This is a genomic window from Janibacter sp. HTCC2649, from assembly GCF_000152705.1.
GTDB lineage: Bacteria > Actinomycetota > Actinomycetes > Actinomycetales > Dermatophilaceae > Knoellia.
Window position 1 is genome coordinate 458,274 of record NZ_CH672413.1, and the last position, 57,472, is coordinate 515,745.

General features: G+C 68.7%; 52 protein-coding genes, 1 tRNA gene and 1 pseudogene (2 of these 54 only partly in view). 40 read left to right on the forward strand and 14 right to left on the reverse strand.

What is annotated here, in order from left to right; all coding sequences use genetic code 11:
- The 13 genes from kdpA to JNB_RS02265 all read left to right on the forward strand — a co-directional run.
- A protein-coding gene (gene kdpA, locus JNB_RS02205; RefSeq protein ID WP_009774764.1) for a potassium-transporting ATPase subunit KdpA crosses the window boundary here: on the forward strand, positions 1-274 show its final stretch. The gene continues 1,376 nt to the left of window position 1, outside the view; 274 of the gene's 1,650 nt are visible here — the last part of the coding sequence; its start codon lies off the left edge, out of view; the stop codon is at positions 272-274.
- The gene (gene kdpB, locus JNB_RS02210) at positions 271-2,301 is read left to right on the forward strand and encodes a potassium-transporting ATPase subunit KdpB (protein ID WP_009774765.1); all 2,031 of its coding nucleotides are present in this window, start codon (positions 271-273) and stop codon (positions 2,299-2,301) included. The genes kdpA and kdpB overlap by 4 nt, the downstream gene beginning before the upstream one ends.
- 5 nt (positions 2,302-2,306) lie before the next feature.
- Positions 2,307-2,867, forward strand: coding sequence for a K(+)-transporting ATPase subunit C (gene kdpC / locus JNB_RS02215; RefSeq protein WP_040883503.1), 561 nt, complete (start codon positions 2,307-2,309; stop codon positions 2,865-2,867).
- Between the two features lie 16 nt (positions 2,868-2,883).
- A complete protein-coding gene (locus tag JNB_RS02220; protein WP_040883505.1) occupies positions 2,884-5,409 on the forward strand; it encodes a DUF4118 domain-containing protein in 2,526 nt (841 codons plus the stop codon).
- On the forward strand, positions 5,406-6,116 hold the full coding sequence (locus JNB_RS02225) for a response regulator transcription factor (RefSeq protein WP_040884107.1): 711 nt from the start codon (positions 5,406-5,408) through the stop codon (positions 6,114-6,116). Before JNB_RS02220 ends, JNB_RS02225 begins: the two co-directional genes overlap by 4 nt.
- 10 nt (positions 6,117-6,126) lie before the next feature.
- Complete coding sequence (locus JNB_RS02230; RefSeq protein WP_009774769.1) at positions 6,127-7,173, forward strand: chorismate-binding protein; 1,047 nt, start codon at positions 6,127-6,129, stop codon at positions 7,171-7,173.
- Positions 7,170-8,018: an aminotransferase class IV gene (locus JNB_RS02235; protein ID WP_009774770.1), complete on the forward strand. Its 849-nt coding sequence runs from the start codon at positions 7,170-7,172 to the stop codon at positions 8,016-8,018. Before JNB_RS02230 ends, JNB_RS02235 begins: the two co-directional genes overlap by 4 nt.
- A complete protein-coding gene (locus JNB_RS02240; protein ID WP_237700590.1) occupies positions 8,015-8,497 on the forward strand; it encodes a TIGR02611 family protein in 483 nt (160 codons plus the stop codon). The genes JNB_RS02235 and JNB_RS02240 overlap by 4 nt, the downstream gene beginning before the upstream one ends.
- 81 nt (positions 8,498-8,578) lie before the next feature.
- Positions 8,579-8,652 (forward strand) — tRNA-Val (locus tag JNB_RS02245).
- 169 nt (positions 8,653-8,821) lie between these two features.
- The gene (locus tag JNB_RS02250; protein ID WP_009774772.1) at positions 8,822-9,271 is read left to right on the forward strand and encodes a hypothetical protein; all 450 of its coding nucleotides are present in this window, start codon (positions 8,822-8,824) and stop codon (positions 9,269-9,271) included.
- A gap of 100 nt (positions 9,272-9,371) precedes the next feature.
- Complete coding sequence (locus tag JNB_RS02255) at positions 9,372-10,763, forward strand: FAD-binding oxidoreductase (protein ID WP_009774773.1); 1,392 nt, start codon at positions 9,372-9,374, stop codon at positions 10,761-10,763.
- Positions 10,760-12,043, forward strand: coding sequence for a cyclopropane-fatty-acyl-phospholipid synthase family protein (locus tag JNB_RS02260; protein ID WP_009774774.1), 1,284 nt, complete (start codon positions 10,760-10,762; stop codon positions 12,041-12,043). The genes JNB_RS02255 and JNB_RS02260 overlap by 4 nt, the downstream gene beginning before the upstream one ends.
- Complete coding sequence (locus JNB_RS02265; protein ID WP_040884110.1) at positions 12,040-13,173, forward strand: NAD(P)/FAD-dependent oxidoreductase; 1,134 nt, start codon at positions 12,040-12,042, stop codon at positions 13,171-13,173. Before JNB_RS02260 ends, JNB_RS02265 begins: the two co-directional genes overlap by 4 nt.
- 13 nt (positions 13,174-13,186) lie before the next feature.
- Here JNB_RS02265 and JNB_RS02270 read toward each other — a convergent pair whose 3' ends face one another.
- Genes JNB_RS02270 through JNB_RS02280 form a run of 3 tightly spaced genes read right to left on the reverse strand, consistent with a single transcriptional unit; the run spans position 13,187 to position 16,541 of the window.
- Complete coding sequence (locus JNB_RS02270; RefSeq protein ID WP_158306115.1) at positions 13,187-13,822, reverse strand: bifunctional 2-polyprenyl-6-hydroxyphenol methylase/3-demethylubiquinol 3-O-methyltransferase UbiG; 636 nt, start codon at positions 13,820-13,822, stop codon at positions 13,187-13,189.
- Positions 13,819-15,759: an acyl-CoA dehydrogenase gene (locus JNB_RS02275; protein WP_040883508.1), complete on the reverse strand. Its 1,941-nt coding sequence runs from the start codon at positions 15,757-15,759 to the stop codon at positions 13,819-13,821. The genes JNB_RS02270 and JNB_RS02275 overlap by 4 nt, the downstream gene beginning before the upstream one ends.
- A gap of 2 nt (positions 15,760-15,761) precedes the next feature.
- A complete protein-coding gene (locus tag JNB_RS02280; RefSeq protein WP_009774778.1) occupies positions 15,762-16,541 on the reverse strand; it encodes a TetR family transcriptional regulator in 780 nt (259 codons plus the stop codon).
- A gap of 112 nt (positions 16,542-16,653) precedes the next feature.
- Between JNB_RS02280 and JNB_RS02285 the strand changes: the two genes are divergently transcribed.
- Genes JNB_RS02285 through JNB_RS02295 form a run of 3 tightly spaced genes read left to right on the forward strand, consistent with a single transcriptional unit; the run spans position 16,654 to position 20,154 of the window.
- Complete coding sequence (locus tag JNB_RS02285) at positions 16,654-17,943, forward strand: acetyl-CoA C-acetyltransferase (RefSeq protein WP_009774779.1); 1,290 nt, start codon at positions 16,654-16,656, stop codon at positions 17,941-17,943.
- Positions 17,944-17,947: 4 nt separating this feature from the next.
- A complete protein-coding gene (locus tag JNB_RS02290; RefSeq protein ID WP_009774780.1) occupies positions 17,948-19,285 on the forward strand; it encodes a 3-oxoacyl-ACP reductase in 1,338 nt (445 codons plus the stop codon).
- Complete coding sequence (locus JNB_RS02295; protein ID WP_009774781.1) at positions 19,285-20,154, forward strand: MaoC/PaaZ C-terminal domain-containing protein; 870 nt, start codon at positions 19,285-19,287, stop codon at positions 20,152-20,154. The genes JNB_RS02290 and JNB_RS02295 overlap by 1 nt, the downstream gene beginning before the upstream one ends.
- Positions 20,155-20,256: 102 nt before the next feature.
- Here JNB_RS02295 and JNB_RS02300 read toward each other — a convergent pair whose 3' ends face one another.
- Both JNB_RS02300 and JNB_RS02305 read right to left on the reverse strand, forming a co-directional pair.
- The gene (locus tag JNB_RS02300; protein WP_040883510.1) at positions 20,257-22,143 is read right to left on the reverse strand and encodes a S9 family peptidase; all 1,887 of its coding nucleotides are present in this window, start codon (positions 22,141-22,143) and stop codon (positions 20,257-20,259) included.
- A gap of 17 nt (positions 22,144-22,160) precedes the next feature.
- Positions 22,161-22,913 carry a hypothetical protein gene (locus JNB_RS02305; RefSeq protein WP_040883512.1) on the reverse strand — a complete coding sequence of 251 codons (753 nt, stop codon included), beginning with the start codon at positions 22,911-22,913 and terminating at the stop codon, positions 22,161-22,163.
- Positions 22,914-23,039: 126 nt separating this feature from the next.
- Between JNB_RS02305 and thrS the strand changes: the two genes are divergently transcribed.
- Positions 23,040-25,025: a threonine--tRNA ligase gene (gene thrS, locus JNB_RS02310; protein WP_009774784.1), complete on the forward strand. Its 1,986-nt coding sequence runs from the start codon at positions 23,040-23,042 to the stop codon at positions 25,023-25,025.
- A 7-nt stretch (positions 25,026-25,032) separates the two neighbouring features.
- Positions 25,033-25,494, forward strand: a complete 462-nt coding sequence (locus JNB_RS02315) for a GNAT family N-acetyltransferase (protein WP_009774785.1) — start codon at positions 25,033-25,035, stop codon at positions 25,492-25,494.
- Between the two features lie 46 nt (positions 25,495-25,540).
- On the opposite strand, the gene JNB_RS02320 is transcribed toward JNB_RS02315, so the two are convergent.
- Positions 25,541-26,848 (reverse strand): MFS transporter, encoded by a 1,308-nt coding sequence (locus JNB_RS02320; RefSeq protein ID WP_009774786.1) that lies wholly within the window; start codon positions 26,846-26,848, stop codon positions 25,541-25,543.
- A 209-nt stretch (positions 26,849-27,057) separates the two neighbouring features.
- On the opposite strand from JNB_RS02320, the gene JNB_RS02325 reads away from it, so the two are divergent.
- From JNB_RS02325 to JNB_RS02355, 7 genes are read left to right on the forward strand one after another with little or no spacing between them, the layout of a single operon-like run.
- On the forward strand, positions 27,058-27,606 hold the full coding sequence (locus JNB_RS02325; RefSeq protein ID WP_009774787.1) for an HIT domain-containing protein: 549 nt from the start codon (positions 27,058-27,060) through the stop codon (positions 27,604-27,606).
- Between the two features lie 26 nt (positions 27,607-27,632).
- Positions 27,633-28,274 carry a phosphatidylinositol phosphate synthase gene (gene pgsA / locus JNB_RS02330; RefSeq protein ID WP_009774788.1) on the forward strand — a complete coding sequence of 214 codons (642 nt, stop codon included), beginning with the start codon at positions 27,633-27,635 and terminating at the stop codon, positions 28,272-28,274.
- Positions 28,271-29,224, forward strand: coding sequence for a phosphatidylinositol mannoside acyltransferase (locus tag JNB_RS02335; RefSeq protein WP_237700591.1), 954 nt, complete (start codon positions 28,271-28,273; stop codon positions 29,222-29,224). Before pgsA ends, JNB_RS02335 begins: the two co-directional genes overlap by 4 nt.
- Positions 29,221-30,420: a glycosyltransferase family 4 protein gene (locus tag JNB_RS02340; RefSeq protein WP_009774790.1), complete on the forward strand. Its 1,200-nt coding sequence runs from the start codon at positions 29,221-29,223 to the stop codon at positions 30,418-30,420. The genes JNB_RS02335 and JNB_RS02340 overlap by 4 nt, the downstream gene beginning before the upstream one ends.
- Entirely contained in the window at positions 30,420-31,016 is a 597-nt protein-coding gene (locus JNB_RS02345; RefSeq protein WP_009774791.1) for a hypothetical protein, read from the forward strand. Before JNB_RS02340 ends, JNB_RS02345 begins: the two co-directional genes overlap by 1 nt.
- A gap of 21 nt (positions 31,017-31,037) precedes the next feature.
- On the forward strand, positions 31,038-31,961 hold the full coding sequence (gene pdxS / locus JNB_RS02350) for a pyridoxal 5'-phosphate synthase lyase subunit PdxS (RefSeq protein ID WP_009774792.1): 924 nt from the start codon (positions 31,038-31,040) through the stop codon (positions 31,959-31,961).
- A 1-nt stretch (position 31,962) separates the two neighbouring features.
- On the forward strand, positions 31,963-32,460 hold the full coding sequence (locus JNB_RS02355) for a hypothetical protein (protein WP_009774793.1): 498 nt from the start codon (positions 31,963-31,965) through the stop codon (positions 32,458-32,460).
- 147 nt (positions 32,461-32,607) lie between these two features.
- On the opposite strand, the gene fdhD is transcribed toward JNB_RS02355, so the two are convergent.
- The 4 genes from fdhD to JNB_RS02375 are packed head-to-tail and all read right to left on the reverse strand — an operon-like array spanning position 32,608 to position 37,492.
- On the reverse strand, positions 32,608-33,417 hold the full coding sequence (gene fdhD / locus JNB_RS02360) for a formate dehydrogenase accessory sulfurtransferase FdhD (RefSeq protein ID WP_009774794.1): 810 nt from the start codon (positions 33,415-33,417) through the stop codon (positions 32,608-32,610).
- A complete protein-coding gene (locus JNB_RS02365; protein ID WP_040884113.1) occupies positions 33,417-35,699 on the reverse strand; it encodes an FdhF/YdeP family oxidoreductase in 2,283 nt (760 codons plus the stop codon). Before JNB_RS02365 ends, fdhD begins: the two co-directional genes overlap by 1 nt.
- A gap of 18 nt (positions 35,700-35,717) precedes the next feature.
- Positions 35,718-36,962, reverse strand: coding sequence for a kynureninase (locus tag JNB_RS02370; protein ID WP_009774796.1), 1,245 nt, complete (start codon positions 36,960-36,962; stop codon positions 35,718-35,720).
- Positions 36,959-37,492, reverse strand: coding sequence for a GNAT family N-acetyltransferase (locus JNB_RS02375; protein ID WP_237700592.1), 534 nt, complete (start codon positions 37,490-37,492; stop codon positions 36,959-36,961). The genes JNB_RS02370 and JNB_RS02375 overlap by 4 nt, the downstream gene beginning before the upstream one ends.
- Positions 37,493-37,535: 43 nt before the next feature.
- On the opposite strand from JNB_RS02375, the gene pdxT reads away from it, so the two are divergent.
- The 10 genes from pdxT to JNB_RS02425 all read left to right on the forward strand — a co-directional run bounded on the left by pdxT (position 37,536) and on the right by JNB_RS02425 (position 47,856).
- Complete coding sequence (gene pdxT, locus JNB_RS02380) at positions 37,536-38,147, forward strand: pyridoxal 5'-phosphate synthase glutaminase subunit PdxT (RefSeq protein ID WP_009774798.1); 612 nt, start codon at positions 37,536-37,538, stop codon at positions 38,145-38,147.
- A 141-nt stretch (positions 38,148-38,288) separates the two neighbouring features.
- Positions 38,289-39,047 (forward strand): YebC/PmpR family DNA-binding transcriptional regulator, encoded by a 759-nt coding sequence (locus JNB_RS02385; RefSeq protein WP_009774799.1) that lies wholly within the window; start codon positions 38,289-38,291, stop codon positions 39,045-39,047.
- Positions 39,048-39,168: 121 nt separating this feature from the next.
- Positions 39,169-39,681 carry a crossover junction endodeoxyribonuclease RuvC gene (ruvC, locus tag JNB_RS02390; protein WP_040883514.1) on the forward strand — a complete coding sequence of 171 codons (513 nt, stop codon included), beginning with the start codon at positions 39,169-39,171 and terminating at the stop codon, positions 39,679-39,681.
- The gene (ruvA, locus tag JNB_RS02395) at positions 39,678-40,283 is read left to right on the forward strand and encodes a Holliday junction branch migration protein RuvA (protein WP_009774801.1); all 606 of its coding nucleotides are present in this window, start codon (positions 39,678-39,680) and stop codon (positions 40,281-40,283) included. The genes ruvC and ruvA overlap by 4 nt, the downstream gene beginning before the upstream one ends.
- Positions 40,284-40,294: 11 nt before the next feature.
- Positions 40,295-41,485, forward strand: coding sequence for a Holliday junction branch migration DNA helicase RuvB (gene ruvB, locus JNB_RS02400; RefSeq protein WP_237700593.1), 1,191 nt, complete (start codon positions 40,295-40,297; stop codon positions 41,483-41,485).
- Between the two features lie 139 nt (positions 41,486-41,624).
- Positions 41,625-41,930, forward strand: coding sequence for a preprotein translocase subunit YajC (gene yajC, locus JNB_RS02405; RefSeq protein ID WP_009774803.1), 306 nt, complete (start codon positions 41,625-41,627; stop codon positions 41,928-41,930).
- Position 41,931: 1 nt separating this feature from the next.
- Positions 41,932-43,791, forward strand: a complete 1,860-nt coding sequence (gene secD / locus JNB_RS02410; RefSeq protein WP_009774804.1) for a protein translocase subunit SecD — start codon at positions 41,932-41,934, stop codon at positions 43,789-43,791.
- Positions 43,788-44,981 carry a protein translocase subunit SecF gene (gene secF / locus JNB_RS02415; protein WP_009774805.1) on the forward strand — a complete coding sequence of 398 codons (1,194 nt, stop codon included), beginning with the start codon at positions 43,788-43,790 and terminating at the stop codon, positions 44,979-44,981. Before secD ends, secF begins: the two co-directional genes overlap by 4 nt.
- 4 nt (positions 44,982-44,985) lie before the next feature.
- Complete coding sequence (locus JNB_RS02420; RefSeq protein WP_009774806.1) at positions 44,986-45,546, forward strand: adenine phosphoribosyltransferase; 561 nt, start codon at positions 44,986-44,988, stop codon at positions 45,544-45,546.
- A gap of 9 nt (positions 45,547-45,555) precedes the next feature.
- Entirely contained in the window at positions 45,556-47,856 is a 2,301-nt protein-coding gene (locus JNB_RS02425; protein WP_009774807.1) for a bifunctional (p)ppGpp synthetase/guanosine-3',5'-bis(diphosphate) 3'-pyrophosphohydrolase, read from the forward strand.
- 9 nt (positions 47,857-47,865) lie between these two features.
- Here the strand turns inward: JNB_RS02425 and JNB_RS21830 are convergent.
- Positions 47,866-48,777, reverse strand: a pseudogene (locus tag JNB_RS21830) (DMT family transporter); the annotation flags it as partial.
- Here JNB_RS21830 and JNB_RS02435 point away from each other — a divergent pair.
- A complete protein-coding gene (locus tag JNB_RS02435; protein WP_009774810.1) occupies positions 48,776-50,182 on the forward strand; it encodes a PLP-dependent aminotransferase family protein in 1,407 nt (468 codons plus the stop codon). The pseudogene JNB_RS21830 and the gene JNB_RS02435 overlap by 2 nt on opposite strands.
- 78 nt (positions 50,183-50,260) lie before the next feature.
- Here the strand turns inward: JNB_RS02435 and JNB_RS02440 are convergent, their stop codons facing one another.
- Together JNB_RS02440 and JNB_RS02445 are read right to left on the reverse strand one after the other, a co-directional pair.
- Entirely contained in the window at positions 50,261-52,003 is a 1,743-nt protein-coding gene (locus JNB_RS02440; RefSeq protein WP_009774811.1) for a DUF349 domain-containing protein, read from the reverse strand.
- 2 nt (positions 52,004-52,005) lie between these two features.
- Entirely contained in the window at positions 52,006-52,794 is a 789-nt protein-coding gene (locus tag JNB_RS02445; protein WP_009774812.1) for a peptidylprolyl isomerase, read from the reverse strand.
- Positions 52,795-52,851: 57 nt separating this feature from the next.
- Between JNB_RS02445 and JNB_RS02450 the strand changes: the two genes are divergently transcribed.
- Positions 52,852-53,553 (forward strand): MBL fold metallo-hydrolase, encoded by a 702-nt coding sequence (locus tag JNB_RS02450; RefSeq protein WP_009774813.1) that lies wholly within the window; start codon positions 52,852-52,854, stop codon positions 53,551-53,553.
- Entirely contained in the window at positions 53,550-54,902 is a 1,353-nt protein-coding gene (hisS, locus tag JNB_RS02455; RefSeq protein ID WP_009774814.1) for a histidine--tRNA ligase, read from the forward strand. The genes JNB_RS02450 and hisS overlap by 4 nt, the downstream gene beginning before the upstream one ends.
- Here hisS and JNB_RS02460 read toward each other — a convergent pair.
- Positions 54,865-55,476: a hypothetical protein gene (locus JNB_RS02460; protein WP_009774815.1), complete on the reverse strand. Its 612-nt coding sequence runs from the start codon at positions 55,474-55,476 to the stop codon at positions 54,865-54,867. The two genes, hisS and JNB_RS02460, sit on opposite strands and share 38 nt — an antisense overlap.
- Positions 55,477-55,535: 59 nt before the next feature.
- On the opposite strand from JNB_RS02460, the gene ald reads away from it, so the two are divergent.
- The gene (gene ald, locus JNB_RS02465) at positions 55,536-56,651 is read left to right on the forward strand and encodes an alanine dehydrogenase (RefSeq protein ID WP_009774816.1); all 1,116 of its coding nucleotides are present in this window, start codon (positions 55,536-55,538) and stop codon (positions 56,649-56,651) included.
- 17 nt (positions 56,652-56,668) lie between these two features.
- Positions 56,669-57,472 carry the 5' portion of a site-specific tyrosine recombinase XerD gene (gene xerD / locus JNB_RS02470; RefSeq protein ID WP_009774817.1) on the forward strand. 96 nt of this gene lie beyond the right edge of the window, so the window shows 804 of its 900 coding nt (coding positions 1-804); its start codon is at positions 56,669-56,671; the stop codon falls past the right edge of the window.

Sequence of the window (57,472 nt, forward strand, 5' to 3'; positions counted from 1 at the left end):
CGGCAGCGCCTTCGCGGGTCTGGGCGCCGACAACCCCTGGTACAACCTCACGCTCGCTGTCTGCATGCTGCTCGGACGCTTCCTGCCGATGCTGCTCGTGCTCCGTCTCGCCGGCCTGCTCGTGGAGCAGAAGAAGCGGCCGGACACGGCAGGCACCATGCCCACCCACACGCCGCTGTTCGTCGGCCTGCTGCTCGGCATCGCCATCATCCTCGCCGGGCTGACGTTCTTCCCGGCACTCGCACTCGGTCCCCTCGCGGAGGCACTCGCATGAACACCGCAACACTCGTCACCGTCGTTCCCCAGGCCTTCCTCAAGCTCGATCCCCGCCACGTGTGGCGGTCGCCGGTGATCTTCGTCGTCTGGGTCGGATCGGTACTCACGACGGCCCTGGCTCTCGTCGACCCCAGCATCTTCGCCTGGTCGATCGCCGTGTGGCTCTGGGCCACCGTCCTGTTCGCCAACGCGGCCGAGGCCGTCGCCGAAGGACGGGGCAAGGCACAGGCCGCCAGCCTGCGTGCCTCGAAGCGGGACGCCGTGGCCCGCCGCCTCACGTCCTCCGGCGAGGAGAGGGTCTCGGGCAGCGAGCTCCGCATCGGCGACGAGGTCGTCGTCGAGGCGGGCGAAGTCATCCCCGGCGACGGCGACGTCGTCCAGGGTGTCGCGACGGTCGACGAGTCGGCCATCACGGGGGAGTCCGCCCCGGTCATCCGCGAGTCCGGGGGTGACCGCAGCGCCGTCACCGGTGGCACGACGGTCCTCTCCGACCGCATCGTCGTCCGGATCACGACCAAGCCGGGGGAGAGCTTCATCGACCGGATGATCGCCCTCGTCGAGGGGGCCGAACGTCAGAAGACGCCCAACGAGGTCGCGCTGACGATCCTCCTCACGACGCTGACCGTCATCTTCCTGGCCAGTGTCATGGCCATTCAGCCCTTCGCCGCGTACTCCGGTGCGCTGCAACCGGTCGTCGTGCTCGTCGCCCTCCTCGTCTGCCTCATTCCGACGACCATCGGCGCTCTGCTCTCCGCCATCGGCATCGCGGGCATGGACCGCCTCGTGCAGCGCAACGTCCTCGCCATGTCGGGTCGCGCGGTCGAGGCGGCTGGTGACGTGTCGACGCTCCTGCTCGACAAGACGGGCACGATCACCTTTGGCAACCGACAGGCCCGCGACATCGTGGCGGTCCCCGGATCGCATTTCGCCGCAATGTCGCTCACCGAGGCGACGCTCTTGTCCTCGTTGGCGGACCAGACGCCGGAGGGCCGGTCCATCGTCGACCTCTGTCGCGTCGACGGGCAGGTCGACGACGACCGCACGGCAGAGTCGCTCACCCGTGAAGGCGCTGTCTTCCACGAGTTCACGGCGACCACCCGCATGAGTGGCGTCGACCTTCCGGACGGCACGCAGGTCCGCAAGGGCGCCTCGTCCGCGGTCGCGCTCTGGGTCACGGAACAGGGCGGTGCGGTGCCCCAGGCGGTCGGCGCTCTCGTCGACGGCATCTCCGAGCAGGGCGGCACACCGCTGGTCGTCGCCCTCGCACGACCCGGCGACCTCGCCCAGGCCATCGGCGTCATCCACCTCAAGGACGTGGTCAAGCCCGGCATGAAGGAGCGCTTCGACACTCTGCGTGCCATGGGAATCCGCACGGTGATGATCACCGGTGACAACCCGAGGACCGCCGCGGTCATCGCCCGCGAAGCAGGAGTTGACGACTTCCTCGCCGAGGCGACTCCCGAGGACAAGATGCGGCTCATCAAGACCGAGCAGGAGGGCGGTCGGCTCGTCGCCATGACAGGTGACGGCACCAACGACGCCCCCGCGTTGGCCCAGGCCGACGTCGGTGTCGCCATGAACACCGGCACGTCGGCAGCCAAGGAGGCCGGCAACATGGTCGACCTCGACTCCGACCCGACGAAGCTCATCGAGATCGTCGAGATCGGCAAGCAGCTGCTCATCACTCGCGGCGCGCTCACGACGTTCTCGATCGCCAACGACATCGCGAAGTACTTCGCGATCATCCCGGCGATGTTCGTCGTGCTCTTCCCCGGCCTCGACGCGCTCAACATCATGCACCTGAGCTCGCCGAAGAGCGCCATGCTCTCCGCCGTCATCTTCAACGCGCTCATCATCATCGCCCTGATCCCCCTGGCGCTCAGGGGAGTTCGCTACCGGCCCTCCAGTGCGGCGGCCCTCCTGCGGCGCAACATCCTCGTCTACGGGATCGGTGGCGTCATCGTGCCGTTCATCGGCATCAAGCTCATCGACCTCGTCGTCTCGCTCCTCCCCGGAATGAAGTGATTGCCATGTCTCCCGTCCGTCAGCTCCTCGCCTCGTTGCGCATGATGCTCGTCCTCACGTTGGCCCTCGGCGTGGTCTTCCCCGCCCTCGTCTGGGGTGTCGGCCGCGCAGTGGCCGGTGACCAGGCCGCAGGCTCACTCGTCCACCGCGACGGTGCCGTCGTCGGCTCCAGCCTGCTCGGTCAGGCGGTCAAGGATCCGGCCCTGTTCCACCCCCGCCCGTCGACGAGCGAGTATGCCGGCGACACCAGTGGTGGTTCCAACCTCGCCGAGTCGTCGGCGGACCAGGCCACAGCGATCGCCGAGCGGCGGACGGCATACGCCGACATCGCCGAAGGCCAGCCCACGGCAGACGCGCTGACCGCGTCAGCCAGCGGGCTCGACCCCGACATCAGTCCGGAGTTCGCCCGGGCACAGGTGGCGAGGGTTGCCGCGGCGACCGGTCTCGACGCCACCCGGGTGGCGCAGCTCGTCCGGGAACACACCACGGGACGACAGCTGGGATTCCTCGGCGAACCGCGCGTCAACGTCCTCGAGCTCAACCTCGCGGTCGACGCGCTCCGCTGACAGGCACAATCAACCCATGACCAGAGGAGTGCTGCGCGTCTACCTCGGGAGCGCGCCCGGTGTCGGCAAGACCGTCGCCATGCTCTCCGAGGCGCAGCGCCGCATCGAGCGAGGCACCGACGTCGTCATCGGGGTGTGCGAGTCGCACGGCCGTCCCTTCACCGTCTCCATGATGGCCGACGTGGAGAAGGTGCCGATGCGGCACCTCGAGCACCGAGGTGCCACGCTCACCGAACTCGACGTTCCCGCGGTTCTGGCGCGGCGTCCCGAGGTCGTCCTCGTCGACGAGCTGGCCCATACGAATGCGCCCGGCTCCCGGCACGAGAAGCGCTGGCAGGACGTCGAAGAGCTGCTCGATGCCGGGATCGACGTCATCTCGACGGTCAACATCCAGCACTTGGAGTCACTCAACGACGTCGTCGAGTCCATCACTGGTGTCAGACAGCTCGAGACGGTGCCGGACGAGTTCGTCCGGGCGGCTGACCAGGTCGAACTGGTCGACATGTCGCCAGAAGCGTTGCGACGACGACTCGCCCACGGCAACGTGTATGCCGCGGAGAAGGTTGATGCGGCACTGGCCAACTACTTCCGGGTCGGCAACCTGTCGGCGCTGCGCGAACTGTCGCTCCTGTGGGTGGCCGACCGGGTCGAGGAGGGTCTGACCCGCTATCGCGCGGACCAGGGCATCACGCAGTCGTGGCCGACCCGTGAGCGCGTCGTCGTGGCCCTCACCGGCGGGCCCGAGGGTCGGACGTTGCTGCGACGCGGCGCCCAGATCGCCTCGCGGGGCTCGGGCGGTGAGCTCATCGCCGTCCACGTGACCCGGTCCGACGGGCTCGTGTCGGCCGAGATCGACGAGATGGAGGCGTTGCGGCGCCTCACGGGAGAGCTCGGCGGAACGTTCCAGACGGTCAAGGGCGACGACACGGCCCAGGCGATCCTCGCGTTCGCCCGCGGCGTGAACGCGCGGCAGGTCGTCCTCGGAGCCTCACGGCGCAAGCGGTGGCAGGAGCTGTTCAGCCCTGGCGTCGGACAGCGGGTCGTCGAGGAGTCCGGCGACGTCGATGTGCAGCTCGTGACCCACGACTGGACGCGTTCGGTGCGGGCGCCCCTGCGCATCGGGCCCGAGCTCGGTCGACGCCGGACCCTCTCAGGTTGGGCCCTGGCCACCGCAGGAACCCTCGGGTTGACGTGGGTCCTCAACGTCACCGGCCAGTGGCACGACCTGCCCCTCGAGGTTCTCCTCTTCCTCCTCCTGACGGTGTGCGCGGCCGTGGTCGGCGGGCTGTGGCCGGCCCTCGCGGCGGCTGTCCTGTCGAGCCTGTGCATCAACTGGTACTTCACCGAGCCCAAGCACACCCTGACCATCTCGGATCCGCAGAACCTCGTGGCGCTGCTCGTGTTCCTCGGGGTCGCCGTGGCCGTGGCTTCGGTCGTGCACCTCAGTGAACGCCGCGCCGCGGCGGCCCGCGCCGCCCAACGAGAAGCCGCGGCCCTCGCCTCATCTGCCGAGTCCTTGCTCGGTGAGGAGGACCAGCTGCGTGCGCTGCTCGTGCAGGCCGTGGAGTTCTTCGGGCTCGAGTCGGCAGCGGTCTTGTCACGCGCGAGCGTCCGCCAGGAATGGGCCGTCGTGGGCGCGACAGAGGACTTCGACGTCGAGAAGGTGCGGGGCGCGTCGGTGCAGGCCAGCATCGATGACGAGAACTCCCTCGTGCTCATCGGGGGAGTCCTCACCGGCGACGACCGTCGGCTGGTCTCGGCCTTCACCACCCGGGCCGAGGCGATCCTGCACCGCGCCGTCCTCGTCCGCGAGGCAGCGCGCGCCAAGTCCCTCGCCAAGGACAACCGTGCCCGCACAGCCCTGCTCGCCGCCGTGTCCCACGACCTGCGTACACCGCTGGCCTCGATCAAGGCGGCGGCATCGAGCCTGCGCGCCAGCGACGTCGAGTTCAGCGAGGCCGATCGCGAAGCCCTGCTCGAGACCATCGAGGAGTCCTCGGACACCCTCACCGGCCTGGTCGCCAACCTGCTCGACATGTCCCGTCTGCAGAGCGGTGCTGTCGCTCCCCGCCTCGAGGCGTTGCACGTCGCCGAGGTCGTGGCCGACGCAGCCGAGCACCTCACGACCACGGGACGGCTCCGATCGACCGCCGCCGTGGACACTCCGCTCATCGAGGCCGACCGGGGTCTGTTGGAGCGCGTTCTCGTCAACGTCATCGAGAACGCGCACCGCCACTCGTCGGGTGAGGTCGTCGTGACGGCCGCGGCGATGGCCGAGCGGATCCAGCTGCGGATCGTGGATCGCGGCCCCGGGGTGCCTCGGGACGCCAAGGAGTCGATCTTCGCTCCCTTCCAGCGTTTCGGTGATGCACCACAGCGCAACGGCCTTGGCCTGGGACTGGCCGTGGCGCGTGGTCTCATGGAGGCCATGAACGGGACGATCACGGCCGAGGACACCCCAGGTGGTGGCCTGACGATCGTGATCGAGCTGCCTCGGCTCGAGCCGGCCCGCAACATCGCGGCCAGGAAGACGTGGTCATGAGCCGGATCCTCGTCGTCGACGACGAGCCACACCTCGTCCGCACCCTCGCCATCAACCTGCGCGCCCGCGACTACGAGGTCGAGACGGCCGGTGATGGACGGTCCGCTCTGCAGGCGGTGCACGACCAGCTGCCCGACCTCGTGATCCTCGACCTCGGCCTGCCCGACATCGACGGTGTCGACGTCCTGCGCCGGATCCGCGAGACGTCCCAGACTCCCGTGATCGTCCTGTCCGCGAGGGCCGACTCCATCGACAAGGTCGAGGCGCTCGACCTCGGTGCCGACGACTACGTCACCAAGCCCTTTGCCGTCGATGAGCTCCTGGCCCGGATCCGGGTGGCCCTGCGGCGAACCCAGGACGAGTCGACGCCTCCTCTCGCTGCTTTCGAGACGCAGCACTTCGTCCTCGACTTCACCGAGCGGCGGGCGGTCGTCGCGGGTGAGGTCGTGCGCCTCACTCCCACCGAGTGGAGCCTGCTCGAGGTCCTGGCCCGGCACACGGGGCACCTCGTCCCGCAGAAGGACCTGTTGCGTGAGGTGTGGGGGCCGCACTACGGCCGCGAGTCGAACTACCTCCGGGTCTATGCCAACCAGCTGCGGCGCAAGCTCGAGCCGGACCCGTCCGAGCCGCGCTACCTCCTCACTGAGCCCGGCCAGGGATATCGCCTGATGGGTGACGGGTCCACCGATGCGGTGGGCACCCCCTAGCATCGACCGCGTGGCATGGGCGAGGTTCAGCTCCCTCGATGGGGGAGTCATCGAGGGCAGTGGCGTCGAGGCCGTCACTCATGACATCGATGACCTCACTGCTGGTTTCTGGGCCGTCACCGTCACCTTCGAGGGTGACCTCACCGCCGTCCGACTGTCCGAGGTCTCGCGTCGTGGCGCTGGGTCGCCGTCGGAGCGGGTCGAGGCCACCTGGCCGGGAGTCGAAGGCGAGTGGACCAACAGCCTGGGCGACACGGCATACGTCGAAGGTGTTGAAGAGATCCGAGAGCGGATCGCGCGCGGCACGGTCTACCAGGTCAACCTCTGTCGCGTTCTGAGTGCCGCAGTGGGGGACGCGAGCATCCGGGCACTGGGCGACGTTCTCGCACAGGGCAATCCGGCTCCGTATGCCGCGACGATCGACATCCCTGAGGCCGGGCTCGAGATCGCGTGTGCGTCGCCGGAGGCTTATCTCGTGCGACGAGGGAACACCGTGACGTCGAGTCCGATCAAGGGGACGGCCGCGACGGCGCGGGAGATGCTGCCCAAGGACTTTGCGGAGAACGTCATGATCGTGGATCTCGTCCGCAACGACCTCCAGCACGTATGCCGTCCGGGCACCGTTCGTGTCGACGACCTGTGTCGCATGGAGCAGCACCCCGGGCTGGTGCACCTCGTCTCGGACGTGACCGGGGAGCTGCGGGAGGGTGCGACGTGGCGCGAGCTGCTCGACGCGTCGTTCCCGCCAGGGTCGGTCTCCGGCACTCCCAAGCACACTGCGCTACAGACGATCTCCGACCTCGAACCCGTTGCGCGTGGGCCCTATTGCGGAGCCATCGGCTGGATCGACACCGACCGCGACGAGGCTCTGTTGGCCGTGGGCATCCGGACGTTCTGGGTGGAGCGGGACGCGTCCGGGAAGCGGACGCTGCGGTTCGGGACGGGTGCCGGGATCACGTGGGGCTCGGATCCGCAGGGTGAGCTGCACGAGACCGAGCTCAAGGCATCGCGACTCGTGTCTCTCGCGCGCGGCTCATCTGGAAGGGTAGGAGCATGAATGCGATCCAGGTGTGGGTGGATGGTCAGATCGTCGATGCGGACGTGCCCTCGGTGCGCGCGCTCGACCACGGGGTGACCGTCGGGGACGGTGCTTTCGAGACGTGCAAGATCGTGCGCGGCGAGGCGTTTGCGCTGACCCGCCACATGCGACGGCTCGGACGGACCCTGGCCGGGCTCGGACTGCCCCCGGTCGACGAGGCACGGGTGCGTGAGGGGATCGCTGCCGTCCTCGGGGCCGGGGAGCCCATCGAGTTCGGGCGCGTGCGCATCACCGTCACGGGCGGCGCTGGCCCACTCAGCTCGGACCGCAACGACTCACCGGCCACCATCATCGTGGCGACCACGCCGTCGAAGCCGCACGCACCGTCGGCCGCCGTCGTGACGGTCCCGTGGGTGCGCAACGAACGCGCAGCGACTGCCGGCCTCAAGACGACGTCGTATGCCGAGAACGTCATCGCGGTCACTCACGCCCGCTCCTTGGGCGCCGAGGAGGCGCTGCTCGCGAACACGCGAGGGGAGCTGTGCGAGGGCACCGCATCGAACGTCTTCGTCGTGACCGACGGCGTCCTGCGCACCCCGCCCCTCGACAGCGGATGCCTGGCCGGCATCACTCGCGAGCTGGCGATCGAGTGGTGCCGCGCAGCGGGGATCGAGGTCGTCGAGGAGGTCCTGCCGTTCGACGTGCTCCGGACCGCCGACGAGGTCATCATCAGCAACTCCTCGCGCGACATGCAGGGCGTGCACCTGGTCGATGACCGTGCCCTGGTCGCGCCCGGTCCGGTCACCGCACGGGTCGTCGACGTGTGGCGTACGGCCGAGGCTGATCTCGGGATCGACCCGTGAGCCAGTCGCCTGTGTCGGGGGAGTCCCGCGAGGCCCGCGCCGCCAAGGAGAACCTCGACGGCGATGCCCTCATCGACTCCGACGAGGACGACTGGGCGTGGCGGCAACGCCTCCGCGCCAACCCGACGACGGCCAAGGTCTATCGGGTGGGGGTCTTTCTGCTCGGGCTCGTCATCGTCGTCGTCGGTCTGTTGCTCATCCCGTTCCCCGGCCCCGGCTGGCTCATCGTCATCGCCGGCCTCGCGATCTGGGCGACGGAGTTCGAGAAGGCGCAACGCGTCCTCGAGTTCGTCAAGAGCAAGCTGCGCATCTGGGAGGAATGGGTCAAGCGGCAGAACCTGTTGGTCAAGGGCCTCGTCGGCATCGTGGGAGTCGCCTTCATCGCGACCGTGCTGTGGTTGACGTTCCACTTCTCCGGCATCCCCGGCTTCTTCCCGGACGGCCTCACGAACTGGATGAGGACCACCGCCAGGATCTGAGTCGTCTCGGCGTTTCGGACCCTGATTTCGTCGGGGGAGAGGCGCCGGGTATTCTCGTCCAGCCCGCTCACCAGCGGGCCCGGACGTGTAGCTCAGCTGGTTAGAGCGCTCGCCTCACACGCGAGAGGTCAGGGGTTCGAGTCCCTTCACGTCCACCCACGAAAGTCCCCGTCGCTGGCGCGACGGGGACTTTTTCGTGGGCGGACGTGTTGGGGCCCGCCGAGCATGGCAGGCGGTAAACGGGTGCTGGAACGTGTCCGTCACGCTTGGCACTGTCGGCGGTCGCTTCGTTTGCCGCCTGTCGTGCACGCCTAGGATCGGGCGATGGACCTGCTGGGGCAGCTCGAGGGCACGTGGCACATCGTCGCGACGACGTTTCCGATGTGGCTGAGTGGCAAGCGGACGAGTCCGACGTTCACCTACGCGCGGCGAGGCGACGCCCTTGAGGACGATGTCGCGTTCCAGTCGGGCGGGAGGACCAAGCACATCCGCGGTATCGACACCCCGACCGGGCCGACGTCGTTCGAGTGGCGTGGCAACGGTCTGCTCAAGGTGTTGAGCAGCCGCTGGCAGGTCACCCACCTCGCCGACGACCGCTCGTGCGCGATCATCACCTTCGACAAGACGCTCTTCACCCCGGCAGGCGTGGACGTCATCTCCCGCAGTGCGGCTCCGGACGACGCCATGTGGCGTGCCATCGACGAGGAGCTCGCCCGCCAGGGCAACGCTGGCGTCCAGCGACTCACGCCGAACGCGGTCCGGGAACCCAGCTGAGCGGCATACGCCCACGTTTTTGGTCTGTCCGACAAGCTGTCCACTACACAGGGCAGAACCCGCGCGACGAACGTCATACCTGAGGCGTAACGTGCGCGATATGGAGCAAACCCTCCCGGTTTCCACGCACACCGCTGGGGAGCGACGGCTGCTGGACAGCTTCGCCGCCATCCCGCCGACCGAGCGCGTGCGCCTGGCCAAACGCACCTCGAACCTTTTTCGAGAACGCACGCAGACCACGACCCCGGGCCTCGACACCTCCGGCCTGACCGGCGTCCGCGTCGTCGACGTGGGCACCCGGACGGCCGATGTCGACGGCATGTGCACCTACGAGGACCTCGTCGCAGCCACCCTGCCGCTCGGTCTCGCGCCGCTCGTCGTGCCGCAGCTGCGCACCATCACCCTCGGTGGGGCCGTCACCGGGCTCGGCATCGAGTCGTCGTCGTTCCGCAGCGGACTGCCGCATGAGTCGGTCATCGAGATGGACATCCTCACGGGGGCCGGCGAGATCGTCACGGCCCGACCGGACAACGAGCACGCCGACCTCTTCCACGGGTTCCCCAACTCCTACGGGTCCCTCGGCTACGCCACCCGCCTGCGCATCGAGCTCGAACCCGTGAAGACGTTCGTCGCCCTGCGCCACCTCCGCTTCCACGACCTCGCGACCCTGTGCGCGGCGATCGACACCATCGTCGACGCCGCCGCGCACGATGGTGAAGCGGTCGACTACATCGACGGCGTCGTGTTTACCCGCGACGAGGCCTACCTGACCCTGGGTCGGCAGGTCGACGAGCCGCCCGCTGAGGGTCCGAAGCGTCCGAGCGACTACACCGGCCAGCAGATCTTCTATCGCTCGATCCAGCACGGCGGCTCGGCCCCGAAGCGTGACCTGCTCACGACCCTGGACTACCTGTGGCGCTGGGACACCGACTGGTTCTGGTGCTCCCGGGCCTTCGGCGCGCAGAACCCGCGGATTCGACGGCTCTGGCCCAGCAAGTTGCGGCGCTCCAGCGTCTACTGGAAGCTCGTCGCCGTCGACCAGCGTCACGGTGTCTCCGACCGGCTCGAGGCCCGCAAGGGCAACCCTCCACGCGAGCGGGTCGTCCAGGACGTCGAGGTGCCGCTGGAACGCACGGCCGAGTTCCTCGACTGGTTCCTCGACGAGGTCCCGATCGAGCCAATCTGGTTGTGCCCGTTGCGACTTCGCGGCGACACGACGTGGGGCCTCTATCCCCTGCGGCCGCGTCACACCTACGTCAACGTTGGCTTCTGGTCCACCGTCCCGGGTGGTCAACCGGGCGAGACGAACCGTGCCATCGAGCGCCGCGTCGACGAGCTGGACGGCCACAAGTCGCTCTACTCCGACTCCTACTACTCCCGCGAGGACTTCGACGCCCTCTACGGCGGCGACGGGTATGCCGCCCTCAAGGACTTTTACGACCCTCTCGGACGTTTTCCCCATCTCTACGACAAGGCGGTGCGACACGCATGAGCAGCACGACCCGTGAGACCCCGACGATTGCTGAACTCGTTGACGCGGCGGTGGAGGGACCCCTCCCGTTGCGCATCACGGCATACGACGGATCGAAGACCGGACCGGACAGCGCGCCGCGCGCACTCCACATCGCGAACCACCGCGCCGTCTCGTACCTTGCGACGGCGCCCGGGGACCTCGGGATGGCTCGGGCCTACACGACCGGCGACCTCATCGTCGAAGGCGTGCACCCGGGCAACCCCTACGACGCGCTCGTCGATCTGGAGCGGCTGCACTTCCGCCGCCCCGACCCCCGGCTCGTCCTCGATCTCGCTCGCGTCCTCGGGCCGCGCGGCCTCACTCCGCCGCCGCCCCCTCCGCAGGAGGCGCTGCCACGCTGGCGGCGTGCGACCGAGGGGCTGCGGCACTCGTTCACCCGCGACAAGGAAGCGATCCACCACCACTACGACGTCTCGAACCGCTTCTACGAGCTCGTGCTCGGCCCGTCAATGGCCTACACGTGCGCGGTCTTCCCCGACCACGAGACCGGCCTCGACGACGCCCAGGAAAACAAGTACCGGCTCGTCTTCGACAAGCTCGGACTGAAACCGGGGGACCGGCTCCTCGACATCGGCTGCGGTTGGGGAGGCATGGTTCGGTATGCCGCCCGCCACGGTGTGCATGCCGTCGGCGTCACGCTGTCGAAGGAACAGGCCACCTGGGCGCAGGAGGCCATCGAGCGCGAGGGTCTTGCCGACCTCGCGTCCGTGCGGTTCGACGACTACCGCAACGTCACCGAGACCGGCTTCGACGCCATCTCCTCCATCGGCATCACTGAGCACATCGGCGTGCGCAACTACCCGGCCTACTTCCAGTGGATGCTCGACCACGTCAAGGAGGGCGGGAAGGTGCTCAACCACTGCATCACCCGGCCCGACAACCGGCCGAGGAGCACTGGTGCCTTCATCGACCGCTACATCTTCCCCGACGGAGAGCTGACCGGTTCGGGTCGGATCATCACGACGATGCAGGACACCGGCTTCGAGGTGCTCCACGAGGAGAACCTGCGCGAGCACTACGCCCTGACTCTCGCCGGCTGGTGCGACAACCTCGTCGAGAACTGGAACGAGTGTGTCGAGGAGGTCGGAGAGGCCACCGCCAAGGTCTGGGGTCTCTACCTCGCGGGCTCACGCCGTGGCTTCGAACGCAACGTCGTGCAGCTCCATCAGGTGCTGGCCACCAGGCTCGACCAGTCGAAGCTGCCCAACGTGCCGCTGCGCCCCTGGTGGAAGCCGTGAGTGCCGGCGGGCCCGTCGTCATCGTCGGGGGCGGGCTCGCCGGCGCCACGGCGGCCGAGTCCTTGCGCGAGCGAGGCTTCGAGGGCGAGATCGTGGTCTTCGGTGCTGAGTCGCACCTGCCCTATGAGCGTCCGCCGCTGAGCAAGGCGGTCCTCCTCGGGGACAAGTCGAGCGACGACGCGTTCGTCCACGACGAGGCCTGGTGGCGTGAGCACGACATCGACGTTCGCACGGGTTCGGAGGTGCAGTCGATCGACCTGGCAGGTCGCCGGGTCGTGACGACCAGAGGTGAGCAGCCCTATGAATGGCTGGTGCTCGCGACCGGTTCCGAGCCGCGTCACCTCCGCTTGGCCGACGAGTCGGGCAAGCCCGTGCACTACCTGCGCACGGTGGAGGATTCGCTTGCCCTCAAGGATGCGCTCACCGAAGGCGCGCGCGTCGCGATCGTCGGCGGTGGCTGGATCGGCCTCGAGGTGGCCGCGGCGGCTCGCAAGGTTGGTGCATCGGTGACTGTCCACGAGGGCGCTGATCTGCCGCTGTTCGCCGTGCTCGGACCTGAGGTCGCACAGCACTTCGCCGACCTGCACCGCGACCATGGGGTCGACCTGCGGCTGGGCACACCGGTCACGAGCGAGGACCTCTCCGATGCCGATCTCGTCGTCGTCGGTATCGGGGCGGCGCCGCGGACCGGCCTGGCCGAAGCGGCAGGGCTAGAGGTCGATGACGGTGTTCTCGTGGACGAGCTCCTGCGCACCTCCGACGAGCACGTTCTTGCCATCGGAGACATTGCGAGCCAGCTCCACCCGGTGCTGGGTCGTCGGGTGCGGGTGGAGCACTGGGACAATGCGATCGGTCAGGGCAAGGCGGCGGCAGCCACGATCACGGGCTCGGCCGAGCCCTACGCGACATTGCCCTACTTCTTCACCGACCAGTACGACCTCGGAATGGAGTACTTCGGCAACGTCGGCCCGGACGGCTACGACCGCGTCCAGACCCGTGGCGACTTCAGTGGTCCGTTCCGGGCGTGGTGGATCCGTGATGGCGTCGTCGTCGCCGCAATGCAGGCCAACGACTGGGACGCGAGCGATGCGACGCGCGAGAGCGTCGGTCAGGCCCCGCCGGAAGCCTGACCGCGACCGAACGTCAGCGAGAAGGTGAGGACGCAGCGCTGAGCAGCCACACGGCATACTCGCCGTTTGCCGGATGGAGCTCGTAGCTGCCAGCGCGCAGGTCGACGGTGAGTCCAGCCGCTTCGGCGTCGGCGACGAACTCTTCGGGCGCATACGTCCGGCTGCCCGACGGACCCGCCGTGAGGTGGAAGCCGATGAGGATCCGACCTCCCGGCACCAGGACGTCCCGCAAGGCCGTGAGCGCGCGCCGCTCGGTGTCCTCGGCGAGCAGGATGAAGACGTTGCCGACGGCAACGACGAGGTCGTATGCCGTGGGGCTGCCGTGCGATGTGAGTGCAGCGGGCGTGAGCTCGAGAATGTCGAGCGGTAGCAGCCCGATGCCGGGATAGGTTTCCTCGGCCTGGGCGACGAGCGTCCGATCGGGCTCGATGCCCGTGACGTCGTGTCCTCGGGCGCGCAGGGCAGCTGTGACGCGACCCATGCCAGCGCCAGCGTCGAGGATGCGAGCACGCCTGGGGGACAACGCATCCGCGAGCCGCGCCTCGCCATCGACGTCCCCGCCCCGGGCGACGAGCTCGGCGAAGCGGGGGCCGTAGCCGCGAGTGGCCTCGCCACCCAGCGCCCACCGACTCAGCGGGATCTCGCTCACGCGTCGCGCACGGTCGGCAGGGGGTCGAGCAGCTGCGGCGCGCCCAGCCACGCGTCCGGGATGGCGAACGCGTCAACGAGGGTTCGGGCGTGCGGTGCGAGGTCCTTGCAGAGGACGCCGACGCTGCGAATCACGGCCTTGGAACCGGTCGGGGTGAGCCGCCCGTGCTCGAGGTACCAGGCCCGGTGGCGCTCGACCGTCGAGAGGGCGAAGAGGTCGGTGACGCTGTCGAGCAGGTCCTTGACCGGTCCGTCCTCGCACGCTTCGACCGCCTGTCCGAGGGCTTCGAGGAGCACCCGGTCGATGTGCGCTTCCGCAGCGGCGAGGAGGTGGTCCTGCGCGTTGTTGAAGATCCGGAAGGCGACGTCGGGCTCGGCCTTGGCGGCCTTGCCGAGTCGCAGGGCCACACCCTCGAGGATGTGCTTCTCGCGGTCGACGAAGAGGGAGAGCTGCCGTCCACGGTTGAGGTCGGCCTCGTCGGAGTCGTCGCTCGGCGCGCGGGACTTGAGTCGCGCGATGAGTCCGGCGGCGGGGGTCTTCTCGAGGATCGACGACGCGGTGAAGCGGGAGGCGAACGCGATCATCGCCAGGGGCGAGTTGTCCTCGAACGTCTCCTGGAACTCGGTGAGCAGGCCCTTGGCCACGAGCTGGAGGAGGACGGTGTTGTCACCCTCGAAGGTCGTGAAGACGTCGGTGTCGTCCTTGAGCGCGGTGAGCCGGTTGTCGGCCAGGTAGCCGGCGCCGCCACAGGCCTCACGACACATCTGGATCGTGTCCGTGGCGTGCCGCGTGGCGATCGCCTTGATGCCCGCGGCCCGCGCCTCCAGCTCGCGTTGGCCATCCTCCGGAGCATCGCCCTCGTGGCCGGCGACGTCGTGCATCATGACGACGAGCTGGTTCTGGGCGAGCATGAGCGCGTAGCTCTTGGCGATGGCCGGCAGGAGCTTGCGCTGGTGCGCGCGATAGCTCATGAGGGTGACCTCGTCGCCGCCACCCGGCGCGCTGAACTGCCTTCTGTGCAGGGCGTATCGGGTCGCCAGGGTCAGTGCCGACCGGGTTGCCGCACCGGCCCCACCGGCGACGGAGACGCGCCCGCGCACGAGGGTGCCGAGCATCGTGAAGAACCGGCGGGACGAGTTGTCGATGGGGGAGGTGTAGCTGCCGTCCGCCGCGATGTCGCCGTAGCGGTTGAGCAGGTTCCACCGGGGCACGCGCACGTTGTCGAACTCGAGCGTGCCGTTGTCGACGCCGGGCAGCCCGCCCTTGGCGCCGCAGTCGCCGATGGTGACGCCCCGAGCCGGTCCACCCGTCTCGTCGCGGATGGGCACCAGCACGCAGTGGACGCCGTGGCCCTCACCGTCGGCTGTGACCAGCTGCGCGAACACCGCAGCCATGCGTCCGTCGCGAGCAGCGTTGCCGATGTAGTTCTTCTGCGCGCCCGGCGTGGGGGAGTTCACGACGATCTCGTCGGTCGTGGGGTCGTGGGTGGCGGTGGTCTCCAAGTGCTGCACGTTGGAACCGTGGCCGGTCTCGGTCATGGCGAAGCAGCCGAGCAGCGTGCCGTCCAGCATTCCGGGCAGGTATGCCGTGTGGTGCCGTCCCGTGCCCAGGTTGGCAACGGCCCCGCCGAAGAGCCCGAACTGGACCCCGGCCTTGACGAGCAGCGACAGGTCGCCGTGCCCGAGCATCTCGAAGGCAGTGACCGAGGCGCCGAAGTCACCCGTGCCGCCCATGCCCTTCGTGAGCCCGTCGGGCGCGAACGGTTCGCTGGCGAGGGCGAGCAGCTGGCGCTTGGTGTACTCGCGGTGCTCCTCCATGGACAGCGGAGTCGGTGGAGGAGAGAACCGACTTGTGTCCTCGTGGGCGCGAAGGCGCTGCCGCACATGCCCCCATCGTCCGTCGAGGATCTGGGTCAGGGCGGGGGCAAGGTTGTCCACGATCACTCCTTGTCGGGTGTGGGGTCCGTTGTCGGCCAGGCCGAAGAGAGACCGCCCCAGATGAGCTCGGTGAGGTGCTCCTTCAATGTCTCACGCGAGGTGGTCGACGCGGCCGCTCCGGTGCGAAGCCATTCGTCCCCGGCCGCTCGGACCATGCCCACGACGGCCTGACCCCACGTCGCGGCGGGCGCGGTGCTGCGACCGGCGGCTTGGAGGGCGACCGCGATGAGGCTCCCGATCTGCAGGGCCATGGCCTGGCTGACCGTGTTGGCGAGGTCGATCGTCTCGGTGCGCTCCGACGGAGGCACGAGGGGAGCGGCCACGATGAAGCGGTAGACCTCCGGGTCGTGTTCGACGAGGGCAAGGTAGGCGTCGACGGCTGCGGCCAGCAGGTCGCGCGGCGAGGACGTGGGGGAGCCCGTCTCGGCCAGGGGAGCGGTGAAGACTCCGACGTCACCCACGGCCCGGGTGATGTCGCGCAGGATGATCGCGTTGACGCGCTCGGCCACTGCGCCATACAGGCCGGCCCGGTCCGTGAAGTGCCGGTAATAGACGGTCTTGGACGTCCCCGCCACGGTGGCGATGTCGTCCATGCCGACACCGGCCCCGCGGCTACGGATGGCACGGAGCGTCGCCTCGACGAGTTCCGTGCGGCGCTTGGCGCGGTGCTGGTCCCAGCGGCTGCTGCGTCCGTCCACGGCGACGTCACCGGCAGTGTCGTCGTCAGACGTCGTGCTGTCGGTGTTGGCCGTCTCGCTCGCGGAGCCCGTGGTGCTGGTCACAGATCGGACCGTAGCAGGTGGAGCGAGGTACCTGCTACCGTCAGTACCGGATATGTGTCGCGTCCCACGTGACCCGCTTCGTCCCCTCCAATACAGACTTCAGGAGCCCACGGTGACCTCAACCAGTCCCCGCCGCGCAGCCATCCTCGGCGGCAACCGCATTCCGTTCGCCCGCCAGTTCGGGCCCTATGCGAACGCGTCGAACCAGGACATGTTCACGGCAGCCCTCGAGGGCCTCGTCGCCCGTCACGGCCTCGGCGGAGAGCGCCTCGGTGAGGTCGTCGGTGGTGCGGTCATCAAGCACTCGCGCGACTTCAACCTCACCCGCGAGGCAGTCCTCGGTTCGAGCCTCGCGCCCGAGACCACGGCCTACGACGTGCAGCAGGCCTGCGGCACCGGCCTCGAGAACGCGATCCTCGTCTCCAACAAGATCAAGCTCGGCCAGATCGAGTCCGGCATCGCCGGTGGTGTCGACACCGCCTCGGACGCGCCGATCATGGTGACCGAGAAGCTGCGCCGCAAGCTGCTCAAGATCAACCGCGCCAAGTCCACCGTCGACATGGCCAAGGCTGCTCTCCACATCCGCCCCGGCGACATCGGTATCGAGACCCCGGCCAACACCGAGCCGCGCACCGGCCTCTCCATGGGTGACCACATGGCCATCACGGCCAAGAAGTGGGGCATCACCCGCGAGGCCCAGGACCAGCTCGCCGCAGCCAGCCACCAGAACCTTGCCGCGGCATACGACCGTGGTTTCTTCGACGACCTCATGACGTCCTACCTCGGCCTCGCCAAGGACCAGAACCTGCGCGCCGACTCCACCGTCGAGAAGCTCGCCAAGCTCAAGCCGGTCTTCGGCAAGGGTGAGGGCGCGACGATGACGGCCGGCAACTCGACGCCGCTCACCGACGGCGCCTCTGCCGTGCTGCTCGGCAGCGAGGAGTGGGCCGCTGCGCACAACCTGCCGGTCCAGGCCTACTTGGTCGACGGCGAGGTCGCCGCGGTGGACTACGTCCACGGCGACGAGGGCCTGCTCATGGCTCCGGCGTATGCCGTGCCGCGCCTTCTCGCGCGACAGGGACTCACGCTCCAGGACTTCGACTACTACGAGATCCACGAGGCCTTTGCCTCGACCGTGCTCTCGACCATGAAGGCCTGGGAGGACGAGGAGTTCTGCACCGAGCGTCTCGGCCTCGAGAAGCCGCTCGGCTCGATCGACCGCAGCAAGCTCAACGTCAACGGTTCGTCGCTCGCCGCGGGCCACCCGTTTGCCGCGACCGGAGGCCGCATCGTGGCCTCGCTCGCCAAGATGCTCCACGAGAAGGGCCCGGGCAGCCGCGGTCTCATCTCCATCTGCGCTGCCGGTGGGCAGGGCGTCGTCGCGATCCTCGAAGGAGCCTGAATTCATGGCGTTCAACTACGGACAGTTCGTCAGCGGTGGCGTGGGCAAGCAGCTCGCCACGACGTTGGGCCTGCCCCGGCCGAGTCGGCTTCGTCGGCACAAGGTGGGCGGCTCGCTCATCACCGGTGAGGTGCTCGTCGCCGGACACGGTGACGCTCCCGTCGCCGAGCGCGTGCGCCACCTGCTCGCCGAGGCCGGCGTCCAGGTCGCCTCGCAGCCGTCGACCTCGGTCGCCGGTGTCGTCCTCGACCTGACGGCGATCGAGACCCCGGCAGACCTCGAGACCCTGCGCGGTGTCGTCGGGCCGGCGCTCAAGACCCTGGCTCCGACCGGTCGCATCATCGTCATCGGCCGCCCGCCCGAGTCCGCGACGTCCGTGGCCCAGGCCGCGGCCCGTCGTGCGATCGAGGGTGTCGTCCGCTCCATCGGCAAGGAGATGCGCGGTGGCGGCACCGCCAACACCGTCCTCGTCGCCGAGGGTGCCGATGCCGGTGTCGACGCGACGGTGCGCTTCCTGCTCTCCGGTCGCTCGGCCTACGTGTCGGCGCAGGTCTTCCACGTCGCCAAGCCGGTCGCCGACATCGTCGCGCCGGCCGACTGGGACCAGCCGCTCGCCGGCAAGGTCGCCATCGTCACCGGCGCTGCTCGCGGCATCGGCGCGGCCATCGCCGAGACCCTGGCCCGTGACGGCGCGACCATCGTCGCCGTCGACATCCCGGCCGCCGGTGGACCACTCGCCGAGGTCGCCAACAAGCTCGGTGGCTCGGCCCTGCAGGTCGACGTCACCGCCGAGGACGCCGGCGCCAAGATCGTCGCGCACGCCAAGGCGCGCCACGGCGGCTTCGACATCGTCGTGCACAATGCCGGCATCACCCGCGACAAGCTGCTCGCCAACACCGAGGCCGACCGCTGGGACTCCGTCCTCCAGGTCAACCTCCTGTCGATCCTGCGGATGAACGAAGCGCTCATCCCCGCGATCAACGACGGCGGACACATCGTCAACGTCTCCTCGATCGCCGGCATCGCAGGCAACCGTGGTCAGACCAACTATGCCGCCTCCAAGGCGGGCGTCATCGGCATGACCCAGTCGCTCGCTGCGGACAAGGCGATCCTCGAGAAGGGCATCACCGTCAACGCGGTGGCACCCGGCTTCATCGAGACCGAGATGACCGCCAAGATCCCGCTCGCCACGCGCGAGATCGGGCGCTTGACGAACTCGTTGCAGCAGGGCGGTCTGCCCATCGACGTCGCCGAGACCATCGGCTACTTCGCCTGGGACGCCAACCGCGCCGTGACCGGCAATGTCGTGCGGGTCTGCGGCCAGATGATCCTGGGGGCCTGATGGCCCAGCAGGAGACGTTCAGTTCTGCGCCGTCCTTGGCGAAGGTGTTCGTGAAGGCAGCAATCGCGGGCAAGAAGTCCGGCGGTGCGCTGCCCACGAGTGAGCTCGTCCTCACCGGGCACAAGGTCGGGCGTGAGCACCTCATGGACTACCAGCGGCTGTGTGGGTTCGGCGTCGATGACGTTCTCCCGCACACCTACCCGCACATCCTCGGGTTCCCGCTGCAGGCCGAGCTCATGGCGCGCAAGGCCTTCCCGTTACCGCTCGTCGGGCTGGTCCACGTCGAGAACACCATCACCGTGCGACGGACCGTCACGGTCGACGACGTCCTCGACATCGCTGTCCACGCCGAGAACCTGCGCGACCACCCCAAGGGTCGTCAGGTCGATCTCGTCACCGAGGTGAGCGTCGATGGGGAGTCGGTGTGGAGCGGTCGCTCGACCTACCTCGCCCGCGGCAAGGGCAACCCCGACGCCGAGCGTGGCGTCGAGGCACCAGCCATCCCCAAGGGTGTTGCTGCCGCCCAGTGGTCGCTCCCTGGTGACCTCGGCCGGCAGTATGCCGCGATCTCCGGTGACGTGAACCCCATCCACATGCACTCACTCACGGCCAGGGCGATGGGCTTCCCCGCCGCCATCGCGCACGGCATGTGGACCTCCGCCAGGGTGCTTGGCGCCCTGGGTCGCTCCGTCAACGGGCCGAGCACGTCCCACGTGTGGTTCAAGAAGCCGGTGCTCCTGCCGGGCAAGGTCGACTTCGTCATCGAGAGTGACTCAGCCCGCAAGCGCCTTGTGGTGGCGGGTCTGCGCTCGACGCGCAAGCCCGAGACCGAGCACCTCGTCCTCACCCTCGAGACCCCCACGCACTGACCGAGCACCACCTTCGACTTCGTGCCCCGGACGGACAGGGACGGACGGCCTTCGGCCGGCCGGACCAGGTCCGTCCGGGGCACGAAGTCGGTTCGGGGCGCGTCAGCTGGGGGCCGGCGTGAAACCGAGGACTCGGCCGTAGAACTCCAGCTCTCTGGTCAGTGAGTCCTCGATCGCCGAGGCGGCACGGAACCCGTGACCCTCGTCCGGATAGATGACGAGGTCCACCTCTCCGCCAGCGGCACGCATCCCCGCAGCCATGGCCTCGGCCTGCGCCTGGGGCACGACCTCGTCGATCCCGCCTTGGAGCAGCAGGACCGCACCACGGACCTGGTCAGCGTGGTGCACGGGGGAGCGGTCGACGTAGGTCTCCTTGTCCGCCGGATAGGGACCGATGAGGCGATCGAGATAGCGCGACTCGAACTTGTGCGTGTCGGTCGCCAACGCCTCGAGGTCTGCCACACCGAAATAGCTCGTGCCTGCAGCGAACGCGTCACTCGTGGTGAGTGCCCGCAACACGGAGTAGCCGCCGGCACTCCCGCCACGGATCGCGAGCCGGTCGCCGTCGACGTGCCCGGCCTCGGCCAGGGAGCGCGCGCCCGTGACGATGTCGTCGATGTCGATGACTCCCCACTGTCCAAGGAGCCGGTCGCGATAGGCCCGCCCGTGTCCCGTGCTCCCTGAGTGGTTGACGTCGAGGATGGCGAAGCCGCGCGTCGTCCAGAAGGCGCGAGCGAGCTGCAGACCCGCCTCCGCACGGCTCGTCGGTCCGCCGTGGACGAACACGAGGAGCGGCGGCAGCTCCCCGTCAGGGCCTGCTGCCTCGGGGTGCGTCGGCGGCAGGAACACCCCGTGCACGTCCTGGCCTGCGCTGTTGGTCCAGGTCCACGGCTGCGCCGTGCTGGCGTATGCCGGGTCGAGACCTTCGTCGCGACTGCGCCGAAGCGTGGTGAAGGGGCCGTCCACCGGCCCGCGCACGATCGAGGGAAGCTCCGAGAGGGTGCCGACGCGGACGACGATCTCGTCGCCCACGGCCTGGAGCTGGTCGAACTGGACGCCCTCGAGCTCCACGTCAACGGTCTCGCCGGACGAGGGGTCGAGCACGCCGAGCCGTCCCACGCCGTCGGCCCACCAGTGGACGAGCACTCGTCCGTCCGCCAGCAGGGCGAAGTCGCTCATACCGAGGACCCACTGCGGGAGCATGAAGTCCGCCGCCGCCGCGTGAACCGCCACGACGCCAGCACCGCTGTCCCGCTTGAGGTTCCACCATCCGGAATCGTCCGAGACGAACCAGAGCGAGCCGTCCGCGCCGAACCGGGGCTGACCGACCGAGATGTCCTCGCGTCCCTCGACGACCGTCCACTCGAGCGGTCCGTCATCGACGAGAGCCGCGCGGCGCAGGGTGGTCGTGTCCCACGGCATGTTGGGGTGCTCCCACGTCACCACCGCGACCTGCGACCCGTCCGTTGACAATGCAGGGCGACCCACGAAGTCCGAGCCTTCCCACAGCACGACGCCACCCTCAGCGTTGTCGCCGTCGAGGTCCAGCCGGACGAGCGTGTTGACAGCGTCACCGGCGCCGGAGTGGTCCTCGCGCACGGCGAGCACGAACCCGTCGCCGAGCACCAGCCCGCCGTAGCGGAACCCACCCGTCGGCGTGATGGCCCGCAGCGAACCGTCCGACTCCACGACCTGCACGACGAGGTCGGGCATCGTCGTGACGACCACGGTTCCGGACCGGACGGCATACGCCCCTCCGCCGTACTCGTGGACCCGGGAACGGACGTTGACGCCCTCGCCGACCACGTCCTCCACGACGCCGGACGCACCCAGGTGGCGGACCAGAACCACGCGCCCGTCCTCCCAGGGGCGGGACTCGAGCCAGTAAGTGTCGGGCCCATCGACGCGGACCTCGTCGAGGCCCCGCGTGGCGGCGGTGAGGGAACTGGGGGACAGGGGAGACGGCCAGGAGCCGAACGGCGAACTCATGACCGCCACGCTAGCTCTCAGATGCGGTGGTGGACCCACACACCGGGTTCGACATAGACCGCGTGGTCGTGCTCGACGCTCACGTGGACCGGGTTGAGGGCGAAGGGGACCTCGACATCACCGGTCTCGTCGAAGGGGAGGCCCGTCCACGACCGCCACTCGTCCAGGGTTCCCGAGATCGTCATCGCCCGTGGACACACGCCCTCGATCGTGCCGCCGACCCGAGCGTGAAGGCGCAGCCACGGATCCACCGGCAGACCGTCTGCCCTCGTCCGGAAGGCATAGTCGCTCATCGGGGTATGGGGCTCCAGATGCTTGCCGTTGGGGCGGACGGGTGCAAAGAGGTCGTGGAAGCCGAGCCGAGCAGCGTTCTGACGCTTCGCTTCCAGCATCACCGACGCCAGGCCGGTGCCCTGCAGGTCGGGTCGGATCGCCACCTCGAGGGCCGACACGTGGGTCGGTGCGCGACCCGCGAGCTCGTCCAGCCACGCCCAGGCAATCACGCCGTCCCAGCCGTCATCCGGGAGGGCAGCGCGACCGATGTCCTCGCCCATCGTGAACGGGATCGAGTGCGACTTCGCCACGAGTCGGTCCGGCTCCCGGGGATCCCACGCGAGCAGGGTCCACGCCGCGAAGGTCGTCGACGCACGCGGGAAGTAGAGGTCGCCAACCGGGTCGTACTTCATGAACTCCGGCCAGGGGTCATCGAACTCCCGCAGCAGGTGAGCCAGATCCGGTCGTTCCGCGAGGCTGGCGATGTGGAGGTCCATCTGCTGACCGTCCCACACCAGAACTGCGTCGCGCCCGTTCTTTTCCGGCGGATAACATCGGTATGCCGTGTCGGGACGTCCGCACGCGGCATACCCCCGTTTTGGGTCACCTCAGGAGAAGCCGCTGTGTCATCACAGATCACCGTTCATGTCGCCGGAGACGAGCGATCGGTGGACCTGGAGACGACCGCGGCAGATCTCTTCCGCGACGACCGCAATGTTCTCGTGGCCCGCGTCAACGGAGAACTGCGCGACCTCGCCCACGTCCTCGCCGACGGTGACACCGTCGAGCCGGTGACCGCCCAGGAGCAGGACGGGCTCGATGTGTTGCGCCACAGCGCCGCTCACGTCCTGGCTCAGGCCGTGCAGCAGCTCAAGCCGGACGCCAAGCTCGGCATCGGTCCGCCCGTGCGCGATGGCTTCTACTACGACTTCGACGTCGCCGAGCCGTTCCAGCCGGACGACCTCAAGGCCCTCGAGAAGTCCATGCAGAAGATCATCAACGAGGGCCAGACCTTCGTCCGTCGTGAGATCAGTGACGACGACGCGCTCGTCGAGCTCAAGGACGAGCCCTACAAGTGCGAGCTCATCGGACTGAAGGGCGGCTCGGCAAGTGAGGCGGCCGACGGTGCAGACGTGGAAGTCGGCGGTGCGCAGCTCACCATCTACGACAACGTCCGCCGCGATGGCACCAAGGCATGGGGCGACCTCTGCCGCGGGCCGCACGTCCCGTCGACCAAGGTCCTCGGCAACGCCTTCAAGGTGATGCGCAGCGCCGCGGCCTACTGGCGCGGCTCCGAGAAGAACCCGCAACTGCAGCGCGTCTACGGCACCGCCTGGCCGACCAAAGAGGAACTGCGAGCTCATCTGGAGCGGTTGGCCGAGGCCGAGAAGCGCGACCACCGCAAGCTCGGTGCCGAGCTCGACCTCTTCTCCTTCCCCGACGAGTTGGGCTCGGGCCTGCCGGTGTTCCACCCCAAGGGTGGTGTCATCAAGCGCGAGATGGAGGACTACGTCCGCCGTCGGCACATCGAGGAGGGCTTCGACTACGTCGGCACGCCGCACATCAGCAAGGACGGGCTGTTCCACACCTCGGGTCACCTGCCCTACTACGCCGACACGATGTTCCCGCCGATGGAGTTCGAGGGCTCGAAGTACCAGCTGAAGGCGATGAACTGCCCGATGCACAACCTCATCTTCAGCTCGCGCGGCCGCTCCTACCGCGAGCTGCCGCTGCGGTTCTTCGAGTTTGGCTCCGTCTACCGCTACGAGAAGTCCGGCGTCGTGCACGGCCTCACCCGCGTGCGCGGGATGACGCAGGACGACTCGCACTCCTACGTCACCGCCGAGCAGGCACCCGCCGAGATCAAGCACCTGCTCGACTTCGTCCTCTCCCTGCTGCGCGACTTCGGCCTCGAGGACTTCTATCTCGAGCTGTCCACGCGTGACACCGAGGGCGAGAAGTCGGCGAAGTTCATCGGCAGCGACGAGCAGTGGGAGGTCGCGACCTCGGTCCTCGAGAAGGTCGCGACCGACTCCGGGCTCGAGCTCGTCGCTGACCCCGGTGGAGCCGCGTTCTACGGCCCCAAGATCTCCGTGCAGGCGCGCGACGCGATCGGTCGCACCTGGCAGATGTCGACGATCCAGTACGACTTCAACCAGCCCGAGCGGTTCGGCCTCGAGTACCAGGCGTCCGACGGGTCGCGTCAGCAGCCGGTGATGATCCACTCGGCGAAGTTCGGCTCGATCGAGCGTTTCTTCGGTGTCCTCGTCGAGCACTACGCGGGCGCGTTCCCGGTGTGGCTCAGCCCTGTTCAGGTCCTGGGCCTGCCAGTCGCCGACGAGTACAACGACTACCTCTGGGACGTCCTGTCGCAGATGAAGGCCAAGGGCATCCGGGTCGAGCTCGACGACAGCGACGACCGCTTCCCCAAGAAGATCCGCAACGCGAGCAAGGCCAAGGTGCCCTTCGCCCTCATCGCCGGTGAGGACGACCGCAGCAACAACGCCGTGTCGTTCCGCTACCGCGACGGCTCGCAGAAGAACGGCGTGCCCATCGAGGATGCGATCGCCGAGGTCCTCACCGCCATCGAAACCCGCGCCCAGGTCTGAGCCGACGATGTCCACGGTCATCCGCCTCGCCCTGTCGCGGGACGCGCTGGCCGTCGCCGCTCTCACGATGCAGGACGATCGTGAGAGCGGCGCCACCATCGAGGAGGGCTTCCTCGACCGCTATGCCGCAGCGTGGCTCGCCGATCGGGCTCGGGTGACCTTCCTCGCCGAAGCGCCCGATGGTCGTCCGCTGGGCATGGTGACCGCCGCGGTGATCACCAAACTTCCCAGCTCGCGCCGGCCCGTCAGCCGTTGGTTGCACGTGTCCCTGCTCTTCGTCACGCCGGACGCCCGCGGTGCCGGCATCGGCACCAGCCTTCTCGAGGCCCTGCGCTTCTGGGGTGGCGAGCACGACGTGGACCGGATGCAGCTCAACGCGGTCCCGCAGGCCCGGACGCTCTATGAGCGCGCCGGATTCACCTCTCCCACAGCGAGATTCATGGAGTGGCACGCCAACAGCGATCGGTGAGCGGACGGCATACCGCAAAAATGCGTGGGTATGCCGTCCGCTCCCGTCACGGGAGCGGCTCGTGTGCCGTCTCCTTGACGGCAAAGACGTAGACGAGCAGCGAGATGAGGCAGAGCGCGCTGATGTAGATCGGGAACGCCTCGCCCCAGCCCTGGCTCTTGAACCACGTGCCCATGTAGGGCGCGGTGCCACCGAAGAGGGCGACGGAGAGGGAGTAGGGGAAGCCGATCCCGGCGGCACGCACCCGTGACGGGATCGTCTCGGCGTTCACGGCCGCGGCGATCGAGGTGTACATCGCGAGGAAGACCATGCCGATGCACTGGACGAGCAGCAGGCGCGACATCGACGTGTCGAGCAGCCGGAGCAGCGGCACGGTGGCGACGACGAAGAACGCGGCGAACGTGATGAGCAGGGGCTTGCGACCGATGCGATCCGACAGGATGCCCATGATCGGCTGGAGCGCGGCGAAGAAGAACAGCGCGATCGTGCCCGCCGTGAGCGCATCGGACTTGCTGACGTCGGCATAGGTCTGTGCGTAGGTCGGCAGGTAGGTCGTCCACGTGTAGTAGGCGATCGTGCCCGCGATGGTGATGCCGACGATGAGCAGTGACTCGCGCGGGTGGTGCTTGAGCGCATCGAAGATCCCCGGACGCTGTGACGCATCGGCCTTGAGGTCGTCGACGCTCTCGAGCGTCTCGTGGGCACCGGCACGAATCGCGAGTCCGACCAGGGACAACCCGGCGCCGACGAAGAACGGCACGCGCCAACCCCAGGAGTTCATCGAGGACTCGGTGAGGGTGGACGCGAGGTAGGCCGCGAGCCCGGACGCGATGAGCTGGCCGGCCGTCGTCGAGACGTACTGGAAGCTCGAGAAGAACCCGCGCCTCTTCGGCGGGGCACTCTCGACGAGGAACGTTGTCGCAGCGGCGAACTCACCGCCGACCGAGAGCCCCTGGATGACCCGGGCGAGGACGAGCAGGATCGGCGACAGGATGCCGACCGAGGCGTAGGTCGGCAGGACGGCGATGAGCAGCGACCCGGCGCCCATGAGCAGGATCGTCGCCGTGAGCGCGGGCTTGCGACCGAAGCGGTCTGCCACCGCGCCCATGAGCAGGCCGCCGATGGGACGGAAGAAGAAGCCGACGGCGAAGATGGCGAACGTGTTGAGGAGGGCGGTCAGGCCGGACTCGGACTCGGGGAACACCTGCGTCGCGAAGTAGACCGCGAGGAAGCTGTAGGCGTACCAGTCGTACCACTCGACGAGGTTGCCGATGGAGGCCGCGGCGAGCTGTCGGGGGGAGTGGGCGCGAGCGCGCTCGGCGGCACTCGTGGAGGTCGTTGGGGACGTGGTCATGCCTCCCCACCCTTCGCCGCTGGGCAGATACTCACAACTGGGGACCGCAGTTCGAGACAAAAGACCACAACGCCCAAGAATCTTTCGGGAGCGACGCAACCTTTGCGTCCGCTGTGGCGTCTCAATGGTTGGAGGGTCCGGGGCGTCGTGCAGGGGCCGACGCCCCGGCCCTCCGATCGGCGTCGGGGGGCGTGTCTAGGATCGTGGCCATGAGTGATGTTCCGACGACAGCCGCCGAGGACTTCGCGGGGGTGCCGGACGGTTTCGACCGGCTGTGGACTCCTCACCGGCTGGCCTACGTCACGGGGGAGCGCCCGTCCAAGGACGCCGGCGACGGCTGCCCCTTCTGCGCCGCACCCGGACGCGACGACGAGGACGGACTCATCGTCCACCGTGGCGAGCACTGCTACGTCGTGATGAACCTCTTTCCCTACAACCCGGGCCACGTCCTGGTCTGCCCCTACCGCCACGTCTCGCTCTACGTCGACCTCACCGACGAGGAGACGACCGAGTTCACGGCGCTCACCAAGGCGGCCATCGCGGCGCTCCAGGAGTCGTCCAGCCCGCAGGGCTACAACATCGGGATGAACCAGGGCGAGGTTGCTGGCGCCGGGGTGGCCGCGCACCTCCACCAGCACATCGTCCCGCGCTGGGGCGGGGACATGAACTTCCTACCGGTCATCGGCCAGACAAAGGCGCTCCCCGTCCTGCTCGAGGACGCGCGCCGCCGCCTCGCCGCGGCCTGGCCGGGGGAGTGACTCCAGCCGGTTAGGCTGAGCGGACCATGCTCAACAAGTACGCGCGCCCCTTCTTCACGAAGCTGTTCACCCCGCTGGCCTCGCTCCTGCTGCGCCTCGGGGTGAGCCCTGACGTCGTGACGGTCGTCGGCACCCTCGGGGTGAGTCTCGGTGCCCTGATCTTCTACCCGCGTGGCGAGTTCCTCATCGGCACCCTCGTCATCACGGCGTTCGTTTTCTCCGACACCGTCGACGGCATCATGGCCCGCCGCTCCGGCCGTTCGAGCCTGTGGGGTGCCTACCTCGACTCGACCCTTGACCGCGTGGCCGACGCCTCGGTCTTCGGCGGTCTCGTCCTGTTCTACGCGGGTGGGCAGAGCGTGCGGGACGACAGCATCTTCCAGGTGCGTCCCGGCATCATGGCCGCCCTCGCGCTGGCCTGCCTCATCCTCGGCATGGTCGTGTCCTACGCCAAGGCCCGCGCCGAGGGACTGGGCATGACCGCCAACGTCGGCATCGCCGAGCGCGCCGAACGCCTCGTCGCCGTCCTCGTGACCACGGGCCTCGTCGGGTGGTTCCTGCCCGAGATCTTCCTCACCGTGGTGCTGGCCCTGCTCGCCCTCGCGAGCCTCGTCACCGTGGTGCAGCGGATGCTCGAGGTTCGCCGACAGGCCCTTGACGTCGCGTGAGCCCGATCCCTTCAGGTCTCGTGTCCCGCGCCACCGACGTCGTCACGGTGGCTGGCTTTCGTCTGGGATGGACCGTCATTCGGCGTATGCCGGAACGCGCGGCTTACGCGTTGTTCGACCGGATCGCTGATCTCACCGTTGCCCGAGGCGGGGGAGCGCGGATGCGCTCGAACTACGCGACGGTGCGACCCGAGCTCGATGACGCTGCCCTTGATGGGCTGGTGAGTGACGGCATGCGCGCCTACATGCGCTACTACTGCGAGTCGTTCCGCCTGCCCGTCCTCTCCGCCGACGAGCTCGCTGCCCGGGTCCGGGTGGAGGGCGACGGGCCGGTGCGCGAGATCCTCGCCGCCGATGGGTCTCTCGTCTGTTTCCTGGGGCACCTCGGCAACTGGGACCTTGCCGGAGCCTGGAGCGCGGTGCACCTCGGTCCGGTGACGACGGTGGCCGAACGCCTCAAGCCCGAGGAGGTCTTCGAGGAGTTCCTCGAGTTCCGCACCGGCCTGGGCATGACCATCCTCCCGCTCACCGGTGGACCGCCCCCCTTCCCGTTGCTGCGCGAGGCGACCCAGCGTCGCGGACTCATTCCGTTGCTCTCGGACCGCGACCTGTCCAGGGACGGTGTCGAAGTCGACTTCTGTGGCGAGCCGGCGCGGATGGCGGCGGGGCCAGCGGCTCTGGCCCTGACCTCGCGCCGACCTCTCTTCCCCGTCTCCATCCGCCACGAGCGACGGGACGGCGGTGGCTGGGGGATCGTCATCACCTTCCACGAGCCGGTGGCGGTGCCGGATTCCGGGCCCACCCGCGACAAGGTCGCGGCCATGACCCAGGCCTGTGCCGACGCTCTCGGCGAGGCCGTCCGCACCCACACCGCGGACTGGCACATGCTGCAGCCCGTCTTCACCAAGGACCTCGACGCCAACCGCCTGGCCCGGGCCGGGGCGTCATGAGGATCGGACTCGTCTGCCCCTACGCGTTCGACGTCCCGGGCGGGGTGCAGTTCCACGTCCGAGACCTGGCCGAGTACTTCATCGCCCAGGGGCACGACGTCTCCGTCCTCGCACCGGTCGACGACGACACGAAGTCGCTCCCGGCATACCTGACGTCGTGCGGTCGGGCAGTTCCGGTGCGCTACAACGGATCTGTCGCGCGCCTGACCTTTGGACCCGTGACGTCGTCACGGGTCAGCAGGTGGCTCGAGGAGGGCGACTTCGACGTCCTCCACCTGCACGAGCCGGTGACCCCGAGCGCGTCGCTCATGGCCCTGTGGGCCTCGTCGGAGCCGGTCGTCGCGACCTTCCACACGTCCAACATCCGCTCGCGCGCCATGCACGCCGCGAACCCGCTGCTCCGCCCCTCGACCGAGAAGATCCGGGCCCGGATCGCTGTGTCCGAGGAGGCTCGGGGCACGGTCCGACGCCACCTCGGCGGCGACGCCTACATCATCCCCAACGGCGTCGACACCAAGCGGTTCACCCCCAATGGCGCCGTGACGCAGTGGACCGGGACGCCGGAGCGACCGACGCTGGCCTTCCTGGGCCGCATCGACGAGCCGCGCAAGGGGTTGGCCGTCATCGTCGCCGCGATGCCGGCCATCCTCGATGTCCTGCCGGGTGCGCGACTCGTGGTCGCGGGGCCGGGGGAGGTCGACGAGATCTCCGAGCGGCTGGACCCGCGCGTCCGGGCAGCGACCGAGTTCCTCGGGGCGGTCTCGGAGGAGGACAAGGTCGCGCTGCTGCGGTCGGCCGACCTCTATGTCGCACCCCACACGGGTGGTGAGAGCTTCGGGATCGTCCTCGTCGAGGCCATGGCTTCCGGTGCTCCCGTGCTCGCGAGTGACCTCGAGGCGTTCACCGCGGTCCTGGGTTCTGTTCCCGCCGGTCCCGCTGGCCGCACCTTCCCCGTGGGCGACAGCGCGGCCCTGGCTGCTGCCGTCATCGATCTCATCGGATCGCCCGGCGAACGCGCTCGATTGAGCGACCTCGGCCTCAGGCGCGCTCGCTCGTTCGACTGGGGCGTCGTCGCCGAACGCGTCATGGCGGTCTACGAGACCGTGATCGAGGGCGCCGACAACTCCCCGGTCGAGACCAACCTGCGCGCGGGACTGCTCAGTCGCCTGCGCTGGCCCCAGAGAGGTGAAGCCTGATGAAGTGGGAAATCGACATCCTTCAGGTCAGCACGATCATCGCGCTCGTGCTCCTGGCGGTGGCGTGGTACCTCTCGTACTCAGCGTCCCGACTCGACCGGCTCCACGCCAAGGTCGAGGGCGCGGTCTCCGCCCTCGACGCCCAGCTCGTGCGCCGGGCGGAGGCCACGCTTGAGCTGGCCACGAGCGGAGCCGTCGACCCGGCGACCTCCCTGCTGCTCGCGGACTCGGCGAGTGAGGCGCTGGAGCGGCACACGCACCAGCCGCTCAGCCACGACCCCCTCGACGGGCAGACCTTCGCCGGACGCGAGAGCACCGAGACCGATCTCACCGCGACACTGAGGGCCGCGCTCCAGCAGGACACGGTCGACGAGCTGCGCAGCGAGCCCGGGAGTGACGGCGCCGACGCGCTGAGCCGGGTCGAGGCGAGTGCCCTGCGGGTCCAGCTCGCCCGCCGGTTCCACAACGACGCCGTGCGCGAAGTGCGGCGCGTGAGGGCCAAGAAGGTGGTCCGCCTGTTCCGGTTGGCCGGTCACGCAGCCCTGCCGCAGCCCGTCGACTTCGACGACGACCTTCCGCCTGCAGTGGTCGACTGACGCGCCTCTACACTTGCGCGCATGAGTGAGACCCCCACCCCCGCCGCAGACTCCCCGACCACCTCCACCACCGGCACGACCCGGGTGAAGCGCGGCATGGCCGAAATGCTCAAGGGCGGCGTCATCATGGACGTCGTCAATGCCGAGCAGGCCAAGATCGCCGAGGACGCCGGAGCCGTCGCCGTCATGGCCCTCGAGCGTGTTCCCGCCGACATCCGTGCCCAGGGAGGCGTGTCGCGCATGTCCGACCCCGACATGATCGAAAGCATCATCGCCGCCGTCTCGATCCCCGTGATGGCCAAGGCGCGCATCGGCCACTTCGTCGAGGCACAGGTGCTCCAGTCCCTCGGTGTCGACTACATCGACGAGTCGGAGGTGCTGACCCCCGCGGACTACGCCAACCACATCGACAAGTGGAACTTCACCGTGCCCTTCGTCTGTGGCTCGACCAACCTCGGCGAGGCCCTGCGCCGGATCACCGAGGGCGCGGCCATGATCCGCTCCAAGGGTGAGGCCGGCACCGGCGACGTCTCCAACGCCACGACCCACATGCGTCAGATCCGCCAGCAGATCCGCCACCTGCAGAACCTCCCCGAGGATGAGCTCTACGTCGCGGCCAAGGAGCTGCAGGCACCGTTCGAGCTCGTCAAGGAGGTTGCCGTCGCCGGCAAGCTCCCCGTCGTGCTCTTCACCGCTGGCGGCATCGCCACCCCGGCCGACGCCGCGATGATGATGCAGCTCGGCGCCGAGGGTGTCTTCGTCGGCTCCGGCATCTTCAAGTCCGGCAACCCGGCCCAGCGCGCCGAGGCCATCGTCAAGGCCACGACGTTCTTCGACGACGCCGACGTCATCGCCAAGGTCTCCCGCGGACTCGGTGAGGCCATGGTCGGCATCAACGTCGACGAGATCCCGGAGCCGCACCGCCTTTCTGAGCGCGGCTGGTGATTTGAGGCCGCTCACCGTTCTCCTGTGGGTCGTACAGATCGCCGTCATGCTCGGCGGTCTGTACTTCCTGTACCGCGTCGTCGGCCACGGCCGACGCGTCAAGGAGAGTGGTGCGCCCGGCTTCACACCCTCGGCGCCGGGCGTCGCCAACGGCACGTGGAACGCCGTCGTCACCGAGGAGGGCAAGCACCCCAACTTCTCCGGAGGACGCGGACACGTGCGCATCGACAACGGATGGCTGGGGTTCCATCTCGACAATGCCGAGCAGCCCACGTGGATCGCCCCGGTGAACCAGTTCCGAGGCGGGCGCAACACCATCCTGGCGATGTCCGAGGTGTGGCTCGAGTCTCCTGCCACGGGCCGGATCAACCTGACGGTCAGCCACGAGCACATCAACACGTTCGTCGACAACGACTTCAAGGACTCGCGGGAGCGCCGGTATGCCAGGGAGTTCCTGAGCATGCTGGCGTACCACGGCGCCCAGGTCACCCACCCCTGACCCGACTTATTGCGCAATCCGTCGTCAGCGTGCACTGATTGCGCAATCCGAAGTCCCTTCCGGCCCGACGGATTGCGCAACAGGTCTGCGGTTCCGACGGATTGCGCAATAAGTCGGGGTTGGGGATGTTGGCGTTGGGAGCGGCCGTCAGTGGGGGATGCGGTGCGAGTGCGTGTAGACGCTCATCCGTCGTCCGCGGGCAAACCCGACGAGGGTGACGCCCAGTCGGTCGGCTGCTTCGATGGCCAAGGACGACGGTGCCGACACGCACGCCAGTACGGAGATGCCCGAGACCGCGGCCTTCTGGACGATCTCGAAGCTCGCCCGGCTCGACACGACGAGCAGTGCTCCAGCGGTTCCGACCTCGGTGATGAGCGCTGCACCGAGCACCTTGTCCACGGCGTTGTGCCGACCGATGTCCTCCCGCACGATGGCGAGTTCGCTCCCACCCACGGGCACCAATCCGGCCCCGTGCACTCCGCCCGTCTTGTCGAACACCGCCTGACGTGTGCGCAGCTCGCCCAGCGAGTCCGCAATCTGCGGTGCCTCCCACAGCACCTCGGGCGGCTTCTCGTCGACGACCGCTTCGATGGCCTCGACCGCTGTCGTGCCGCACAGCCCGCATCCACCGAGCGAGGCGAGGTTGCGGGTTGACGTCACCGCGGCCCGCCCATCCCGGCCGGAGGGCAGGGTCAGGTTGAGCACGTTGAGGGTGTCGAGGTCGGAGCAGAAGACGGCCGACACCACATCCTCACGCCGCGCGATGACGCCCTCGGCGCGCAGCAACCCGTGCGCCAGATCGACGTCGGAGCCGGGCGTGCGCATCGTCACCGTGAAGGTCTCGCCGTTGACCCGGATCTCCAACGGTTCCTCGCCGGCGACGGTGTCGATCGCCCGGGTCGTGTCTCCGTCGAGGTCGATCCGGACGACCTTGTGACGCGAGGTGACTCGACCCATCAGCGGGCCTCCAGTCGAATGACGATCGACTTCGACGTCGGGGTGTTGCTGCCCCGAGCCGTCGAGTCGAGCGGGACGAGCACGTTGGCCTCGGGGAAGTACGCGGCGGCGCAGCCTCGAGCCGTCGGATAGGCCACGACCCGGAACTCCTCGGCCCGCCTCTCGGTCAGCTCGTCGCCGCCCTCGACCCCGTGCCACTCCGAGACGATGTCGACCATCTGCGCGTCCGCCAGCCCGAGCGACGCGAGGTCCGACGGGTTGACGAAGACGACACGGCGCCCGTCCTTGATGCCGCGGTAGTGGTCGTCGAGGCCGTAGATCGTGGTGTTGTACTGGTCGTGGCTGCGGATCGTCTGCAGGAGCAGCCGCCCGGGCGGGCACTGCGGGTACTCCAGCGGGTGCACAGAGAAGCGCGCCCGACCGCCCTCGACGTTGAACTCGCGCTGACGCGGTGCAAGGGGCAGCTGGAAGCCACCCTTGTCGAGGATGCGCTCCTCGAACCGGTCGAAGCCGGGCACGACGCGTGAGATGTGGTCGCGGATGACGCGATAGTCGCCGCGCATCCCGGACCAGTTGATCTGGGACTGAGGCAGGACTCGACGGGCCAGTTCGCACACGATGGCTACCTCGCTGAGCAACGCGTCGCTGGCGGGCGCGAGTCGCCCCCGCGACGCGTGCACCATCGCCATCGAGTCCTCGACGGTGACGACTTGTTCGCCCGTCACCTGCGAGTCGCGTTCGGTGCGGCCGATCGTGGGCAGGATGAGCGCCTCGCGGCCGGTGACCGCATGTGACCTGTTGAGCTTGGTCGAGACGTGACACGTGAGTTCCGCTGCCTCCAGCGCCGATTCGGTGACCTCGCTGTCGGACATCGCGCGCACGAAGTTGCCGCCCATGGCGAAGAAGACCGTGGCCCGTCCGTCGCGCAACGCCCGCACGGTGTCCACGGCATCCACGCCGTGCTCGCGCGGTGAGGCGATCGAGAACTCTGCGTCCAAGGCGTCGAGGAACGCGTCCGAGGGTCGCTCGAAGATCCCCATCGTGCGGTCGCCCTGGACGTTGGAGTGGCCGCGCACGGGGCACACGCCCGCTCCCTCACGGCCGATGTGGCCGCCGAGGAGCAGGACGTTGACCATCTCCTGGATCGTCGCGACAGCGTGCCGGTGCTGCGTGATGCCCATGGCCCAGCAGACGATGACCGAGCCAGCGGCTGCGATCTCGTCGGCCAGAGCCCGGATCTCGGCCTCCGTGAGGCCCGTCGCCGCCAGAGTGGCGGGCCAGTCCAGTCTGGCCCGTGCCGCGGCATACGCCTCGAATCCGGTGGTGTGCTCGTCGACGAATTCACGGTCCACCGACCCCCGGTCGAGCAGAAGGTGACCGACGGCCTGGAAGAGCGCCTGGTCCCCACCCAGCCGCACCCCGACATGGCGATCGGCGAGCTTCGTGCCCGACCCGACCACTCCGCGCACGGTCTGCGGGTTCCGGAACGTCATGAGCCCGGCCTCGGGCAACGGGTTGATCGCGACGACGCGAGCACCGTTCTCCTTGGCCGATTCGAGCGTCGAGAGCATGCGCGGATGGTTGGTGCCGGGGTTCTGTCCGACGACGAGGATGAGGTCGGCCTTGGTGAGGTCGTCGATGGTGACGGTGCCCTTGCCGATGCCGATCGTCTCGGTCAGCGCCGTGCCGCTCGACTCGTGGCACATGTTGGAGCAGTCGGGCAGGTTGTTGGTCCCGAACTCGCGCACGAACAGCTGGTACGCGAACGCCGCCTCGTTGCTCGTGCGCCCCGACGTGTAGAAGATCGCCTCGTCCGGACTGCCGAGCGAGTGCAGGTGCCCCGCCACGATGTCGAGTGCCCTCTCCCAGGTCACCGGTTCGTAGTGCGTCGCACCCGCCGGCTTGTGCATCGGCGTCGTGAGCCGCCCCTGCGAGCCGAGCCAGTGGTCGGACTTCTCACGAAGAGACGCGACCGAGTGCTCGGCAAAGAACGCCGGCTCAACCCGTCGAAGCGTGGCCTCCTCGGCGACGGCCTTCGCGCCGTTCTCGCAGAACTCGGCGCGGTGCGACTCCGCCGGGTCCGGCCACGCGCAACCGGGGCAGTCGAAACCCTTGTCCTGGTTGACGCGAAGCAGAGTGCGCGCCGTCCGCACCACACCCATCTGGTCGAGCGACATCCGCATCGAGCGGACCACAGCAGGGACTCCGGCTGCGGTTCTCTTCGGTGAGCCGACCTCGAGGTCTGCGTCGCCCTGGTCTTCGGTCGGTGCGTTGCGTGCCATCAGAACCATTGTCTCCTGTCAGGTCACGGTCGCGCGGGAGCGGAACTGTTCCTGCTCGAACTCGCGCCCGACCACGACGTCCCGCACGTGCACGGCCGCGGCCAGCGCGTCCGCGTGCGACAGGTAGAGCGGCGCGAATCCCAGTCTCACGATGTCCTTCTCACGGAAGTCGCCGATGACTCCGCGGGCAATGAGTGCCTGCACCACGGCATACGCGTCGGGGTGCCGCAGGCTCACTTGTGAGCCGCGCGCATCATCGCGCGGCGTGACGACCGGGAGGTCGACGCCGAGGGCGTCGAGACACTCGACGAAGAATCCGGTGAGCGAGAGCGAACGTCGCCTCACGTCTGCCACCTTCAATCCGTCGTATGCCGTGAGCGCACCTTCCAGCGCGGCGATCCCGAGCACGGGGGGAGTGCCGACGCGGGCCCGGGTGATGCCGTCGGCGGGGACGTGGTCCGGGGACATGGCGAAGGGTGTGGCGTGGCCGTTCCAGCCGAGGATCGGGTTGGTGAAGTCGCCCAGGTGCTGTGGCGCGACGAACAGGAAGGCCGGAGCGCCTGGTCCACCACTCAGGTACTTGTAGCCACAGCCCACCGCGAAGTCCGCGCCACCGTCGGTCAACCCCACCTCCACGACACCGGCCGAGTGGCACAGGTCCCAGCAGGCGAGGGCCCCGGCGTCGTGCGCCGCGGTGGTGATCGCGGCGAGGTCCCACAGCTCACCAGTGCGGTAGTCGACCTGCGAATACGAAGCCAGGGCAACGTCATTCGAGCCTTCGAGACGCGCAACCGCATCACCGGGGGAGACGAGCTCGAGGGTGAGACCCAACTGGTCACACACCCCGCGGGTCACGTGCACGTCGGTGGGGAACGAGTCCGGATCGGTGAGCACCACACGCCGGTTGGGGCGCAACCGGGCGGCCGCGTGCACCGCCTTGTAGAGGCTGACCGTCGTCGAGTCGCCGACCACCACCGTCCCAAGGGGCGCGCCAATGAGTTCGGCGACCCGGTCGCCGACGCGTTCGGGAGCGGTCCACCACGCCGAGTCGTTCCAGGCGCGAATGAGCTGTTCGCCCCATTGACGCGTCACGGCATCGGCGGCCGCATCACGCGCCGCCACCGACATGGCCCCGAGGGAGTTGCCGTCGAGATAGATGACGCCCTGGGGCAGGACGAACGCGGAGCGCCGGTCTGTCGCCGCGTGCTCGGCATCGAGGTCACGTGCGCGTTCTCCCAGCGCGGTCAGGGCGTCGTCAGTCATGCCTCGACCCTCTCATCAGATGCGGCCTCCGGAAGCACCATGAAGGCAACGTCCGGCTGCCCGTCGGGAAGCCACTGCGGTCGGGCATGACCGGCGACGACCCAGCCGCGGCGTTGATAGAAGAGTCCGACCCTCGTGTCCTCGCCGACGACGTCGAGGACGGGCTCGCGACCAAGCTCCCGGATCTCGGCGACCGCGCGGTCCAGGAGCGCGCCGCCGACGCCCGAGCCGGAGAGCGTGTGGTCGACGAAGAGGATCGACACCTCGCCCAGCTCGTGACCGGAACGACCGAGGATCGAGGACCAGTGCTCCGCCATCCAGTTCGCGCTGACATCGGTGGTGGCCACGTGCCCGGCGATCCGGCCGTCGACGACAGCCACCCAGGCACCGAGCTCGCCGGGACGCACGAGGAACTCCTCGACGGGGAAGGGGAGTGGCCAACGGTGGGGATACCCGGAGGAGGGCGCCTGGGCGCTCAGGACCTCCACGAGCTCGGGGAGGTCTTCGGGTCGGCGTTCACGAATCGTCACGGGCACAACCTGCACGTTAGGCCCCCGCGCCCGCGGACGTACGATGCGTGCCGTGACAGCCCAACCGCTCATCGGAGTCCTCGCCGTCCAGGGCGACGTGCGCGAGCACGTCCGGGCCCTGGCGCTGGCGGGCGCGCGCACCATCGCCGTCCGCCGTCCCAGCGAGGTCGAGGCGATCGACGGGCTCGTCATCCCCGGCGGCGAGTCCACGACGATGGACAAGCTCGTGCGGATCTTCGAGCTCCACGAACCGCTCGTCGCGCGACTGCGAGCAGGGCTTCCGGCCTACGGCTCCTGCGCCGGCATGATCATGCTCGCCGACCGGATCCTCGACGGCCACCGCGACCAGCAGACCCTCGGTGGGCTCGACATCACCGTGCGCCGCAACGCGTTCGGGCGCCAGGTCGACTCCTTCGAGGAGGACCTGCGCATCCGCGAGCTCGGCCCCGAACCAGTGCGCGCTGTCTTCATCCGGGCGCCCTGGGTCGAGGACATCGGCGCCGACGTCCAGGTCCTCGCCAGCGTCCACGTGGCCAGCGGCGACCACCCCGTCGCCGTGCGCCAGGGCAACCTTCTCGCGACGAGCTTCCACCCCGAGGTCACCGGCGACCACCGGGTCCACGCGTTCTTCGCCGACGTCGTCCGTCGCGCCTGACCTGCCGCTTCCGTCCGGCATCTCTGCGGGTATGCCGTTCGGTCGCCCAACGCTGCGCGCGCGGCACCCTCGCCGGGCCGGACGGCATACGACATAGGATCGTCCGCGAGTCCTGAACGTTCGACAGCACGAGGAGACACCTTGTCCGGCCACTCCAAATGGGCGACGACGAAGCACAAGAAGGCCGTCGTCGACGCCAAGCGCAGCAAGCTCTTCGCCAAGCTGATCAAGAACATCGAGGTCGCGGCCCGCACCGGTGGCGGCGACATCACCGGCAACCCGACGCTCTACGACGCCATCCAGAAGGCCAAGAAGAGCTCGGTGCCCAACAACAACATCGACAACGCGGTCAAGCGCGGCTCCGGTGCGACGGCGGGTGGCTCCGACTGGGAGACCATCACCTACGAGGGCTACGCGCCCGGCGGTGTCGCGATCCTCATCGAGTGCCTCACCGACAACCGCAACCGCGCCGCCGCCGAGGTCCGCACCGCGCTCACCCGCAACGGTGGGCAGCTCGGGGACCCGGGCTCCGTGGCCTACGTCTTCGACCGCAAGGGTGTCGTCGTCGTCCCCAAGGGTGACAAGAGCGAAGATGACATTCTCGAGATCGTGCTCGACGCCGGCGCCGACGAGGTCAACGACCTGGGCGAGGCCTACGAGATCGTGTCCGAGGCGACCGATTTCGTGGCCGTGCGCAAGGCCGTCCAGGACGCCGGCATCGACTACGACTCGGCCGAGGCGTCGTGGGTCCCCAACCTGCAGATCGAGCTCGACCTCGACGGGGCCAAGAAGATGATTCGCGTCATCGACGCCCTCGAGGACTCCGACGACGTGCAGGACGTCTTCGCCAACGGCGACATCCCTGACGACGTCCTCGCCCAGCTCAACGAAGAGGACTGACCCACGGGGGGACCCGGCGCGAAAGCACCGAGCCCCAGCGTGTTGCTGCGCGCCGCCCTCCATCACGCTGTGTAGCGTGGCACCGAACACCTGTTCGGTTGCAATTTGGAAGGCGGCGCGCGTGCGCGTTCTCGGCATGGATCCCGGACTCACCCGGTGCGGCCTCGGCGTCGTCGACGGGCGGGCGGGTCGAGCGACGATGGTCGCGGTCGGCGTGGTGCGCACCCCCTCTGATGCGGTGCCGTCGCAGCGCCTGATCTTCCTCGAGCGCGAGCTCGACGGCTGGCTCGACAAGTTCACCCCCGACGTCATGGCGGTGGAGAGGGTCTTCGCCGACACCAACGTCACCCAGGTCATGAACACTGCCCACGCGACCGCGATCGCGCTCCTCACGGCCGGCAAACGCGGCATACCTGTCGTCTTCCACACCCCGACCGAGGTCAAGGCCTCGGTGACCGGCAGCGGTCGAGCCGACAAGGCGCAGGTCACCGCCATGGTGACCCGCATCCTCAAGCTGGACTCGCCGCCCAAGCCGGCCGACGCCGCCGACGCCCTGGCGTTGGCGATCTGTCACCTCTGGCGGGGAGCGGCCACCGCGCGTCTCGAAGCCCTGGCGAAGGCGAGCGTCCGATGATCGCGTCCCTGTCCGGTCGGGTCGCCCATGTCGGCCTCGACCGCGTCGTCATCGAGGTTGGTGGCGTCGGGATGCTCGTCCACACGACCCCACGCACGGCCGGTGAGGTGCGCATGGGTCAGGACGTCACGGTCTCGACGACCCTTGTCGTGCGCGAGGACTCGTTGACCCTGTTCGGTTTCGGTTCGCCGTCAGAGCGCGACATGTTCGAGACCGTGCAGACGGTGTCGGGTGTGGGGCCGCGGCTCGCCCTCGCGATGCTGTCGGTGTTGACTCCCGACGCGGTCAGTGCGGCCCTGCGGGCCGGCGACCTCGCCACCCTCACCAAGATTCCGGGCGTGGGCAAGAAGAGCGCCGAACGCCTCGTGCTCGAGCTCAAGGACAAAGTGGGTATGCCGTCCGGCTCGCCGGGTGCCGACGTCACCCCGTCTGCCGCCTCCCTGGGGGACGCCAAACGCGACCAGGTCGCCGAGGCCCTCGTCGGGCTGGGCTGGTCCGCGAAGCAGGCGACCGACGCCGTCGCGTCCGTGTCAGCGGCTGCTGACCCCGAGGCCTCGGTGGCGGCGCTGCTGAGGATGGCGTTGCGCGAGCTCGGTCGGTGACACTGAGAAAGATGACCTCATCCATGGAGCCCACCGACACGAGTGCCGACGACCCGGGCGGAAGCGTCAAGGGGTTCCGGTCCGACATCGTCGAGGCCGTCGCATCCGACGGCGCCGACCGCTACTCCGACGGATCGCTCGACGCGACCGCCCGCATCGTCGACGCCGGAGCCGACAGCGATGACGAACGCGTGGTCGAGGCGGCATTGCGACCCAAACGCCTCTCCGAGTTCCCGGGGCAGACGCGGGTGCGCGACCAGCTCGGGCTCGTGCTCGAGGCTGCCCGTCGCCGGGGGAGCGTGCCCGACCACATCCTGCTGTCCGGCCCCCCCGGGCTGGGCAAGACGACCTTGGCACTGATCGTCGCGGCCGAGCTGGAGCGCCCGATCCGCATCACGTCGGGGCCGGCGATCCAGCACGCCGGTGACCTGGCGGCCGTGCTGTCCTCGCTCGACGAGGGTGAGGTGCTCTTCCTCGACGAGATCCACCGCATGTCCCGGGCCGCCGAAGAGATGCTCTACCTCGCCATGGAGGACTTCCGGGTCGACGTCATCGTCGGCAAGGGTCCGGGTGCCACCGCGATTCCGCTGGAGCTGTCGCCCTTCACGGTCGTGGGAGCCACGACTCGCTCGGGACTGCTGCCGGCGCCGTTGCGGGACCGGTTCGGCTTCACGGGCCACCTCGACTACTACGACGCGAGCGACCTCACGACGATCCTGCGACGCTCGGCCGGTCTGCTCGGGGTCGATGCCAACGAGGCGGGCATCACCGAGATCGCCGGGCGCTCCCGTGGCACACCCCGCATCGCCAACCGACTGCTGCGCCGGGTGCGCGACTGGGCCCAGGTCCACGGCTCCGGACACGTCGACCTCGATGCCGCCCACGCGGCCCTGAGGCTGTTCGACGTCGACGACGCCGGACTCGACCGGCTCGACCGCGCGGTGCTCGACGCCCTGTGCCGCCGCTTCGGTGGCGGCCCCGTCGGTTTGTCGACGCTGGCCATCGCCGTGGGGGAGGAGTCCGACACGGTGGAGACCGTCGCCGAGCCCTATCTCGTGCGCGAAGGGTTCATGGTGCGCACCCCCCGGGGGAGAGCCGCGTCGGGCAAGGCGTGGCGGCACCTCGGTCTCACCCCACCACGGGACGTGCTCACCCAGGACGTCCTGCCGCTCAACGACGGCCCCGGTCGACTCGGCGGCTGAAGCCGGGCACTCGTCAAGGGTGTCGCGCGTTGGTGGCTGATGAACCCGTCACCTATGCTGACTCGGCCCGGCGTTGCCCGGGCCACTGACGTGCCCTGCAGTGTGGCGGGCGCTCTGAACCAGACTCGAAGGACTCTTCATGAATTCCGGTGCCGGCTTCGGCAACCTCCTCGTGCTCGCCCTGCCTCTGGCACTGCTGGCCTTCCTCGTGCTCAGCCAGCGCAAGCGCGGGCGCCAGACGCAGGACTTCCAGTCAGCGCTCACCGTCGGTGACAAGGTGGTGCTGACCTCGGGTCTCTACGGCACGATCATCACGCTCGACGACGTGGCCGCGACCCTCGAGATCGCCCCCGGCGTCCAGGTGCGCGTCGACCGGCGCGCGATCGGGCTCAAGCAGCCCGGCGCTGTCGCCCCGGAGCCCGACACCACGCCCGAGGTCGACTGACATGGCACAGATGAGTCACGTGTCTTTTGCGCGCCGTGCCCTGGCGGGCGTCGGCGTTCTCGCCCTGGCCCTCATCGGCCTGCTCTTCGGAGCCAACCAGTTCAGCGATGGCAGCTACGCCCCGAAACTCGGTCTTGACCTCGAGGGCGGCACCCAGATCATCCTTCAGCCGCGTCTCACCGGCGGCAAGACGGTCTCGCCCGAGCAGATCACCGAGGCTCGCGACATCATCGTCCAGCGCGTCGACGCAGGCGGTGTCGCCGGAGCCGAGGTCACCACCCAGGGTGGCCGCAACATCGTCGTGAGCATGCCCGGCACCCCGAGCAAGCGCGACGAGGACGCGATCAAGCGCTCGTCGCAGCTGCAGTTCCGCCCGGTGCTCGCCATCGCAGCCGGCTCACCCCAACCCGTTCCGTCGGCCACGCCGAGTGGCTCGGCGAGCCCGACCCCGACCGGGTCCGCGTCCCCGAGTGCGTCGCCCACCGCGTCTCCCTCCCCATCTGCCTCGGTTCCGTCCGCCAACGCGGCCAGCCCGAGCGCGAGCAACAACTCGGCGATTCCGGGCGCGCTCACCACGGGAGTGACCCCGTCCCCGACGGCATCCGCCACGGCCAGCCCGAAGGCCAGCGCGACTCCGAGCCCGAGCCCGAGCCCGAGTGCGTCGGGCTCGGCCCCCGCAGCCAATGACCCGTTCAGCCTGGCGCAGATCACCCCCGAGCTCACCGAGGCCTTCACGGCCCTGGACTGCAGCAAGGACGGTGCGCTCGAGTCCCTCGTCGACGACGACACCAAGCCGCTCGTCACCTGTGATGCCGATGGCGCCGCCAAGTACATCCTCGGCCCGGTCGTCGTCTCCGGTGACAAGATCTCCGACGCCAGCGCGGGCTACACCACCAACGCGCAGGGTCAGCAGACCACGACCGTCGAGATCCAGCTCAGCCTCAACGGCGAAGGCGCGAAGCAGTACGCCGACGTCTCCCGCAAGATGGTCGCGCTCGAGCAGCCGCAGAACCAGCTCGCTGCAACCCTCGACTCGCGCGTCATCGTCGCGCCGAGCTTCAACGAGGCGATTCCCAACGGCAAGGCGAGCATCACCGGCAACTTCACGATCACGGGTGCTCGTGACCTCGCCCAGCAGCTGAAGTTCGGTGCCCTGCCGATCTCCTTCGATGTCCAGACCAACGTCAAGATCAGCCCCACGCTCGGTGGTGAACAGCTGCGCTACGGCCTCTACGCCGGGCTCATCGGCCTCCTGCTCGTGGTGCTCTACTCGCTGGCCCAGTACCGCGTGCTCGGCTTCGTGACCATCGCGTCGATCCTCGCGGCGGGCGCGCTGACCTACCTCGCCATCACGATCCTGGGTTGGTCGCACAACTACCGACTCGACATGGCTGGTGTGACCGGTCTGATCGTCGCCATCGGCTTCACGGCGGACTCGTTCATCGTCTACTTCGAACGTATCCGTGATGAGCTGCGTGAGGGTCGCTCCCTCGAGAGTGCCGTCGCCACCGGTTGGGCGCGTGCCAAGCGCACGATCCTGATCGCTGACGGCGTGAACTTCCTCGCGGCGATCGTGCTCTACCTCCTCGCCAGCTCGAGCGTGCGTGGCTTCGCCTTCACGCTCGGTCTGACCACCCTGCTCGACATCCTCATCGTCTTCTTCTTCACGCACCCGGTCGTCACGCTCCTCGCGCGCGTGAAGTTCTTCCGGGGCGGACACCCGATGTCAGGGCTCGACCCCGACAAGCTCGGCGCCGTCAAGAAGACCTCGTATGCCGGCCGTGGCCGGTTCACGACGAACGCACCTCGCACAGCGGGCAACCCGCCCCGCACTGCCGGCGCCGAAGGGAGCGCGTTGTGAATTTCTCCGATCTCGGAAACGACCTCTACACCGGCAAGAAGTCCATCCCGGTCGTCGCCAAGCGCAAGTCGTTCTATCTCGTCTCAATCGTGCTCATGGCCATCGCCATCGCCGGGCTCGGCGTCAACAAGCTGAACCTCGGCCTCGAGTTCAGTGGTGGCTCGGAGTTCCGGGTGACGAGCTCGTCGATCCCCAATGACTACGAGTTCGTGGCGCGCGATGCCCTCGGTGCCTCGGACGACTCCCAGGGTGTTCGTGTCTCCAAGCTCGGGAACAACACGGTTCGCGTGCAGACCGAGCGCCTGGACGACACCGAGAGTGCGCGGGTGGCCGCAGAGTTGGCCCAGACGTTCAAGGTCGACCAGAAGAACGTCAGCTCGACCTTCATCGGACCGTCCTGGGGTGACTCGGTCACGAAGCAGGCGCTTCGCGCCCTGGTGATCTTCCTCGTGCTCGTGGCCGCGGTGCTGTCGATCTACTTCCGCAACTGGAAGATGGCCCTGGCGGCGCTGCTGGCCCTGGCACACGACCTCATCATCACCGTGGGCATCTACTCGTTCACCGGGTTCGAGGTCTCGCCGGCCACGATGATCGGCTTCCTGACCGTCCTCGGCTACTCGATCTACGACACCGTCGTCGTCTTCGACAAGGTCCGAGAAAACACCAACGAGGCCTTCGCCAACGGTCGCCTGAACTTCGCGCAGGCCGCCAACCTCGCGCTCAACCAGACGTTGGTGCGATCGATCAACACCACGGTCATCGGCATCCTGCCGATTCTCGCGGTGCTCACCGTCGGCGCGATCTTCCTCGGTCCGGGCACCCTGCTCGACCTCGCCCTGGTGCTCTTCATCGGCATCATGATCGGCGCCTACTCGTCGATCTTCCTCGCGACGCCGCTCCTCGTGAGCCTGCGCAGCAAGGACGAGTCGGTCGTGGACCTCGACAAGCGGGCGGCTCGATCGCAGGCCAAGCGTGCCAAGGAACTTGCCCTCACAGCGACCTCCTCCTCGGGCAACGCGATCATCGAGGAGTCCTCGGGACACATCGGCGAAGAGGCAGCGACCACGTCCACGGCCCCCATGGCGCAGGACGAGGATTCGGCCACCGTCACCGGTCGTCAGGTGCACAAGTACGCGCAGTCCGGCCCGCGCAACCAGCCGAAGCGTCCGCCCAAGTCCCGTCGCAAGTAGTCACGTGAGCGATGTCAGCGACCTCGTCGCGAGTCGACTGCGTGACGTCGCCGACTTCCCGAAGCCGGGTGTGGTGTTCAAGGACATCACCCCGCTTCTGGGGGACGGGGAGGCCTTCGGTGCGGTGATCCGCGCACTGGCGTCACGGCATACCCCGTCTTCGAATTCGGCGCAGCCGATCGACGCGGTGGCCGGGGTGGAAGCACGCGGCTTCATCATCGGGGCCGCGCTGGCCCACGAGCTGGGCGTCGGGTTCATCGCCGTGCGCAAGGTGGGCAAGCTGCCGGGCAAGACCGTGCAGCGCACCTACGACCTCGAGTACGGCACGTCGACGATCGAGATCCACTCGGACGCCGTGACCGAGGGCCAGCGCGTCCTGCTCGTCGACGATGTCCTCGCGACGGGCGGCACGGCCATCGCGGCCTGGGACCTGCTCGCCGAGTCCGGCGCCGACGTCGTCGGCTTCGAGACGATCGTCGAGCTCGCCTTCCTCGGCGGACGTGAGGCGATGGGGGAGCGCGCGGTCCACGCCCTGCATGTCGTGACCGGCACAGAGGACGCCTAGACTCCGTTCATGGCAGAGGAAACCACGCCGATTCCGGTGCGCAGCGGGGCATCTGCCTCGAACCGCGCCCGCGCGCGTGCCCGCATCGCCCGTTTCGGTGGTGCACGTCCCTCGGCCCACCCCGTCCTGGAACCCCTGCTGACGTCTGTTCGTCGCACGCACCCCAAGGCCGACGTGTCGGTCATCGAGCGCGCCTACGAGGTCGCCGAGCGCGCCCACGACGGGCAGATGCGCAAGAGCGGCGACGCCTACATCACCCACCCGCTCGCCGTGACGACGATTCTGGCCGAGCTCGGCATGACCCCGCCGACGCTGGCCGCGGCGCTGCTCCACGACACCGTCGAGGACACCGACTACCACCTCGCCCAGCTCGAGAAGGACTTCGGCGCCGAGATCGCGATGCTCGTCGACGGCGTCACCAAGCTCGACAAGGTGACCTACGGCCAGGCCGCGCAGGCCGAGACGGTGCGCAAGATGGTCGTCGCCATGGCGCGCGACATCCGGGTGCTCGTCATCAAGCTCGCCGACCGCCTCCACAACGCCCGCACGTGGCGCTACGTGTCGAAGGAGTCCGCGCAGCGCAAGGCCCGCGAGACGCTGGAGATCTACGCCCCGCTGGCCCACCGACTCGGCATGAACACGATCAAGTGGGAGCTCGAGGACCTGTCGTTCCAGACCCTCTACCCCAAGGTCTACGACGAGATCGTGCGCCTCGTGGCCGACCGGGCGCCGGCTCGTGAGGAGTACCTCGCGACGGTCCGGGCCAGTGTCGAGGGCGACCTGCGGGCCGCCAAGCTCAAGGCGACCGTCACCGGGCGACCCAAGCACTACTACTCCGTCTACCAGAAGATGATCGTCGGCGGCCGCGACTTCGAGCAGATCTACGACCTCGTCGCCGTGCGCGTCCTCGTCGACACCGTGCGCGACTGTTACGCCGCGCTCGGGGCGATGCACGCCCGTTGGACGCCGGTGCCGGGTCGCTTCAAGGACTACATCGCGACGCCGAAGTTCAACATGTACCAGTCGTTGCACACGACGGTCATCGGCCCCGAGGGCAAGCCGGTCGAGATCCAGATCCGCACGCACACCATGCACCGGCGCGCGGAGTACGGCGTTGCTGCGCACTGGAAGTACAAGGAGAACGACAAGGCGGGCGGAGGGCCGGACGGTCCGTCCACGAGCAACACCGGCGCCAACGACATGGCCTGGCTGCGACAGCTCCTCGACTGGCAGAAGGAGACCGCCGATCCGGGCGAGTTCCTCGAGTCACTGCGCTTCGAGATCAATGCCAGCGAGGTCTACGTCTTCACGCCCAAGGGGCAGCTCGTCGGCCTGCCTGCCAACTCGACTCCCGTCGACTTTGCGTATGCCGTGCACACCGAAGTCGGCCACCACACCATTGGTGCCAAGGTCAACGGTCGTCTGGTCCCGCTGGAGTCCCGCCTCGACAACGGCGACACCGTCGAGGTGCTGACGTCCAAGGCCGATGGCGCCGGGCCGTCGCGCGACTGGCTGTCGTTCGTCAAGTCCGCGCGGGCCCGCAACAAGATCCGTCACTGGTTCACCCTCGAGCGTCGCGAGGAGATGATCGACAACGGCAAGGAGTCGCTGGCCAAGGCCATGCGCAAGCGCAACCTGCCGGTCGCGCGCCTGTCGTCGGTCGAGTCCCTGACCGGTGTCGCCGAAGAGCTCCGGCTGCAAGGCATCGACGGCCTGTATGCCGCGATCGGCGAGAGTCATGTCAGTGCCCAGCACGTCGTGGCCCGTCTCGTCGCAGCCCAGGGCGGTGAGGAGTCCAGCGATGACCTCGCCGAGGTCACGATGCCGCGGCAGATCTCCAACCGCCGTCGTCGCGCCGGCGACCCCGGTGTCGTCGTCAAGGGCACCTCGGACGTCTGGGTCAAGCTCGCCCGGTGCTGCACTCCCGTGCCCGGCGACGACATCATCGGCTTCGTCACCCGCGGCGCCGGTGTCTCCGTGCACCGTCGCGACTGCACCAACGCCTCGTCGCTGCTCAGTCAGGACGACAAGATCATCGAGGTCGAGTGGGCTCCGACGGCCAACAGCATCTTCCTCGTGCAGCTGCAGGTCGAGGCACTCGACCGATCCGCCCTGCTCTCCGACGTCACCCGAGTGCTCTCCGAGAGCGGGGTCAACATCCTCAGCGCCTCGGTGCACACCTCACGCGACCGGGTGGCGGGCCTCAAGTTCACCTTCGAGATGGGCGACCCGAGTCACCTCGACCACGTCATCCGCAGTGTCCGCGGTATCGCCGGTGTCTTCGACGCCTACCGCATCACCCAGAACTGAGCTGGAGCCCAGCCGCACCCGCACCGCCGCTGTGGCGGCGAGCACGACGACGACTCCCGTGGCGATGAGCCCCGGCGTGATCTGCTCACCGAGGAGGAGAGCGGCCCAGGCGATGGACATGAGGGGCTGCACGAGCTGGACCTGGCTCACGCTGGCCATGGGACCGATGGCGAGTCCGCGGTACCACGCGACGAACCCCAGGAACATGCTCACGAGCCCGAGGTAGGCGAAGGCGAGCCAGTGGACGAAGTCCGCTCGCGGCATACTCCCGTCTGCCGACACGACCGTGAGGACAGCCATCACGGGTGCCGACAGGACGAGGGCCCAGGACACGGTCTGCCAGGCACCGAGCTCGCGGGCGAGGAGGCCGCCCTCCGCGTAGCCCACCGCCGCCGCGAGGACCGCCAGGAAGAACAGCGCGTCGGACGTGTGCACGGCGCCGATGCCACCGGCCTGCGCCACCGCGAACGTCATGGCCGCGACCGTCGCGGCACCCAACGCCAGCCAGAAGCGCAGGGGTGGACGCTCACCGGTGCGGAGGACGGCGACCGTGGCCGTCGCGGCGGGTAGCAGCGCGATGACGACAGCGCCGTGGCTGGCTGGTGCGGTCGTGAGCGCGTAGGACGTGAGGAGCGGGAAGCCGATGACGATCCCACCGGCGACGATGGCGAGACGCCACCACTGCGTACCCCTTGGTCGCCCCTGTCGGGTCAGGAGAAGCGCCGCGCCAGCAGCGAGGGAGGCCACGACCGCCCGACCCGCCCCGACGAAGAGTGGAGGCAGTGACTCGACCGCCAGCCGGGTGAGCGGCATGGTCAGGGAGAAGGCGAGCACGCCGAGCAGCCCCCAGAGCAGACCGGCCCGATCCGGCCGAAGAATCGCAGTGGTCGATGGGGGAGTAGCGCTATCATTGCCTGTCATGAATGACGATAGCACCGTGGGGATCGTCGACAGCCTGCGCCGGCTCATTGCGGCGAGCCCCGACGGCAGTCGCCTCCCGTCGACGCGGCAGCTGGTGGGGGAGCACCACGCGAGTCCGGTCACGGTGCAGCGAGCCCTGCGCCTCCTCGCGGCCGAAGGAGTTCTTGAGAGCCGGCCCGGAGTCGGGACGTTCGTGCGTTCGGCGCCGATCGCGAGGGCGCACGACTACAGCTGGCAGACAACGACTTTGGGCCCGCGGACCTCGAGTTCTGTTCGGCAGCCGGTGGCGTTGACCGAGGCCGCCAACGACATGATCTCCATGCACGGTGGGTATCCCGACGGTGAGCTCTTGCCGGAGCGACTGGTGCGGGCTGCCCTGGCGCGCGCGGGACGTGGGCCGAGTGCGCTCGTGCGGCCGCCTGTGGCCGGGCTGCCGGGACTGCAGACGTGGTTCGCGGCCGAGCTGGCCAGCGCCACTGCGCCCGGTGTCTCGGCTCCGGCTGCGGCCGACGTGATCATCGTGCCGGGCAGCCAGACAGGTCTGAGCTCAATCCTGCGCGCCGTCGCCGGAGGAGCGCGGCCGGTCGTCATGGAGTCACCGACCTACTGGGGAGCCATCTCGGCGGCCCGCCATGCCGGGGTCACCGTGGTGCCGGTGCGTTCGTCGCCGACCGGGCCACAACCGGAGGACGTCGACCGCGTCCTTGCCGAGTCCGGTGCTCGTCTCTTCTATGCGCAGCCCACCTGGGCCAACCCGACCGGTGCCCAGTGGTCGGCCCAACGAGCGCGCGACATCCTCGAGGTGGTGCGATCCCACGGAGCGTTCCTCGTCGAGGACGACTGGGCCCACGACTTCGGCATCGACTCGACCGCCAGACCGCTGGCAGGGACTGACGACTCGGGACACGTCATCTACCTGCGCTCGTTGACCAAGAGCGTCTCGCCGTCGGTGCGGGTCGCCGCGGTCATTGCTCGCGGCCCGGTGCGCGGCCGCATCCTCGCGGATCAGACCGGTGAGTCGATGTACGTCTCCGGCGTGCTCCAGGCTGCCGCGCTCGACGTCGTCAGCCAGCCCGGCTGGTCGACACACGGCCGCCGGACCAGGGAGCAGCTGAGGGCCCGACGAGACCTGCTGGTGACGGCACTGCGCCGCCATGCACCCGAGGCCGTCGTGGACGCGACCCCGTCAGGGGGTCTCAGCCTCTGGGCCAGGCTTCCCGAGGGCACTGATGCCCGAGACGTGGCCGCGCGTTGTCGCGACCTGGGCGTCATGGTCGGGGCGGGCGACGACTGGTTCCCGACCGAGCCGTCCGGGCCGCACCTGCGCCTGACCTACTGCGGGCCGGACCCGGGACGCTATGACGAAGGCGCCCGCCTTCTCGGCGAGGTCCTCCGCCAGCCCTGAACTGCGACTTCGTGCCCCGCACGGACAACTCGCTGGCGCTCGTTGTCCGTGCGGGGCACGAAGCCGGAAGGGGTTGGGTCAGGAACCGAACTCGTCGCCGGCGGCCTCGGCCTGCTTGAGCCACACCTGCTGCGACTCGAGCTTGGCGGTGAGGTCCTTGATCTTCTTGTCGTTGCCGGCGGCGGTGGCCTTGGCCAGATCCGCCTCGATCGTCTCGATCGAGCTGCGGAGCTGGGTCACCATCGAGTTGGCGCGAGCGGCGACCTCCGGGTTGGAGGACTTCCACTTCTTCTCGTCCTGCTCGCGGACGGCGGTCTCGATGCGACGGATCGCCTTCTCGGTGCGGTCGATGTCCGCTCGCGGCACCTTGCCGGCAGCGTCCCACTTGTCCTGGACGGTGCGCAGCTGCGACTTGGCCTTCTCGAGGTCAGTGACCGGAAGGATCTGCTCGGCCTCCTTGAGGAGCTCCTCCTTGACGGCGAGGTTGGCCCGGAACTCCTCTTCCTCTGCCGCGGACACTTCGTCCTTGGCGTTGAAGAAGGCGTCCTGGGCTGCCTTGAAGCGCTCCCAGAGGGCGTCGTCCTCGGTGCGCGATGCGCGACCGGCCTGACGCCACTGGTCCATGAGGTTCTTGAAGGCGCGCGCCGTCGGGCCCCAGTCCTGGCTCGTGGCCAGTGCCTCGGCCTCCTGGACCAGGGACTCCTTCGTGCCCTTGGCCTCCGCGCGCGTCGAGTCGAGCTGGGCGAAGTAGGTGCGCCGGCCCTTGTCGAAGTGGTTGCGGGCGTGGCTGAAGCGCTGCCACAGGGCGTTCTCGGTCGGCTTGTCGAGCTTGGTGCCGGAACGCTGGTGCTGCTTCCACGTGTCGAGGAGGGAGCGCATCCGCTCGCCGCTGGTCTTCCACTGCGTCTGGTCGGGGTGCTGACCGGCAATGGTCTCGGCCTCGGCCACGATGGCCTCACGCTCGACCGTGGCGGCGGCTCGCGCCTCCGCGCGGGCGGCCTGCTCGGTCTCGCGCTTGCTGGCGAGTCCGGCCTCGATCGAGGCGACGCTGGCATCGAGGGCAGCGAGGTCACCGACGACGTGGGCCTCGGCAATGTGGTCCTTGAGGGTGCTGAGCCCGTCGGCCACCTCCTTGGCGGGAACGTCGGGGTTGGCCAGGCGATGCACGAGCAGGTCCGCGGATGACGCGATCTCGTCGTACTTGCGGGCGAAGTACTGCAGGGCTTCTTCGGGAGTCGCGCCGGGGTAGGACCCGACCTCACGCTCCTCGTCGCCGACCTTGACGAACACGTGGCCCTCGTCGTCGACACGGCCGAACTTGGCCGAGTCAGAGTGCTCGTGCACGATCGCTGCCACGGGTGGCGTGGGGCGTGCGGCCATCTTGGAGGCAAGTGCTGCGGGAGAGGGCACGGCCGGCTTCGGAGCCGCAGGAGCCGGGGCCGGCGCGGGAGTCGGAGCAACGGCCTCCGCGACTGCCGGAACGTCCTCGGCGACTGCCGGAACGTCCTCGGCGACGGCGGGAGCTTCCTCAGGTGCGGCAACGGTCTCCTCGACCGCAGGCCCTTCCTCGGCCGCAGGCGCTTGCTCGGCCACAGCCGGAGCTTCGTCCACCGCAGGTGCCTGCTCGGTGGCGACAGGCGTCTCGTCGGCAGCAGGAGCGGTCTCTGCGATCGCAGGTGCCTCCTCGGTGGCCACAGGCACGTCCTCGGCAGCCGCAGTCTCCTCGACCGCTGGAGTCTCCTCCGCTGCGGGCGGCGGCGTCTCGGCCTGGACCTCCACGGTCTCGTCCGCGGGGGTGGTGCTCGTCGTCTCGTCGCTCACGGCTATGCCTTCTTTTCTGTCACTGCAACCCGAAGGATGCTGATGGGTGCCTTGGGGGCACCGATGGTCTCCGACTCGCCGCCGGGCTGAACGCCCGCTGCGGCGACCTTGTCGACGATATCCAAACCCTTGGTCACCGTGCCGAAGATCGAGTACCCATCTGGGTCCGGAAGGCTCGTGTCGCCGTTGATGATGAAGAACTGGCCCCCGTTACCGACCTTGGGGTCCTTCGTGCGGGCCATGGCGAGCTGCCCGCGGGTGTACTTGCCGTCCTTGGGCGCGTTCTCGACACCGAAGCCGTAGCCGGGCGTGCCGTCACCGGCACCGGTCGGGTCGCCGCACTGGAGCAGCTTGAAGCCATCGCCGACGCCGAGGCGGTGGCAGGGGGAGTTGAGCCAGTAGTCCGCCCGGGCGAGCTGGATGAACGACGCGACGGCCTGGGGAGCCTTGGCTCCGTCGAGGTCGACGACGATGTCACCGCAGTTCGTCGTCAGGGTCGCGGTCCAGGTGGCGCCCTTGGCGGTCGCCTTGTCGGGCAGCTCGAGCTTGGCCGTCGTACCCAGTGGCTGGGGAGGCTGCTCACAGCCAGCGGCGGTCAACTGGGGCTTGGCGGGGGCGTCGGGCTTGAGGGCCACGGCCAACCCACCGACCAGTGCGATGACGATCGCGGCGGTCGCCACGATGGCGGCGATCCGCTTGGTGCGCGCACGCTTCTCGGCGCGAACGACCGCGCTCGCCTGCTGCTTCTCCCACCGGCGCCGAGCCCGGTCACGTTCCTGCTTCTTCGTCACCCGGGTGAGTCTAGAGACGACGTATGCCGGGTGCTCACCCGACTAGGGTTGGGCCGCGTGTTGACCATCGCCTTCCCCGCCGCAGCCTTCGGGACCAACTGCTACGTCCTCGCCACTGGCGAGGGCGAGGAGTGCCTCATCGTCGACCCCGGGATCGGGATCGAGGAGACGTTGCGCGAGGTGCTCACCCAGAACCGACTCAAGCCCGCAGCAGTCCTGCTCACCCACGGGCACATCGACCACGTCTTCTCGGTGACCCCGGTCTGCGGAGCCGACACCGCGGCATACATCCACTCGGATGACCGCTATCGGCTGGTCGATCCGATCGGCGGCCTGGACAGCGGCCTCGTGGGGATGCTGGAGCAGCAGTTCGGTCAGAAGGCGACGTGGACCGAGCCGAGCAACGTCATCGAGGTGACCGATCGCGAGACGTTGACGCTCGCTGGCCTCGACCTTGACGTGCTGCACGCCCCCGGTCACACCGAAGGTTCGGTCATGTTCGGCTTCGGCCAACTGCCCGAGGGAGTGCGCGCCCCGGAGGAGCTCGATCGCACGATGGTGACGGGCGACGTCCTCTTCGCCGGGTCCATCGGACGCACCGACCTGCCCGGTGGGAGCGGCGCCGCGATGGAGCGTTCGCTGCGCGAGGTCGTCCTGCCCCTGCCCGACTCCACCCTGGTGCTTCCCGGCCATGGACCAGCCACGTCCATGCGCCGCGAGCGGAGCACCAACCCCTACCTGCAAGGATTGAACGCGTGAAGGTCACCAAGCTCAGCGGCTTCCCCGAATTCCTCCCGGCCGAACGGATCGTGGAGCAGCACTTCCTCGACGTCATCCGCGAGACGTTCGAGCTGCACGGGTTCACCTCCTTGGAGACGCGGGCCGTCGAGCCGGTCGAGCGCCTCGTCGGTCAGGGCGGTGACGCCGACAAGGAGATCTACGGCATCACCCGCCTCGCCCAGAAGTCCGAGGACCGCAAGGACTCGGATGCAGAACTCGGCCTCCACTTCGACCTCACCGTGCCCTTCGCCCGGTTCGTCCTCGAGAACGCCGGAAAGCTGTCCTTCCCCTACCGCCGCTACCAGATCCAGAAGGTGTGGCGTGGCGAGCGACCCCAGGAGGGCCGCTACCGCGAGTTCACCCAGGCCGACATCGACGTCGTCGACATGGGTCAGCTCAGCCCGCACTTCGAGGCCGAGATGCCTCTTGTCGTGGCCGAGATCTTCAGCAGGTTGCCCATCGGCAAGATGACGATCCAGGTCAACAACCGCAAGATCCCCGAGGGCTTCTACCAAGGCATCGGAATCGAGGACGTTGCCGGGACGCTGCGCATCGTCGACAAGCTCGACAAGATCGGCCCCGACAAGGTCAAGGCGCTGCTCGTCGAGGCCGGCCGCACGGACGAGCAGGCCGACCAGTGCCTTGCACTTGCTGCGATCCGCACCGAGGACCTCTCGTTCGTGGACCAGGTCCGTGCGCTGGGTGTTGAGAACCCGACGCTCGACGAGGGCCTCGAGGCGCTGTCCGCCGTCATCCAGAGCGGTCTCGACAACGCACCCGGCGCCATGGTCGCCGACCTCAAGATCGCCCGCGGCCTCGACTACTACACGGGCACCGTCTACGAGACGCAGCTCGAGGGCTACGAGTCGTGGGGCTCGTTCTGCTCGGGCGGTCGCTACGACGCCCTCGCGAGCGACGGCAAGACGACCTACCCGGGAGTCGGCATCTCCATCGGCCTCTCCCGACTGCTCGGACTCGTCATCGGCAAGGGTCTCGTCAGGGCCTCCCGCGCCACTCCGGCAGCCGTCCTCGTCGCCGTCGTCGACGAGGAGTCCCGGCGCGAGTCGTCGGCGGTCGCCCAGGCGCTGCGCGCCCGCGGCATCTCGTGCGAGGTCGCCCCGAGTGCCGCGAAGTTCGGCAAGCAGATCCGGTATGCCGACCGGCGCGGCATACCTTTCGTCTGGTTCCCTGAGGGCTCAGCGGAGGGGTCCGTGGGGCAGGTCAAGGACATCCGTTCGGGCGACCAGGTCGACGCCGACCCCGCCACCTGGACGCCTCCGGTCGACGACCTCAAGCCGTCCGTGGTGGCCGCAACCCCGAGTCCTTGAGCTCGAGCAGGGCCAGCGCCCGGATGGTCTCGCGATCACCTCGGCGCCACGCCCCGCTCGGGTCGGGTGACACCTTGGCCAGCGCCGCCATCGGTTGGTTGGCCATCGCGCGCAGCGCGAAGAGGTCCAGGTCGTCGTCGGCATCGATGAACTTCTGAGCGGCCGACGCGCGGCGGACGAAGCGTCCCCGGGCGAACGCCCACCAGATCGCGATGATGAGGATCGGCACGAGAGCGGTCGTCCAGCCGATGAGCAGGGCGAACTTCTCCACGGCGCTGATGAGGTCGGTGCCGGCCTTCTCGATGTCCGTGCCCGCTCCGGCAGCGGACCGGAAGGGGCTGGCAACGCGGTCATCGAGCAGGGGCAGGTTGTCGACGCCGTCGCCGGCGGCGTTCAACTTCTCGCGGAAGCCCGCTCCGGCTCCCTGGAGCTGGCGGCCAGGTTCCGCGAGCGCCATCGTCACGTCGTGGACGCGGCGACCGACCCACGCCCACAGGGCGATCCAGGCGAGGAGCCCGAGGTCGGCAAGGATCTGGACGAGTCGTCGTCCGGGCAGGTCTGCATAGAGCTTCACGGGTCCTAGACTCGCATCGCGGCACACCCACCGCAGCCTTAGGACAAAGGAGTCAGCAGGTGCGCATCGGTATCCCCAGCGAGGTCAAGAACAACGAGTTCCGCGTCGGCATCACGCCGGTCGGTGTGCACGAGCTCGTCAAGAACGGTCACGAGGTGTTCGTCCAGAAGGGCGCTGGCCTCGGATCCACGATCTCCGACGACGAATACGTTTCGCAGGGCGCGCGGATCATCGACACCGCTGACGACGTGTGGGCCGAGGCCGAGATGGTCATGAAGGTCAAGGAGCCCGTTGCCGAGGAGTACCACCGGCTGCGCGAGGACCTCACCCTCTTCACCTACCTCCACCTCGCCGCCGAGGAGCCACTCACGCGAGAGCTCGTCAGGGCGAAGACGACGGCCATCGCCTACGAGACGGTGCGCCTGTCCAACGGTCTGCTGCCGCTGCTCTACCCGATGTCCGAGGTCGCGGGCTGCCTCGCGCCCCAGGTCGGCGCGCACTCCCTCATGAAGGCCCATGGCGGTCGCGGTGTCCTCATGGGCGGCGTCGGCGGCGTCGCCAGCGCCAAGGTCGTCGTCCTCGGCGGGGGAGTGGCTGGCCAGAACGCTGCCAACATCGCCCTCGGCATGGGCGCCGACGTCACGGTCCTCGACACCGACCTCGACAAGCTGCGCATGGTGTTCTGGCGCTGGCAGAACCGCATCAAGCAGCTCGCCAGCTCGACGCTCGCCGTCCAGCAGCAGGTGCTCGAGGCCGACATGGTCATCGGCTCGGTCCTCATCCCGGGAGCCAAGGCGCCCAAGCTCGTCACCAACGACATGGTGGCCGCGATGAAGCCGGGATCTGTTCTCGTCGACATCGCCGTCGACCAGGGTGGCTGCTTCGAGGACACCCGCCCGACGACGCACGCGGACCCGACCTACCAGGTGCACGAGTCGATCTTCTACTGCGTCGCGAACATGCCGGGAGCCGTGCCCAACACGTCGACCTGGGCGCTCACCAACGCCACCCTTCCGTATGCCGTGCGGCTCGCGAACAAGGGTTGGCAGCAGGCCCTGCGCGACGACCACGCCCTCGCGGAGGGCCTCAACACCCACGCCGGTGAGATCGTCTACGGCCCGGTTGCCGCCGCTCACGGACTCGAGCACCGCGACCTCGCCGAGGTGCTCGCCTGACCGCGGTCGACCGCGCGGTGCGGTCCTGGCTGACCCATCTCGACGTCGAGAGGGGTCTGTCGGCCAACACCCTCAAGGCCTACCGGCGCGACCTGGGTCGTTGGACGGCATACCTCTCCGTCGTCGGGATTGACGATCCCGCCAAGGTCACCGAGAGGCACGTCAGTGAGTTCCTGGCGCGCCTGCGCGAGGGTGACGAGGACCATCCGGCCCTGGCCGCCAACTCGGCCGCACGCACCCTCGTCTCGGTGAGAGGGCTCCACAAGTTCCTCGCGCTCGAGGGTGAGGTCGACGCCGACCCCGCCGCCGCGGTCAGCCCACCGCCGCCGCCCTCGCGGCTGCCCAAGGCGATCAGCGTCAGCGAGGTGGAGCGGCTGCTCAACGCGGCCGCGGTCGGCGACACCCCCGCCTCGCTGCGTGACAAGGCCCTGCTCGAGCTGCTCTACGGCACGGGTGCCCGCATCTCCGAGGCCGTGGGGCTCGACATCGACGACGTCGACATGGACGCCGGCATCGTCCGACTCGAGGGCAAGGGTGGCAAGCAGCGCCTCGTGCCCCTGGGGTCGTACGCCAGAACTGCGCTCACGGCATACCTCGTCCGTGGTCGTGGCACCTTCTCGACCAAGGGCAAGGGCACGCCCGCAATCTTCCTCAACCAACGCGGATCCCGGCTCTCGCGCCAGAGCGCGTGGTCGATCCTGCGAGCAGCTGCCGCGCGAGCCGATCTCAGTGGCCACCTGTCGCCGCACACGCTGCGGCACTCGTTCGCGACCCACCTGCTGGAGGGCGGGGCGGACGTGCGCGTCGTCCAGGAACTGCTC

What these genes read in the sequence shown, in the direction of transcription:
- JNB_RS02340 (WP_009774790.1), top strand. Translation starts at nt 29,221, where the DNA reads ATGAGGATCGGACTCGTCTGCCCCTACGCGTTCGACGTCCCGGGCGGG.
- JNB_RS02260 (WP_009774774.1), top strand. Translation starts at nt 10,760, where the DNA reads ATGAGCAGCACGACCCGTGAGACCCCGACGATTGCTGAACTCGTTGAC.
- JNB_RS02435 (WP_009774810.1), top strand. Translation starts at nt 48,776, where the DNA reads ATGAATGACGATAGCACCGTGGGGATCGTCGACAGCCTGCGCCGGCTC.
- JNB_RS02295 (WP_009774781.1), top strand. Translation starts at nt 19,285, where the DNA reads ATGGCCCAGCAGGAGACGTTCAGTTCTGCGCCGTCCTTGGCGAAGGTG.
- JNB_RS02305 (WP_040883512.1), bottom strand. Translation starts at nt 22,913, where the DNA reads ATGGACCTCCACATCGCCAGCCTCGCGGAACGACCGGATCTGGCTCAC.
- pgsA (WP_009774788.1), top strand. Translation starts at nt 27,633, where the DNA reads ATGCTCAACAAGTACGCGCGCCCCTTCTTCACGAAGCTGTTCACCCCG.
- yajC (WP_009774803.1), top strand. Translation starts at nt 41,625, where the DNA reads ATGAATTCCGGTGCCGGCTTCGGCAACCTCCTCGTGCTCGCCCTGCCT.
- JNB_RS02250 (WP_009774772.1), top strand. Translation starts at nt 8,822, where the DNA reads ATGGACCTGCTGGGGCAGCTCGAGGGCACGTGGCACATCGTCGCGACG.
- JNB_RS02290 (WP_009774780.1), top strand. Translation starts at nt 17,948, where the DNA reads ATGGCGTTCAACTACGGACAGTTCGTCAGCGGTGGCGTGGGCAAGCAG.
- JNB_RS02235 (WP_009774770.1), top strand. Translation starts at nt 7,170, where the DNA reads ATGAATGCGATCCAGGTGTGGGTGGATGGTCAGATCGTCGATGCGGAC.
- JNB_RS02300 (WP_040883510.1), bottom strand. Translation starts at nt 22,143, where the DNA reads ATGAGTTCGCCGTTCGGCTCCTGGCCGTCTCCCCTGTCCCCCAGTTCC.
- JNB_RS02325 (WP_009774787.1), top strand. Translation starts at nt 27,058, where the DNA reads ATGAGTGATGTTCCGACGACAGCCGCCGAGGACTTCGCGGGGGTGCCG.
- JNB_RS02320 (WP_009774786.1), bottom strand. Translation starts at nt 26,848, where the DNA reads ATGACCACGTCCCCAACGACCTCCACGAGTGCCGCCGAGCGCGCTCGC.
- kdpC (WP_040883503.1), top strand. Translation starts at nt 2,307, where the DNA reads ATGTCTCCCGTCCGTCAGCTCCTCGCCTCGTTGCGCATGATGCTCGTC.
- secD (WP_009774804.1), top strand. Translation starts at nt 41,932, where the DNA reads ATGGCACAGATGAGTCACGTGTCTTTTGCGCGCCGTGCCCTGGCGGGC.
- JNB_RS02345 (WP_009774791.1), top strand. Translation starts at nt 30,420, where the DNA reads ATGAAGTGGGAAATCGACATCCTTCAGGTCAGCACGATCATCGCGCTC.
- JNB_RS02225 (WP_040884107.1), top strand. Translation starts at nt 5,406, where the DNA reads ATGAGCCGGATCCTCGTCGTCGACGACGAGCCACACCTCGTCCGCACC.
- JNB_RS02220 (WP_040883505.1), top strand. Translation starts at nt 2,884, where the DNA reads ATGACCAGAGGAGTGCTGCGCGTCTACCTCGGGAGCGCGCCCGGTGTC.
- ruvA (WP_009774801.1), top strand. Translation starts at nt 39,678, where the DNA reads ATGATCGCGTCCCTGTCCGGTCGGGTCGCCCATGTCGGCCTCGACCGC.
- JNB_RS02365 (WP_040884113.1), bottom strand. Translation starts at nt 35,699, where the DNA reads ATGGCACGCAACGCACCGACCGAAGACCAGGGCGACGCAGACCTCGAG.
- fdhD (WP_009774794.1), bottom strand. Translation starts at nt 33,417, where the DNA reads ATGGGTCGAGTCACCTCGCGTCACAAGGTCGTCCGGATCGACCTCGAC.
- kdpB (WP_009774765.1), top strand. Translation starts at nt 271, where the DNA reads ATGAACACCGCAACACTCGTCACCGTCGTTCCCCAGGCCTTCCTCAAG.
- pdxS (WP_009774792.1), top strand. Translation starts at nt 31,038, where the DNA reads ATGAGTGAGACCCCCACCCCCGCCGCAGACTCCCCGACCACCTCCACC.
- JNB_RS02255 (WP_009774773.1), top strand. Translation starts at nt 9,372, where the DNA reads ATGGAGCAAACCCTCCCGGTTTCCACGCACACCGCTGGGGAGCGACGG.
- ruvB (WP_237700593.1), top strand. Translation starts at nt 40,295, where the DNA reads ATGACCTCATCCATGGAGCCCACCGACACGAGTGCCGACGACCCGGGC.
- JNB_RS02370 (WP_009774796.1), bottom strand. Translation starts at nt 36,962, where the DNA reads ATGACTGACGACGCCCTGACCGCGCTGGGAGAACGCGCACGTGACCTC.
- JNB_RS02315 (WP_009774785.1), top strand. Translation starts at nt 25,033, where the DNA reads ATGTCCACGGTCATCCGCCTCGCCCTGTCGCGGGACGCGCTGGCCGTC.
- pdxT (WP_009774798.1), top strand. Translation starts at nt 37,536, where the DNA reads ATGCGTGCCGTGACAGCCCAACCGCTCATCGGAGTCCTCGCCGTCCAG.
- JNB_RS02425 (WP_009774807.1), top strand. Translation starts at nt 45,556, where the DNA reads ATGGCAGAGGAAACCACGCCGATTCCGGTGCGCAGCGGGGCATCTGCC.